The organism is Pedobacter sp. Leaf250 (genome assembly GCF_920984735.1).
Classification (GTDB): domain Bacteria; phylum Bacteroidota; class Bacteroidia; order Sphingobacteriales; family Sphingobacteriaceae; genus Pedobacter.
Map to the genome: position 1 here is coordinate 1 of NZ_CAKLBU010000017.1, position 57,671 is coordinate 57,671.

Annotated in this window: 41 protein-coding genes and 1 pseudogene (1 of these 42 running past the window's edge); 19 read left to right on the top strand and 23 right to left on the bottom strand. The window is 38.3% G+C overall.

Annotated features, from left to right (window positions below; all coding sequences use genetic code 11):
* From LUA91_RS15225 to LUA91_RS15235, 3 genes are all read left to right on the top strand, one after another.
* Nucleotides 1-423, top strand: a 423-nt coding sequence (locus LUA91_RS15225) for a transposase (RefSeq protein WP_231426956.1), incomplete at its 5' end; no start/stop codon positions are given.
* Nucleotides 424-863: 440 nt separating this feature from the next.
* Nucleotides 864-1,244 (top strand): hypothetical protein, encoded by a 381-nt coding sequence (locus LUA91_RS15230; RefSeq protein ID WP_231426957.1) that lies wholly within the window; start codon nt 864-866, stop codon nt 1,242-1,244.
* Between the two features lie 553 nt (nt 1,245-1,797).
* Nucleotides 1,798-3,231 (top strand): ATP-binding protein, encoded by a 1,434-nt coding sequence (locus LUA91_RS15235; protein ID WP_231426958.1) that lies wholly within the window; start codon nt 1,798-1,800, stop codon nt 3,229-3,231.
* Between the two features lie 379 nt (nt 3,232-3,610).
* Here the strand turns inward: LUA91_RS15235 and LUA91_RS15240 are convergent, their stop codons facing one another.
* Nucleotides 3,611-5,218: a hypothetical protein gene (locus tag LUA91_RS15240; RefSeq protein ID WP_231426959.1), complete on the bottom strand. Its 1,608-nt coding sequence runs from the start codon at nt 5,216-5,218 to the stop codon at nt 3,611-3,613.
* Nucleotides 5,219-5,898: 680 nt separating this feature from the next.
* Between LUA91_RS15240 and LUA91_RS15245 the strand changes: the two genes are divergently transcribed.
* The 3 genes from LUA91_RS15245 to LUA91_RS15255 all read left to right on the top strand — a co-directional run bounded on the left by LUA91_RS15245 (nt 5,899) and on the right by LUA91_RS15255 (nt 16,675).
* On the top strand, nt 5,899-10,998 hold the full coding sequence (locus LUA91_RS15245; protein WP_231426968.1) for a hypothetical protein: 5,100 nt from the start codon (nt 5,899-5,901) through the stop codon (nt 10,996-10,998).
* Between the two features lie 32 nt (nt 10,999-11,030).
* Nucleotides 11,031-15,023: a hypothetical protein gene (locus LUA91_RS15250; protein ID WP_231426970.1), complete on the top strand. Its 3,993-nt coding sequence runs from the start codon at nt 11,031-11,033 to the stop codon at nt 15,021-15,023.
* A gap of 320 nt (nt 15,024-15,343) precedes the next feature.
* On the top strand, nt 15,344-16,675 hold the full coding sequence (locus LUA91_RS15255) for a Gfo/Idh/MocA family protein (RefSeq protein WP_231426972.1): 1,332 nt from the start codon (nt 15,344-15,346) through the stop codon (nt 16,673-16,675).
* A 534-nt stretch (nt 16,676-17,209) separates the two neighbouring features.
* Here LUA91_RS15255 and LUA91_RS15260 read toward each other — a convergent pair.
* From LUA91_RS15260 to LUA91_RS15305, 11 genes and pseudogenes are all read right to left on the bottom strand, one after another.
* On the bottom strand, nt 17,210-18,109 hold the full coding sequence (locus LUA91_RS15260) for a nucleotidyl transferase AbiEii/AbiGii toxin family protein (protein ID WP_231426974.1): 900 nt from the start codon (nt 18,107-18,109) through the stop codon (nt 17,210-17,212).
* On the bottom strand, nt 18,093-18,866 hold the full coding sequence (locus LUA91_RS15265) for a type IV toxin-antitoxin system AbiEi family antitoxin (RefSeq protein ID WP_231426975.1): 774 nt from the start codon (nt 18,864-18,866) through the stop codon (nt 18,093-18,095). Before LUA91_RS15265 ends, LUA91_RS15260 begins: the two co-directional genes overlap by 17 nt.
* A gap of 206 nt (nt 18,867-19,072) precedes the next feature.
* A pseudogene (locus LUA91_RS15270) lies at nt 19,073-19,351 on the bottom strand (tyrosine-type recombinase/integrase); the annotation flags it as partial.
* Nucleotides 19,352-19,463: 112 nt separating this feature from the next.
* Nucleotides 19,464-21,284: a reverse transcriptase domain-containing protein gene (locus tag LUA91_RS15275; protein WP_370633652.1), complete on the bottom strand. Its 1,821-nt coding sequence runs from the start codon at nt 21,282-21,284 to the stop codon at nt 19,464-19,466.
* A 544-nt stretch (nt 21,285-21,828) separates the two neighbouring features.
* The gene (locus LUA91_RS15280) at nt 21,829-22,845 is read right to left on the bottom strand and encodes a site-specific integrase (RefSeq protein WP_231426978.1); all 1,017 of its coding nucleotides are present in this window, start codon (nt 22,843-22,845) and stop codon (nt 21,829-21,831) included.
* Between the two features lie 578 nt (nt 22,846-23,423).
* The gene (locus LUA91_RS15285) at nt 23,424-23,675 is read right to left on the bottom strand and encodes a Fic family protein (RefSeq protein WP_370633653.1); all 252 of its coding nucleotides are present in this window, start codon (nt 23,673-23,675) and stop codon (nt 23,424-23,426) included.
* The gene (locus LUA91_RS20795) at nt 23,669-23,986 is read right to left on the bottom strand and encodes an ATP-binding protein (protein ID WP_370633654.1); all 318 of its coding nucleotides are present in this window, start codon (nt 23,984-23,986) and stop codon (nt 23,669-23,671) included. Before LUA91_RS20795 ends, LUA91_RS15285 begins: the two co-directional genes overlap by 7 nt.
* 44 nt (nt 23,987-24,030) lie before the next feature.
* A complete protein-coding gene (locus LUA91_RS15290) occupies nt 24,031-24,681 on the bottom strand; it encodes a hypothetical protein (protein ID WP_231426981.1) in 651 nt (216 codons plus the stop codon).
* A 5-nt stretch (nt 24,682-24,686) separates the two neighbouring features.
* Nucleotides 24,687-25,673: a hypothetical protein gene (locus LUA91_RS15295; protein WP_231426982.1), complete on the bottom strand. Its 987-nt coding sequence runs from the start codon at nt 25,671-25,673 to the stop codon at nt 24,687-24,689.
* Nucleotides 25,651-26,685 carry a hypothetical protein gene (locus tag LUA91_RS15300; protein ID WP_231426983.1) on the bottom strand — a complete coding sequence of 345 codons (1,035 nt, stop codon included), beginning with the start codon at nt 26,683-26,685 and terminating at the stop codon, nt 25,651-25,653. Before LUA91_RS15300 ends, LUA91_RS15295 begins: the two co-directional genes overlap by 23 nt.
* A gap of 896 nt (nt 26,686-27,581) precedes the next feature.
* Entirely contained in the window at nt 27,582-28,019 is a 438-nt protein-coding gene (locus LUA91_RS15305; protein ID WP_231426985.1) for a restriction endonuclease PLD domain-containing protein, read from the bottom strand.
* A gap of 127 nt (nt 28,020-28,146) precedes the next feature.
* Here LUA91_RS15305 and LUA91_RS15310 point away from each other — a divergent pair, with 127 nt between their 5' ends.
* The 6 genes from LUA91_RS15310 (at nt 28,147) to LUA91_RS15335 (ending at nt 34,855) form a co-directional block, all read left to right on the top strand.
* On the top strand, nt 28,147-29,400 hold the full coding sequence (locus LUA91_RS15310) for a hypothetical protein (protein WP_231426986.1): 1,254 nt from the start codon (nt 28,147-28,149) through the stop codon (nt 29,398-29,400).
* 1 nt (nt 29,401) lies between these two features.
* Nucleotides 29,402-30,619 (top strand): hypothetical protein, encoded by a 1,218-nt coding sequence (locus tag LUA91_RS15315; protein WP_231426987.1) that lies wholly within the window; start codon nt 29,402-29,404, stop codon nt 30,617-30,619.
* 95 nt (nt 30,620-30,714) lie between these two features.
* Complete coding sequence (locus LUA91_RS15320) at nt 30,715-31,914, top strand: PD-(D/E)XK nuclease family protein (protein ID WP_231426988.1); 1,200 nt, start codon at nt 30,715-30,717, stop codon at nt 31,912-31,914.
* A 317-nt stretch (nt 31,915-32,231) separates the two neighbouring features.
* Nucleotides 32,232-32,564, top strand: coding sequence for a helix-turn-helix domain-containing protein (locus tag LUA91_RS15325; RefSeq protein WP_231426989.1), 333 nt, complete (start codon nt 32,232-32,234; stop codon nt 32,562-32,564).
* Nucleotides 32,557-33,627 (top strand): DNA cytosine methyltransferase, encoded by a 1,071-nt coding sequence (locus LUA91_RS15330; protein WP_231426990.1) that lies wholly within the window; start codon nt 32,557-32,559, stop codon nt 33,625-33,627. Before LUA91_RS15325 ends, LUA91_RS15330 begins: the two co-directional genes overlap by 8 nt.
* The gene (locus tag LUA91_RS15335) at nt 33,617-34,855 is read left to right on the top strand and encodes a DNA cytosine methyltransferase (RefSeq protein WP_231426991.1); all 1,239 of its coding nucleotides are present in this window, start codon (nt 33,617-33,619) and stop codon (nt 34,853-34,855) included. Before LUA91_RS15330 ends, LUA91_RS15335 begins: the two co-directional genes overlap by 11 nt.
* Here the strand turns inward: LUA91_RS15335 and LUA91_RS15340 are convergent.
* Both LUA91_RS15340 and LUA91_RS15345 read right to left on the bottom strand, forming a co-directional pair.
* Nucleotides 34,852-36,270 carry an LlaJI family restriction endonuclease gene (locus tag LUA91_RS15340; RefSeq protein ID WP_231426992.1) on the bottom strand — a complete coding sequence of 473 codons (1,419 nt, stop codon included), beginning with the start codon at nt 36,268-36,270 and terminating at the stop codon, nt 34,852-34,854. The genes LUA91_RS15335 and LUA91_RS15340 overlap by 4 nt on opposite strands.
* 4 nt (nt 36,271-36,274) lie before the next feature.
* Complete coding sequence (locus tag LUA91_RS15345; RefSeq protein WP_231426993.1) at nt 36,275-37,843, bottom strand: AAA family ATPase; 1,569 nt, start codon at nt 37,841-37,843, stop codon at nt 36,275-36,277.
* Nucleotides 37,844-38,031: 188 nt separating this feature from the next.
* On the opposite strand from LUA91_RS15345, the gene LUA91_RS15350 reads away from it, so the two are divergent.
* A complete protein-coding gene (locus tag LUA91_RS15350; protein ID WP_231426994.1) occupies nt 38,032-38,466 on the top strand; it encodes a very short patch repair endonuclease in 435 nt (144 codons plus the stop codon).
* Between the two features lie 11 nt (nt 38,467-38,477).
* On the opposite strand, the gene LUA91_RS15355 is transcribed toward LUA91_RS15350, so the two are convergent.
* A complete protein-coding gene (locus LUA91_RS15355; RefSeq protein WP_231426995.1) occupies nt 38,478-38,885 on the bottom strand; it encodes a helix-turn-helix domain-containing protein in 408 nt (135 codons plus the stop codon).
* A gap of 122 nt (nt 38,886-39,007) precedes the next feature.
* Here LUA91_RS15355 and LUA91_RS15360 point away from each other — a divergent pair, with 122 nt between their 5' ends.
* Together LUA91_RS15360 and LUA91_RS15365 are read left to right on the top strand one after the other, a co-directional pair.
* Nucleotides 39,008-39,889 (top strand): HEPN domain-containing protein, encoded by an 882-nt coding sequence (locus LUA91_RS15360; protein WP_231426996.1) that lies wholly within the window; start codon nt 39,008-39,010, stop codon nt 39,887-39,889.
* Nucleotides 39,890-39,950: 61 nt separating this feature from the next.
* The gene (locus LUA91_RS15365; protein ID WP_231426997.1) at nt 39,951-41,174 is read left to right on the top strand and encodes a hypothetical protein; all 1,224 of its coding nucleotides are present in this window, start codon (nt 39,951-39,953) and stop codon (nt 41,172-41,174) included.
* Between the two features lie 129 nt (nt 41,175-41,303).
* On the opposite strand, the gene LUA91_RS15370 is transcribed toward LUA91_RS15365, so the two are convergent.
* The 6 genes from LUA91_RS15370 to LUA91_RS15395 form a co-directional block, all read right to left on the bottom strand.
* Entirely contained in the window at nt 41,304-41,912 is a 609-nt protein-coding gene (locus tag LUA91_RS15370; RefSeq protein ID WP_231426998.1) for a hypothetical protein, read from the bottom strand.
* Between the two features lie 21 nt (nt 41,913-41,933).
* A complete protein-coding gene (locus tag LUA91_RS15375) occupies nt 41,934-42,878 on the bottom strand; it encodes a relaxase/mobilization nuclease domain-containing protein (RefSeq protein ID WP_231426999.1) in 945 nt (314 codons plus the stop codon).
* Nucleotides 42,875-43,234 (bottom strand): plasmid mobilization relaxosome protein MobC, encoded by a 360-nt coding sequence (gene mobC / locus LUA91_RS15380; RefSeq protein WP_231427000.1) that lies wholly within the window; start codon nt 43,232-43,234, stop codon nt 42,875-42,877. Before mobC ends, LUA91_RS15375 begins: the two co-directional genes overlap by 4 nt.
* Before the next feature lie 147 nt (nt 43,235-43,381).
* The gene (locus tag LUA91_RS15385; RefSeq protein ID WP_231427001.1) at nt 43,382-44,302 is read right to left on the bottom strand and encodes a BT4734/BF3469 family protein; all 921 of its coding nucleotides are present in this window, start codon (nt 44,300-44,302) and stop codon (nt 43,382-43,384) included.
* 97 nt (nt 44,303-44,399) lie between these two features.
* Complete coding sequence (locus LUA91_RS15390; RefSeq protein ID WP_231427002.1) at nt 44,400-45,587, bottom strand: AAA family ATPase; 1,188 nt, start codon at nt 45,585-45,587, stop codon at nt 44,400-44,402.
* Nucleotides 45,584-45,883, bottom strand: a complete 300-nt coding sequence (locus tag LUA91_RS15395; RefSeq protein WP_231427003.1) for a helix-turn-helix domain-containing protein — start codon at nt 45,881-45,883, stop codon at nt 45,584-45,586. Before LUA91_RS15395 ends, LUA91_RS15390 begins: the two co-directional genes overlap by 4 nt.
* Nucleotides 45,884-46,076: 193 nt before the next feature.
* On the opposite strand from LUA91_RS15395, the gene LUA91_RS15400 reads away from it, so the two are divergent.
* From LUA91_RS15400 to LUA91_RS15415, 4 genes are all read left to right on the top strand, one after another.
* On the top strand, nt 46,077-48,890 hold the full coding sequence (locus tag LUA91_RS15400; protein ID WP_231427004.1) for a DNA methyltransferase: 2,814 nt from the start codon (nt 46,077-46,079) through the stop codon (nt 48,888-48,890).
* Nucleotides 48,891-48,892: 2 nt separating this feature from the next.
* Nucleotides 48,893-50,527, top strand: a complete 1,635-nt coding sequence (locus tag LUA91_RS15405; RefSeq protein WP_231427005.1) for an RNA-binding domain-containing protein — start codon at nt 48,893-48,895, stop codon at nt 50,525-50,527.
* A 145-nt stretch (nt 50,528-50,672) separates the two neighbouring features.
* Entirely contained in the window at nt 50,673-52,661 is a 1,989-nt protein-coding gene (locus LUA91_RS15410; protein ID WP_231427006.1) for a DEAD/DEAH box helicase, read from the top strand.
* Nucleotides 52,654-53,850: a GIY-YIG nuclease family protein gene (locus LUA91_RS15415; protein ID WP_231427007.1), complete on the top strand. Its 1,197-nt coding sequence runs from the start codon at nt 52,654-52,656 to the stop codon at nt 53,848-53,850. The genes LUA91_RS15410 and LUA91_RS15415 overlap by 8 nt, the downstream gene beginning before the upstream one ends.
* Before the next feature lie 1,002 nt (nt 53,851-54,852).
* Here LUA91_RS15415 and LUA91_RS15420 read toward each other — a convergent pair.
* On the bottom strand, nt 54,853-56,916 hold the full coding sequence (locus LUA91_RS15420; RefSeq protein ID WP_231427008.1) for an AAA family ATPase: 2,064 nt from the start codon (nt 56,914-56,916) through the stop codon (nt 54,853-54,855).
* A 306-nt stretch (nt 56,917-57,222) separates the two neighbouring features.
* Nucleotides 57,223-57,671: the 3' end of a hypothetical protein gene (locus tag LUA91_RS15425; protein WP_231427009.1), read on the bottom strand. Its footprint extends 580 nt past the window's final position; the window shows 449 of its 1,029 coding nt (coding positions 581-1,029); its start codon lies beyond the right edge, outside the window; its stop codon occupies nt 57,223-57,225.

Consider the following 57,671-nt stretch of genomic DNA (forward strand, 5'->3'; position numbering starts at 1 on the left):
GAAATTGAAAACCTAATAGCAGAAAGCTACGCCGGATTATCACAAAATTTAAGGAGTATACCAGGTATAGGCCCCCGAAGTGCATCATTACTGATTATTTTGACCGATGGCTTCAAAATGTTTGAAAACCATAAAAGGCTAATATCTTACTTTGGTCTTGCGCCAAGGATATATGAGTCCGGAACCAGCGTAAAGGGCAAGAACCATATCTGTAAAATGGGAATGGGACAGGTACGCAAATTACTGTATATGGCTGCAACAGCTGCAATAAGATGCAACAAAGCATGTAAAGAACTCTATGAGCGATTGAGGGTAAAGGGCAAGCCGCATAAAGTTGCTTTGATAGCGGCTGTAAATAAATTAGTTAAGCAGAGCTTTGCAATTGCGAAAACAGGAAGGAAATATCAGTTACAACCTTCCTGAAGCGAAATATTATTTGAATTTAAACACAGTTCATCCTGAGCCTGTCGAAGGACAAACCCCAAAATCCCCTGCGTCATTGCGAGGAGGAACGACGTGGCAATCTTATCATTCACGCGTATCAACCATAAATTTTAAACCATATAAGGCATTTAGAATATATAGGTAAATCTTTTTTAGTACTCCAGCTCGCCCTCACCACACACCCAATTCATTATCCTCTCTACTTCATCCTTTTACGTCCTTTAGAAGTCTGTTTCTCACAGTTCCTAAAATATATCGCCAACTGGACAGATAAGAAAGGAGGCAGTCATGATTAATCAATTAAGGCTGTACCTTTCTGCTACAATTCTACTCGCTGCCTGCGGCAGCATCAGGAAGAACAAGGAGTTGCAAGGTTATAATATGAATACAGCGGCAATAGCAACACAAATTCAAGTTTGTTGCATACTTCTACTATTAATGAATCCATAACTGACAGCAGTGCAGGTGATTATATGGTTCAGATTTTCCCCAGTGGATATTTCACTTATGACAACGGATATGGATATAGAGGAATGGCGACGCAGGTGGTATGGAAAGGAAAAACAAACCATAAAGTGATTGCTAACCGCAACCAAACGAGTTTAAATCAAATGGATCAAAAGCAAATCGTTTCCACTAGAACCGCTAAAAGTGCATTCGATAAAAAACTGAAAAAAAGCAAATGGGTGATGCCGGTTTGGGTTTGGATAGTTTTTGCGATGGTGGTCTTATCGGGATGGGGACTAATGATAATTAAAATTCGAAAATTGCAGGTAAGTAAATTTACATTTGCACAATAATGATCGCCATTTGCCGTATAATATACGAGAGCGTTAATTTAGATAAACGGGAATCTTCCGAAAGGGATGATTCCCGTTTTCATTTTGATGCCTTTAAACAACAAAGCCCCCGGTAATCGGAGGGCTACAATTTTGATCTGGAAAGGGGTCCCGACGAAGCCAGAACAAGCCTTACTCAAACAACCTTCTGATTAACAATTACTTGCAAACACAATTACGACTCACTAACTATCCAAAATGACTATTATTGGGCTCAAATGTTATCACTAAAATTTACGAAATGAATTTGTTTAACACAAGAAAAATCATTAAGCTATAATAAGCTACAGAGTATTAAGAAAGCCGAAAAAACTAATTTTTGTAAACCAGACTTACTAAATCGCCATGAGTAAAGGAATTTTTATTAAAACAAAAAACTATTTATCAACAGCCAAATCAACTCATTTTATATACGTTTTGGCTGAAGATATTTTTTTATCCACAGCCAAAACACTATATTTGAGCAATGTTTTGGCTGCGGATAAAATTGTTTTAATCTCTTGGAAGAAGAAATATGGAATTGCTCATCGGAAGAATAGCGGAAAAGAAAATATTGTCAGAGGCGCTTGCTTCGTCCTCATCAGAGCTCTTAGCAGTCTTTGGCAGGAGAAGAGTAGGAAAAACTTTCTTGATCCGATCGGTCTTTCAGAAACAGCTCATTTTTGAACTGTCGGGAGTTCACGACGCGAATGCTAGCGAGCAATTACTCAATTTCAGCAAGGCTATCGCAGATGCATTAGGCTCAGGATTAACTCCTGCAGCTCCTAAGAACTGGACGGAAGCTTTCTGGCAACTCAGGGAATTTGCAGCCCCTATACTTAAAAAAAGAAAAGCTGTAATTTTCTTTGATGAGTTCCCTTGGCTAAGTTCGCATAAATCTGGCTTTCTTTCTGCATTTGAATATTTTTGGAACCAATGGGCCTCACAACAGCCAAACCTGATTGTTACTATCTGTGGATCTGCTGCCACTTGGATGATCAAAAAAGTTGTCAATAGCAAAGGAGGCCTGCACAATCGCTTAACGCGTAAAATCCGCCTGTTACCTTTCACATTGCACGAGACAGAACAGTACCTAAAAAGTAATAATATCCATATTGACCGTTACCAGGTGCTAACCATTTTTATGGCAATGGGCGGTGTCCCCCATTACCTGAAAGAACTAAAAAAAGGGGAAAGTGCTACCCAGGTCATTGACAGGCTTTGCTTCACCAAGGATGGTCTCCTTTCAACAGAATTCGCAAACCTATACCGCTCTCTTTTCGAAAACGCAGACAGGCATATTTCCATAGTTAAGGCACTCGCGGATAAACCATCGGGATTGACAAGAAACGAAATCATACAGACATGCAACCTACAGAGTGGGGGGACGACCAGTCTTTTACTTGAGGAACTTGTCGAGTCTGGCTTCATTACACCGCACCTGCCTTTCCAGAAGAATGCCAATCAGAGCATTTACAAGCTTAGCGATGAATACAGCCTTTTCTACCTTAAATTTATTGAACATTCCCGAGCCACCGGTGCAGGTACATGGTTAAAAAAATCATCAACGTCTTCCTGGAGGAGTTGGAGTGGTTACGCATTCGAAGGGATCTGCATGAAGCATACAGATAATATTAAACAAGCGCTTGGTATTTCTGGAGTGTTCACTGAAACATCAGCTTGGCGGCATTCTCCTAAAGATGGAAATGGTGCACAGATCGATCTTTTGCTGGACAGACAGGATAATGTGATAAGCATATGTGAAATGAAGTTCTCAAATGCTGAGTTTGCCATAGATAAAACCTATGCTACTGAGTTAAAGAACAAACTTGATATATTTCGTCGGGAGAGTAAAACTAAAAAAGCACTTTTCCTAGCCATGGTTACAACCTATGGCACCAAAGACAATATGTATTCTATTGGCCTGGTACAGAACGAAGTTACCATGGATGATTTGTTTGTGCCTTAGTATAAGGTATCAAAAGGATTCAAAATGCTGTTTTTATTAGATTGTTTTGCCCACTAAAAAACCAAAATTTTAGGTAAACACCTTATGCATTTACCCTAATTCTGTTACAGGAATTTCAACATCTACCCTAATTCTATGTCAAATTATTAATCTATATCAGCTAATTTCGTGACGATATGTAGGGATTAATTTTTGCGGAGCCAAGCATCATTAGGGCCTTTACACTAATTACAATCTTACTTATTTGATTTATGATGATATTGGTTCTTCAGATTTTATCGACGCACCTTTTCCTAGAGAATTATAAGGCAAAATCTCGCTGTTGAAATAATTTATTTTCTGTTCTGATTTTTTTCTCCACCATTTAAACTTAGAAGACTTAACTGGCCGACGACTTTCTGCCCACATATTTCACGAATAAATTTGCCCATGTCCTATAAACCTTTTCTCTCTCCTTTACTATAAGCATTAGATTTTCTACCCCATATTTTAAAGCCGCTATTTGATATATCCTTTCTAATATCTCTTCAAGCTTAGCAGGATTATCCATGTTCAGCCTATTATCACGGTCACTATCAATTTTGGTAATAAGCCTTTTCATAAATGCTTCTGACGAATATAGGATTAACTGCTTCGTGTAGAGCACGATACTATCATAATCTGCAGTTTCATCCAGATATGCTAACAGCCCTTTAAAATCCCCTTCCAAATTTCGTAATGCTAAAGAAAAATCTGCAGCATTTTTATGAAAACCCGCAAGCTGTCTTGCATTTGCCAAAACCTGATTTCTCCATTTTTTAAATTGGGCATCAGGTTGAATATTGGCAAGAACAAAGGTATAGTTGTCAAAGTTAGGCTTGTACAGCAGTTCCCTTGAAAGAACTCCGACAAGTTTCTTATCATCTTTTGTTTGGGTATAAATCTGTTTCAATCTCGCGATATAATCCAAATCATAGTTGGAATTGGTATTTTCGTCCATTTGCTGAGTACAGTAGGTCTCTGCAGTATTCAACTCTCCAAGCTCGATTAGCGCATCTATCAGCCTAATATTATACACAATAGCATGCCTGATCGGCCGGAATGTATCCTTATATTCTGGGAAATTTTTATTGACTACAACCATGTGCAGCAACAACTGCAATAATTCTTTTGAATCCTCGACTCTTTCATCTTTCCTGGACTGATATATTTTCTCTATAATCCCCGCTATCTTGGAACGCCTCTGGACTGAGGTTGTATTAAATATATGCACAAATATATTCGTGTACTCGCGGCGAATCCCACCATATCCATCCAGAAAAAATTCTTTTGAAAAATAGGTTAAGCACTTATTCCAGGTCTCATCATCTCTAATATTTGATATAACCTCTTCTGTCCGGGTTAAGACTTGTTTAAAATAGCTCTCAAACCTCTTGCTGTTGGTTAATATCCGGTATTTGTATTCAACAACAGTGTCAATTACAGCATGAATCTGTATAAAATAATTTTCATTAGCAGGCTCAGCAAAGTATCGAACTAAAATTGGCTTATGAAGTTCCGTCCACAGATCGATGATCTTTTTAACTTCAACAACTTCGGCTTTTCGTCTTTTACCAATCACTGCCTTTACAGCATCATGGGTTAAAGCAATAATTTCTGCTGGTGTATAATTCTCAGATTTATTAGAGAATTCATTCATAAAAGCAATACTCAGATCCTTATTTTTTTTCAACGTCTTTAAAACCCATTCTTTGATTCTTTCGGGATCAGCTTGCTCTATGGCGTGGTTTACAGGGTCAATCTTTTTGCTGACAGTGACCTTAGCGGTTGGCTTCATCCCTTTGGCAATAAAAGCTAAAAGTGCAATCTTATGCTGGCAGAATGAGAGATTACTTTTGCATTCACAAGTAGAGTTGATCACGGCACCTTTTTCTAACTGTAAGCTTACGTCATAACTTTTATCAAGTTCATCAACGTAGGCCTCGAAATCTCCAGCCTTAAATACCATTGATCATTTTTTCTGTAGTTTTTTTATTTCTTCGTTTTTTGAGACAAATTTAAAAGCGAATTTTTTAGTAATTTAGCTTGAACATAATACTAATGGCTCCTGGAAACAAAATACGATTTCCTATTCAAATATTTTCAATCAGATATATGAGCTAATTAAGTAAAGATGTCAATTTAGCATGCAGTTCACTCCTCTTAAATTCCTTTGCGACTACAATCCCATCAGAGGAGATTGAGAAATTTGAGTGGATAACAGTGACACCGTATTGTTGAGAAGCAGCATATTTACTAATACTTGCAACCAAGACATACCATCATCCTTAATCGCTTTAAGCCATTCCGACTTTTCTTTAATCGCAAACTAACTTTGAGTTTCTATAGTGCGCCATAAGCAGTTTCTGATTCCGAAATTTCCACATTAGCAATTAACAAAACTTCGATTCGGGAGATGTAATTTTTAAGTGTAAATACTTAAAAATGAGTACTTAGTTTGATTATTTTTTCGGTACTTTTATTAATCATTATCGATAGCCCATTCGTTTTTAGCTTAACTGATTTGTCTGGCCCTTCCCAATAGATAAAATCTTTATTTTCTATTATCAATTCAGCAATATAGCGCTGAACATCTATAATTTTTGCAGTGCATTTTGTTTATTGACCTCATTTTAATTGATTAAAAAAATGGCAAAAACCGTCTCCTCGAAAAGCCGTATTCAGCTTATTCACGATTTAACTGACGTAAATGATTCTTCCGGATCAAAACTACAGGTGTTACTTAATCAAATTCGTAACTCTGATACATCAGGCGAAGGCACGTACTTGTTTAAAACAGATATGCCCTTCAGTATGGAGGAAGATATTCGCAAAAACAAATTGCTGCGTGAATTTTCTAAGGAGATACCTGCTGAAACCCAAAATGAACAATATGTCATTAGAAGGGAAACCCCATTTGCATCACTGACCAATATTACGCTGCCTGACGTGTTAGCTAATTCGGCACCAGCTTTAGGCGGCTTGGGGGCTATAGCAGCACCACAAAAAACGCTGGGTCCTTTTACCGGTAATGGAGGAAAATTAATATGGTATGATTTTTTTGCATATGAAAAATTAATCGCTGTTTATTTAGCCGGCGAGGATAAACCGATCATGCTTATTCCCCTTCGGATAAATGTGAGAGTCCGGCCTACTTCTTCCTATACCCTGTCCAAAGGAAGTATATGGATCCGGGCTGACTTATTTGCGTCTGCCGCGGGAAATACGAAATATACCGGGTTCAAAATTAAATCGGGAAAAATTAGCTTTAATAGAACCATTTCAGGTCTTGGTGGCTCCATGAAACTTGGAGCAGATATTAGTTTTGATATGGAGCTGAACCTGGATAACGAATTTGAAAATAAAGGAGAAGGAATTTACGGACTTGACTGCAGGAATTCAGCAGTGTATTTACCAAACATACTGGCATTAGCCTATATTGGAAAAAAAATAACGATTAAAAGGTTCGAGGATCTTTCCTGGAAACTGTACGGGGATTCACGGGTTTTTAAACAAACTCCCAGGTTGGTAACCTTCAATTCAACCTTTGATAAATTATTTATTCCCCTTCAAACCGCTAAGGACAATTTTCAGCCTCTGGCTATTGAATCAGAATTTTTTAGAATGGAGGGGGAAGCGCCAGTCAGGGCCTGTAATTGGTCACTATCTTTAAACGAGCTCGATGTCACTAAGCCATTTTCAATCCGGAACAATGGCGCCATTGCTGTTGATTGTAGAAAAGGTCTAACTGCCAGCTGGCAGGGTATAGATCCCAGCAAACCACTGCATTTGCTGAGTCCATATATATTCGTTGAACAGGGTTTATTTATTTTCCATGAACTTAATGCAGATTTTAAATCTATTGAAGAAGAATATAAGCTATGGAACCGTTCGGACAACCCTGAGATTAAAACCGGAATGCGGTTGAGTTTCAACCGGAAGAAGAAGTTTGATTATATGTGCCTTGGGGAGGGTACGGAAGGAATTGTGGTATCAGCCGATATATCCATTAATGCAGACAAACCCCTGCAGGCGGATGGCGAGCCGGTTGCGCATCGTACAAAAGACAGCATTTATGTTAAATACATCTCAGCGGAGTCTGCTCAGGTCATGGTGATTGATCAGGATATGCTTTATGAGCATAGTGAAAATGGAGATGTTGAAGAGAATTTATTATCTAAGCAAAAATTTAAGGAGCTTAAAAAGGAAGATAACCGGTACCGTTTCGTATTAGAAAATGCTTATCTAATCTGTACACCTCCTGCAACTCTTGTATTAAGAGGAAACTGGAATAAGATAAATGAAATCACAGAGGGCAATCTTACGGTTCTTTATGGCCTTACTGATCTCATTCCGATGCTTGCGCATCCATATACCAGTGAAATATTACATGATCCCCGCAGTAGCCATCGCGGGTTAAACGATGTAGCTGCTTACAATAGAAGTCTGTCTGGAAGGATAACTTCAATAGCCAGCTGGAAGCAGAATGATTCAGCGATGGCCCAGGTTGCCATCGATTTCAAGCTGAGCTATAATCCACAGGAGATTATTCCTTCTGTGATTCAGTCTTCGAAAATAAGCTATGAATCTTCGATTAATCCATATGATGCAGCACCAATATCAGACAGGGGGAAGCCCATCAGAAGTTCGCAGACGTTTCGGGCACCGCGTGTTTTTTCGCTACTTGACCTCAGTACCCATGATGACCTGCTTGGCATTTCTATGTCTTTTAATCAGGTCAGGCATATTGCCGAGGGCTATGCGAAGGTTAACCAGGTTTCTGAACAGGTGGTGACTATTCAACAGATGAATCTCCGATCACCTATGGCGGTATTAAATGGTTATACTCTTCCGCATATTTCCTGGGAACCCCTCAAGAATGAAACACCGCCACGGGTTAGTGGCGATCCACAGGCGGGTTTGCTGGCCTACAGTGACCAGGGGCCGGCCACGGTTTTTACTCAGCACGATAGCCAGGTCATTAACATTGATCCTGCAAGATATATGCAGCGGTTCAAGGTAAATCTAAAATCAGAAGAATTTTCTCAGAAGGAACCTCCCGCCCGCAATCCACTGTCAAAGAATGATTTCCTGCACAGTTCAGTACTATTTGGTCTGCCAAACGGAAAAGTTTCCATTGCTTATCTGGTTCCATTTGATGAATCCATTGCGATGATGAATAATAGTCATCTGGATTTTATCCAGCCGGACTTTAGCCATAAAAAACTGCAGCTTAAGGGCGGGATGCAGTTTCGGATAGCGGCACGTAAATCCAGTTTGCCCGAAAAATACGGTCCCGAGCTCTCCGGTATTACTTTACAATTGCATAATCTGATTGATGAGAATGGGCAGGAAATTTCCCAAAGTGTTTTAGGTAGTAGTGTGCACGCTATTTTCAGAGAGAATTTTTCACTGCAGATAAAAGATACAGGAGTTCCCATTACGCATATCGATTTCAGTGGCTATGGTGCCAGCACCTATAGTAACTGGCTTAATCCGGTAGGGAAATATGCCACCGTTGCGCAGGTGAAATTTGATGTTTTACGTGGACGCGTTGCGCACGATGTAGTACAGGTGGCCACGATGGTATATCCATTTGGTATTGCCCTGGTTCGCACCATTACATTTTACAGGAGAAATAATGCGGTCATTTATCGTGAAGACAGCGGATGGGTTGCCAAGAGCGAAGGCATTTTTGACTTCTCTTTCGAAGGGAGGATTTCAGAGGATGAAAGCATCACTTTTGCCAACCCTTATTCCATTCATCCGGGGGTTGTTCAGGGGCTACATAATGTCCATAATATTAAGGAAATTGAAGGAAGCGAAATTACTTTCAGCTATCACCCGCAAAAAGGCGATTATTATAAACAAGGCAAATTTATTCATGTTCAGGGAGATGGACCATCTGATGTTGTGGAAGCAAAATTTGTGGCCATAACCTTCGATGCGGATGTGCATCTTGACCGAGACGGAAAGGGCAATACTCTCCTTGTGACAGGAAAACAGTTTAAAGGATATGTTCAGCTTTCCCCTGAAGGTGTTCCAGTCCCGAAACAAATTTTTCAGCAATTACTCCTACAAAATCAGAATTCTCTGGGTGGAAGCGTGGACTGTAGCTTAAATCTGGGTGGAGGTACCCAGCGTATGCAAGTAAACCGTGTGGATGTCTCCGCTTCATATCAAAATGGAGCCGCATCAGATGTTGTTTTTATTGCAGCAGCAAAAGGCTCAGTTCAACTGCCTGGGGATGGAAGCTGGGGAGTGGTTGAAGCCGATAATGTGACTGGTGAGGTTTCCCCGGTAAAAAATAAGCAAAGTCTCCCGTTAATCAGGGTGGGGGAGCGGAACCGGAGCGACGGTTCTTATAATCTCATTCCAACAAGCAAGCTCTCTCAGATAACTTTTCATGACGCGCTGCTGAACCCCGGAAGTTTTCCTAAAAGGTTTGCTTATCTTCAGAATACAGGAACGCAGAAGATGCTTCTCGGTAATCCACGTTACCATGCGGATCAGATCACCGAACTCATCAGCAACCCTCCCCTTTTAGCGGATAGCTTCAGGTTGTTGAAAAGCAAGGGGCCATTTCCCAATTTAGAAAATGCGATAACCCTGGAAAATGTCACAGATTCAATTACCGGATTGATTCCGGAAGGAATGGTTAAAGAAATTATCAATTTCAAGCTTCCGGATGATTTTACGTATGACATTATTGGAGAAAAAAATGCGCCATTCAGACTATACATTAAATATAAAAGTGATTACAAAAATGATTATAAAGACAAGACGGAGCCTGAAAAATCTGATAACACAGTCATTAATTATCTTACTGATTCTGCCGCCGGAGGGGATAAATGGAAAAGTGATTTAGGTAATATAAGTATTGTGGTTGATTTGGCTTCGTTTAAATCCCTGATGACCATCAGCGGAAACTTTAAAGCTAACCCATCAATCAGTGCAAGTATCGACGCAGGCAAGGGTCCGCAATTAAAGCTGGCGAAGGAACTTCAGGCCGTATATGATATATTGGTTATTCTTGACAGTCTTGATCCTTCCTCACCTGCAGATGCAGTGAAAAAGGGATTACAGGTGGCCATGAGCAATGCTGCAGACAGCTGGGATTATAAATTCAAGGCCTCCAAAGAAATTCCTTTCGTTAAATTTCCTTTTGATCCGATAAACTATAATGCTCCAACCACACCTTTAAAACTCGATGCTTATTTCAAAATAGGCTGCTATTTCAATCAGCCCATCAAGATTCCCAAAACCATCGACCAGGTAATGCCCTCAGCGGGTGCCTTCCTGGAGTTTGGTGCCGATTTGAGGGTGATGTGTGTTTCTCTGGCTGCCGCGACCATATACGCAATAGGCAGGGCAGAGGTTGGACTCATCGCAGATGAGAAAAGTCCACCAACGCTTTATTTCAAATTTGGTTTTGGTGTGGAACTCTGTGTGGGATTACCGGTCATTGGGAGTGTATCTGTTTTATATATGGTAGGAGTTGATATGGCACTGAATGTAAATGACCTGACCGTAGGCGCTTTCATATATTTCAGAGGTAGAGTGGAAATTTTCGGTGGAATTGTTACGGTGAGCATAAACATAGAAGCAGCCGGAAAAATTTATAAACAATTCGATGGCGGCCCCACAAACTGCATTGCCATGTGCACCTTCGCCTTGGACATCAGTATATTCTGGGTTATTAACATCAACTTTACCGAAACATGGGAAGAATCCCGTCAGATTGCCTGATGGAGATATAACTAATATTTAATACATTTATTATGAATCCAAATCTTTGTATTTTAACCTTTCCTCAGTATTACAAAAACGGGAGAATTACCTTTCATATCGTTATCATTCCACGTAATATTAATCCTTTGCTTCCATTGGAAGATGCTCTGCCTGCTTTTGCGGATACAAAGCTTAGCTTTTCAGCAATGATTATCAATACATTGGACGGTCTCCCGCTATCGGGAAATGCGGTTGCGTCCTCCTCGTTAATCATCGAGAACCAGATATCCTCAAGCCGCGAAGTATGGGAAGCAGTGAAACTGCAGCTTGAAGCCTCAGAGCAGGTCAAGGTTGATGATCAGGAAAGCCGCTCAGCTGATCAAAGGGCTGAACACGCGTTGAGTAAATATAAAAATGTAAGTATTAGAAAATACCTGCCGGAAACTTACCGCGCTTCATTTAATTTTGTTAAACCTAAGACCAAATTCGCACTTACGGGTGATGAATACAGTTGCGCAATCAAAAACAAAAACAGCGAGATTAGGGATCTGCCAACTGACAGGCGCGTACTTTCATGGGGAAAGGTTGTTGCTTTCTGTTTAAGAAATCCGGTTTTAGCTGAAAAGGCTGGATTAATATATAAGGCATCAATTGCGGTCAAAGATCCTGATCTTTATGAAAATGGTGGCTGGATCTACACCAACTTTGCTGCGGATTGCCCATTTGCAGGCAGAGATAATATGAAATATGCAGCGAGGATACCTGCCTTGAAAGGCGTGCCTGACCGTCAGCTTTTTTCCGCCGTTCAGTTTCCGGTTTCAGAAATTGCCAATAACGATGCTGGCTATGATGAATTGCTCAGAGAAGCAATAATTTATGATGACGGCTATGCCAAAATCGTTCATGCCAATCAGCCTGTCAATCAGGATTTGCTCTCTGAAAAGGATAAATCAAATCCACCATTGAAAGATATAGGCATTCGACTGGGATGGGATGATGAACAAATTGCAATCTGGTATAACCGGCAGATGCTTAAAAAGGAAGAATTAAGCGGAAGGGAGATCAATTCGCCACTGGGGATTTTTGGTTACCGGGTGGACGTCAGAGAAAGTGACGAAAGTGAATGGTGTTCTCAAAATAGTTTGATTCTTCGACAGACTACAGCCCTCTCCGGGGGGCGGCTTCCCATTTCGATGGAAGGAGATTTGGTTGAGCCTGGCATGGAAATTCATCCCACCTCCCATGGCGATTCAGAAAATGATGGATTTTGGTTACCCATGTATTTTAGTTCCTGGATGGGAAAGCCCGTTACTATGGCTGATCAGGATGTGGAAGAAATCAGTCAACTTACTTTTGATCAGGTGAAGCAGCCCCTTAATAATGATCCTTCTAATACTATAAATCTGATTCCAAAAAAGACGTTTCATCCCTATATGGCAGACCCTAAGCATGTGGTGGATCTGAGGTACGGCCGGGACTATCAGTTCAGGGTAAGACTGATGGATATTTCTGGAGGGGGGCCCACTGTGAGTGATAAAATGTTAAACGGGGGTGAAAAACCAACTGCCCGATTACACTTTAAAAGGCATGTGGGGGCTGGACCGATAAAGGTTGTCAATGCTGAGGAACAATTTAATCTATCTGAGGCAGGTCGCGTAAAAGAAACGAATCTTATCCAGAACTTTACTGAAATTACCAGTCCCGTTTTAAAATTCAAAAGGCCACTATTAGCTTATCCCGCAGTAGTCTTTACCGGCAAATACGCAGACCCTATCCAAAGACTAAAGTCCATTTTGGCTGATCTGCCGCTAAGCGGAGATCCCGATTCAATCGTAATCGGACTCGCAGATCCTGATGTTAAATCTTTCACTGTCCGGGTCGAGGCTCAAAGTCTTATTATGGATAATGCCCTATCTCAGAGCGGAAAAGAGTCATATGTTGAACTATATACCCGCGGGTATGCATTCGATGCAAATGATCTTGACCGCGAGTTCGAGCTCAAGATTATCTATCTTGACATTAAACATATTGATCTGGGAAATCCTTCATTGATTCCAGGCGAAGAGGATGAAATTGTTTTGCCCACTGCCCGTCATTTGCGCCTGATTATTACACCGATTGTAGATGGGACCCAAAGCGGCTACGCGGATGCCGCTATTGAAAAAGGGAAGACGGTAACCTTAACATGCTATCAGCCTTCCATGGACGAATCAGCATTGCTGCTACCTATTGATGGTGGATTAAAGGCGGTGTATTTGCAGCCCGAAGATCCGATTGATGTTTCAAAGGTAAAACTGGTTTCTGATGATATTTCTATAAACTTTATCAATAGCTCTACACCAATAGAATTGAGCAGGTTAGCGGAGCGTTTTAACCTTTCAGCGCACCAATTAACGCTGTCCGGCGAGCCGGGAAAAAGAATGCAGTTTGGCTGTTCTAAATTGATGCGTCATTCCCTGGCGCCAGATTCTTCATCATTATCGTTCTCATCTCTTTCAGAACTGTTTAATCACTGGATTATCGGAATTAATTATACCCTTGACAGAGATTGGGCATGGAATGCCCTGGAAACAGAAAGTATATCTGTTTTTAGAAAGTGGAAGAAAGAAGCAGATCATTCTTTTTGCGAAGAAATTCTTGCAGGAACTATCAATGTTTCTCAGACAGTAGCCATAAGTGCGCTGTCAGATCCCCAGAGATCTTATTCCCGACTGCTGTTTTTGGATGCCTTTGATCCAAAAGAAGCAGGCAGCGCTTCTCCATCTGAGGTAATACTCAGTTACCGCCTAGTCGTGAATTTTAATAAGAATCTCCTACCGGTAACCTTTGATGCAGCGTTCGGCGATCAGCAGATCCACCTTCCGGTAACGATTATACCTGCCCAGATTCCAAAATTGATTTCTGCAGGAATAGCCCTCTCTGAATATGTCGTAGATGCTGAGAAATATGCTTCCACTGAACCAAGGCAGCGGTATTTATGGCTAGAAATGGATTCACCGCCAAATGATAAACAGGATACTTACTTTGCCCGGGTGCTCTCACATGCCCCTGACCCTTACCTTTGTCGAATAAATAGCGAACTCATCAATTACTCGCCCAACGATCCGCCAATAAATATTAATGAGGAAAAAGTAAGGGTTATCATCCCTAAAATGGATAATGATTTTGCCGGAGTAGGCGCAATGCAGGAAATGATCCCGGCTCATGATGAAAAGAATGAATCTCATTTTTACATGCTTCCATTGCCTCCAGGGTTACATGCCGAGAGTGATGAACTTTTTGGATTCTTTAGCTATGAAATAAGGCTAGGCCACAGAAAAGAAACCTGGAGTACTGCACAGGGGAGGTATGGACGGCCTCTTAGGGTAAATGGTGTGCAACATCCTGCTCCAAATTTATCTTGTAACGCCTTTAGAAGAAAAATAGTTCCCCTTACGAGACGGGGTCACAAAGTATATAATTCAGAAGGCAAGCCAGAAAAATACAATATCCCAGGCGTATATACCGAAGAAATCGCGACCAAAGTGAGCAGTGAGATCATAATTACTGCTCCATTTGCAACTGCGGTATTAGATGGTAAAAATCTTACTGCAGATCCCCCTCAGACGAGTTTGTGGTACATGCTTTATACACAGGTCAAACAAGCTGATGGTAATTCTTTTAGAAACCTGCTGCTCTCTTCTGGGCATATGTCTTTTAAGAGAAGACCCAAACCGGTTTCGGATATTGGAAATCAACAAAAAGAGGAGGGCGAGAAACGAGGAGTGGCTGTTCTCCAACTAACTGATATCCAAAAAAGATTAAAAGAGATGGGACTTCCCCCTGAAAGTAGCCTAAGTGTGTTGTGTGTGGAAATGTTTCCCTTACAGAATAACTGGCAGATGGAAAATGGACGAAGGTCGAGCTATACCCATAGTGGCCAAATGGAGCACAGCAATGCGAAGGAACCGGTTAACCCGCTAACAACAGGTCTTGGCAATTATAGGATTTACCGAACCTCTGCGTTAGTTCCCATTTCGGATGTATGTTGTGATGATTGCTAATTATAAATTGCTCTTGAATAATCTAGAGTGATATTGGCTAGCTGTATATTTAAATCCTCTAAACCGCATGAAGGAATTAATACGCGGATGATATAACGCTATAAAAATTTCAATGTTGATAGTCGTTTCACATGAAATTTGGCTAATAAATCTTGGGATGGTTTTTATTTAGAACAATAAAATAATGGTGCGACAACAAGTGAGGTCATAGTTTTGGCTTTAGAAATGAGTAACATTTTATTGATTTTAACGATATATCTTGGACGCTCCACTAATTTTTTTGCAATTTACTTTCAGTATGAACCGTAAACCAAATATAAATGCTAAACCGTAGAAAATTCCTCAACTATGCTGCAACCGCAGTGGGAACCACTGCCATGCTTTCTGCTTTAGACAATCCTGCCTATGCCCTTTTTAACAAGACTATTGGTGCAAACGACCAAATCAATGTTGGAGTTATAGGAATTAAAGGCATGGGATGGTCTGACCTCAAATCGGCCCTCAAAGTACCAGGCGTAAATCTTATCGCCCTGTGTGACAGTGATGCAAATGTCCTTGATGAAAGGATTGCCGAATTAAAGTCGATGAATCTTGACACCACAAAAGTAAAAAGATATAAAGATTATCGTGCGCTGCTTGATAATAAAGATGTTGATGCCGTGATTATCGGAACACCTGATCACTGGCATGCCCTGATGATGATTCATGCAGTACAGGCAGGTAAAGATGTATATGTTGAAAAGCCAGTCGGCAACTCTATTGTTGAATGCAGTACCATGGTCAAAGCACAGGAACAATACAATAAGGTTGTACAGGCAGGTCAATGGCAGCGCAGTCAGCAACATTTTAAAGATGATGTTGATTTTGTAAAGAGCGGCCAGCTGGGAAATATCAGAACGGTGAAAGTATGGTGTTACCAGGGCTGGATGAAACCTGCTCCGGTAGTACCGGATACCTTACCGCCTGCAGGCGTTGATTATGCCATGTGGCTTGGGCCGGCGAATAAAAGAGCATTCAATGCCAGCAGGTATCACTTCAATTTTCGCTGGTTTTGGGATTATGCCGGTGGGTTAATGACCGACTGGGGAGTGCATTTATTGGATTATGGCTTGCTGGGTATGAATTCTCCTGTACCAAAAACCATATCTGCATTAGGTGGCCGCTTTGCTTATCCTGATCTGTATGAAGAAACGCCTGATACGCTGACCACCTTATATGAGTTTGACAAGTTCAACGTGGTATGGGACTCTGCTATGGGCATTGATAATGGCTCTTATAACCGCAATCATGGTATTGCCTATATCGGTAACAACGGCACATTGATCCTCAACAGGCAAGGCTGGGAAGTTATTGAGGAAAAGGTAAGTGGCAATAAAGTGAGCAAGCCCTTTGTTAAATCATCAGATAATGGACTAGACAATCATATGGTCAATTTCTTTAGTGTGCTCAGATCCAGAAAAAAAGAAGAACTGAACTGCTCTATACAGGATGCTGCGCATGTAGCTACCGTCGCTCAAATGGGAAATCTTGCCTTCAGAAGCGGACAAAAATTATCATGGGACAATATCAAACACCAGTTTACAGATAAACTGGTCAACGATAAATACCTGCTGGCCCAATATCACAACGGTTACAGCTTACCCAAAGTTTGATCCGAAAAACCTATTAAAATTGTTTCCTTAAGTAAAGGGAATGATATGTTTTGATTGCAACTGGCGGAACAATCAACAATACGTGGTGATTTTTGATATTAGTATTTTCTCTTCTTTTAATCGGTCAACAGCCTGTTGGACAATTGATCTTTTTTGACATTTTTATATTATTTAATTGTGAGCAAGGAAATATCTTGTATATGTCGTTTCTTTTTACAAATCTGGCTAACTCAATAGTGTTTTCATCTTTATAAAAACCCAATCGATAATCCCCAATTCGCCAAGGAATAAGCTGTAGAAAAACCTTTCGTTTTTTGAGACTAATAACATCTAATGAAAGTCCTTAGTCTTATTAAAAAATCTACATTTTATTGATAACAGCAATTATAGCCAGTTGCAAATTTGAGAGCTGGTATTACTTCTTGCTAAATGAGAATATTAATCGTAAGTAAAAATTATAGACTACATTTTTATTTATTATTGCAACATAATCCTTAAACATGGTAAGTGAGTACATGTATTATCCATATTCTTCTATGATAATTTAAGTGCTTTTTTCAATTCGTTGAGCATGTCCTTGTGTTTGCTGGGATTCTTCTCCATTAGTTCCTGAAGATGCTTCATCTTCCATTTGATTGACGGAAAATGTGAGTATGCGTATTTTTCCCAGTTAGGGGTCATATTCTTAAACGCAAGGAGAAACTCCCTGTCTATTTTATCAAGTCCATTGGTAACTGTCTCAACAAGTTGTACTTTTATCTGCTCGTATTCTTCATAGCTGAGGGCTTCTGATGTCATGCCGTTAAACTGTTTTTCCAATGCAGATTTCTGGTCAATAAAATTTGGATTGAGCATTTCAAAAAGTGGGCGTTTTGCACCCAACAGACAGAAAAGAAATCCTTTTTTAATTTCATCATTAAACCCTTCGTTTGCAAGCAAGTATTTTACATCGAAAATGTCCCTTGGGTGCTGGCGGTCTAGGGCTGCACAAATCTTTCCTCCATAGAGTTGCCCTAGCGGCACTACTGTAATCTCACAAAATGTATTATATTCTTCCTGCGCTCTTTCGCACAACACTCTAACTTCTGGCTCCTCATATGCCCCCCTTCCCATCCTGCTCACCTCGAGTTTGATAGATGCCTGCTTTGTACTGATCAACAACTTGGAGACTTCTGCTTTTAAAACCGCGGTAGCGTTCATTGACTTTTCGATATCCGACTTAATTCTAGATAATGCATTGTTGATTTCGCCTATCGAAGTATCCCAGTCTTCAATCTGCAGATAGGTGAGATCAATATCTACCGAAAGCCTTGGCATGTTACGAACAAAAAGATTAATCGCCGTTCCACCGTGCAACGCAAAACACTTCTCCTTAGCTACCAGCGGCAGCACGTCAAGCAAAAGCTTGACCTGGCTCTTATATACTTTCTCCATTTTTCATTAGTTCTTTTGGTACTGTGATCTGGTATTTCTTAACATACGCGCCGTTAGGCACAATACTTCTTTTTCCTGAACCCAGATCCAAACAGTCCTGTTTTAAATATTTCACCCAAGCGTGACCGGCTTTTTCAGCCATGAATAGGAACAGCCGTTTCACTTTCACAGAATTACAGCCCTCAAGAAGTTTCTGAACCAGTTGTGGTCGCAGATTTGACATCCCCTCTAATATCTCATAGCACTCCATGATATTCTGGTCCCGCGAAGAAAGGTAAAGACATTCTAGTAATGCCCGTATTTCACCAGAAATCCTCACTTTGAAATTCTGGATATTGGACTCCACCATTCCAATTTCATCTTCAAGAAAATTTGAGCTATTATAATCTATCGTTACCTCCCAATCATATTCAGCGAACCATTTAGGCAACTTTTCATCGGCTCTGCTAAAAAGCACCAACCGACTTTTACCCATCTGCAGATAATGGGACCTACCCATAATTGCTAGAGCTGACTTTCCTCCAATGTGTACTGAAAGTTCCATCTGCTTTTGAAGAGTATATAAGGCGCCTTCTACCGAGACCTCATCCCCAAACCTCTTGCTTGCTCCATTGCCGATAGGCACTAGCCAACCGCTTTCTTTATACCTTTGCTGGAGGGCGTGGCTATATCCGTTACGTAACATCCAACCACTGGTAAATATTGTACCATAAGGCTGGGAGTGAAGCAATTTGTTTATTTTAGACTGATTTTTCATACTATTAGTATCAAAAATAATTATAAAATAAACCTAGTCAAAATTTAGTTTAAAAAAAAATAAAAAATAATACTATTAGTATCATAATAATTTGTTTTTTAAACCATTGTGTGAAAATTCTCTACCTAGTGTTGATACAAATAATGGCAATTAGATTAAGATCGACGAGACAAATTAAAACGATTTCAGTTTACATTGCCACCAATTTATCTAAATAGCTTCATAACTTTCGTATCACCAGTATCCTCTTCATCCTTATTCCGTTCCAGAAGCTTCGCCTGTAATGCGGACATCTCGGTACTAACTTTAGTATCGATCACCTTCGCATAGTGCTGCGTTGTTTTCAGGCTATTGTGCCCAAGCATTTGGGATACGGTCTCAATCGGCACGCCATTTGAAAGCGTAATAGTCGTCGCAAAAGTGTGACGAGCCAGATGATAAGTGAGTACTTTAGTGATGTTACAAAGATCTGCGATCTCTTTCAGTGGGCTAGGCCACCAGCGCTTTGCCACCTTGCAGTGGTAAGTCTCTGCTAACCCGCCCCCGAACCGTACGTACATGTCTCCATGTATACGGCTCTCCATTGTCAACATAACCTTACTTATCATAGTTTTTATGGATTAATGCATCGCAATCTTGACAGACTGCGAGCGTTTTACGATGGCGTTTGATCATCACTGCATTCCATCTATTGTCAGCTTTAAGCTGATTGATGTTACGTACGTGATGCATCACGAGGTCTCCCATTACACCGCATAGTTCACACTTTTTCTCTTTTAGCCTTTCCACAAGTGTGGGGGCTGGAAGATACATGGTGTTTGGTGTTTTATCGTATTGGTTATCCTCGAAAATATCTGTAAAGCGTTTACATTTGAAACCTCCATTATACCATACTCTTTGTTTCCCGTTGCCTTTTTTATCCCTGTAGGGGATGACCACATCCGTTCCATCTCTATACTTCTCAAGTATTTGTCCGACGGTTCTTTTGTGCTTACGGCCAAGGGTTTTGAGCATGCTATATTTCATGAAGTAATTGAACTTCCATCCCCGATAGCTGATGTTGTCTGCGATAGAATAGTAGTTGTAGAAACCCCGCAATTCAAGATTGTATTGCGCCATGATATCTGCATCCTGTCTATTTACCATATACTTGCGAGACGAAGGTTTAAGCGTTTTTTTCCTGTTTACCTGTGTGATAAGCACGGCATTATAGGATTGAAGTCGCTTAAGTACGGTTTCGTAAGATAAATTTAAGACAATTGCTCCTGTCCACGAACGGCGCTGTAGTCCAGATCGTGTACGCGTGTGGTCCATGGATCGGCGTGCATTGATTTCATATCCAAGGAATTTTGCGGGTTCTTGTGCGCTGGTAATCAAAGTCTTTTCTTTAGACATTTCCAATTTGAGCTTTTCACTCATGAAAGTCGTAATATCAGCCTTGATTTTCTCACATTCTCCTTTGCTGCCGATTACTCCGATTAGGAAATCATCAGCATACCTTATATACTTCAATCTTTTGAACGTATCATCCATGTCCCTTGTTGCCGGAATATCCAGCATTTCCTTACGCTTTTCGGCTATTTTCAATTTCAGTTCAGCTTTACGGCCTTCATCCGTTTCCGCTTCCAGTTTCCATCGTAATGCATTTCTCTGATTCCGGTTACGCTGATACTCAGTGGTTAGTCTACGTCTTTTTCCCTTATTGAAATTTTCTGCATATTCTTTAACATACTTGTCGAACCTGTCAAGATAGATGTTAGCCAGAATGGGACTAATGATTCCACCTTGCGGAGTTCCCGAGTAGGTTTTGTTGTATATCCAGTTTTCAATGTAGCCGGCATTCAGGAACTTACGGATTAAACGCAGGAAACGTTCATCAGAGATACGTTCTCTGAGGGTATCGATCATTACACTATGGTTGATATTATCAAAGAAGCCTTTGATATCACCCTCAATGAACCATCGTGTTCCCTTGAATGTAACCTTGATGTCCCTTAATGCTGTGTGGCAGCTTCTGTTGGAGCGGAAGCCATGGGAGGTATCTTCAAATTGCCCCTCATAGATGGCTTGCAGAATCATATATACCACTTCCTGCACGAGTTTATCCTCAAAAGATGGAATGCCCAACGGGCGTTTCTTTCCATTCTTTTTGGGGATATACACCCTTCGGGCTGGATAAGGCTGATATGATTCGTCCCTCAGACTTGCCACAAGTTTCTGAATACGGTCAATGCTCATTCTGTCGACGGTTCTGCCGTCGGCGCCCGGCGTCATATTGCCTTGATTGGCATATTTACGCTGATAGGCAATAAAGAACATTTCCTCGTTAAACAGAATTCGGTAGAGCCTTTCGTATCGGTAAGCCGAAACTTTGCTATGTTCGCATAAAGCGTTTAATACTTGCACTGGATCTCTCATACGTCTCTCACGTTTTCCTTTGTTTGTATTAAGTTGACAACTGCTTCCCTTCGCCATGTACAGGGTGTTACCCAGTTCGGACTACTACGGAAGCTCCGTTTCCATATCGGGTATTCAGTATCTTCATACATAGCCCATTAAAAAAATGAGCATCCCAACTTAGGAAATCCCCGTTTAGTTTCGTAATGACTGTTAGCGCGACAGACTGTCGGATGCGACTTTCGTTCTTTTCTCCGCTTATTGCGGTTGTGCCGTAGCAGCGTTCTAAGCTCTCATTGAGTACCTGACAAATGAGAGAGCTACGGTGTGACAATACCAACTGCCTTTCGTCACAGATTCAACATGCCCCACTGAACTATCGTTTAACCAGTATAGGCTTCATCCTTGTGTCTGCCTTTCTCCTCAGCGATGCACTCGCCTTTGGCAATTAAAGCGGCCATGCTGTATACCGACATGCTACACTCCCTATTGGGTTTCCCCTCCAGATAAGTCGGTCGGGAGTAGACCTGGAACCTAGTCTAGTCTCTTGCAAAAGAGACATTCATTACAAAACCTTTACGGGCGCACGGTACCCATTCATCCTCTGGTTGGTTAGCACTGGCAACGCCACTTTTCTCCGTCTGCATATCCTGTGATTTTTATACCTGTCAAGAATTACTTTTGCCTCATCCAACAAGGGGATGTGACAGGGCGTTTCCGTTTTCTGCCGTTTGATGAATATCCATAAATTACCATCATCACCTTCTGTGATCTGATCCGACCGAAGCTGCTTCACATCAATATAAAAAAAGCCGGTGTAGCAACTGAAAATAAAAATGTCACGAACGATGCTTAAGCGCTCAAGTGGAAATTCCCTGTTTTTAATCCTATCCAACTCTTCCATATTCAGAAAAGTCCTTGCCTTAGCTTTAGCAGTATTGCGATAATTTAAAAATGGATTACCGACTATCCACCCGGCGCCCAGGCAATACAGCATGATTTTTTTCAGGTGAACAATATATTTCCGGGCAGACATCGCATTATTTCCTCGATCTATTCTAAGAAATAACTCATAATCTGTGATAAATTTAAAATCCACCTTTTTGATGTTAATGTCCTGAACCTCATATTTGAGCTGAAGAAATTGTTTAACATGTCTGATGGAACTTTGATAGGTTTGAAACGTGCTATAACTGTATCCTTTACCAATCAGTTTTTCCATATTGTCATTGTGCTTCTGATAAACTCTCAGCAGGCTATGGTTAGACGTATTCTTTCCGGTAAGATGATCCCTTAAGATCACCGCTGTCACCTCATCTTCCTTTTCAACAAGAGAGGTATGAAATCTTCGAACTTTTGAGGCCAGCGTGTCCAGATAATCATTAAGTTCCCGGATCTCCTCGCGCAGGCCAGTGCCTTTTCCTTTAAGCGCTGACCAGAAGCTGGGAACAATTTCCCTGCCGACAGAATATTCCGAATGTTTTCCTTTCACGGTAATCCGTAAATAGATCGGCATCATCTCGCCCTTGATAAAATTTTTTGGTCTTTTCAGATAGAATAAAAGATGAAAATTGTAACTCATAATGATACATTTAAAATTAAACAAATGTACATTTGAGCCAGTGAGTCATCAAGATGTTTGTCAGTCGAACGAGCTGTAAATCAACACCTTACAAAATAATCCAGCACCCGAACATTTCGGAATAATTCTGGTTTTGATATTTCAATCAATTTACTGATCTACAGCGTTTTACAAAAATTAGTCAGTTTTCGACTCACTAAAATTAACCATTCAGGATGGTCGAAAATAGGTCTTAATGTGTTATAAAAACCAAAACAAAGTCTTGAAAATCAACGATTTGCACGACAATGTTCTGGTTTGAATCCAAGGAAGTGGTCCCGACGAGACTTATAAATACTGCTTTAAAAGTCATTGGACAGTGATTTTATCTATTTCGTGGTACTTTTGGTGGTTCCTTTCTGCTATTTGAGTTTTTTTTAATTAAATGAACTTAGCGCATTTGAAAAGAAATAATTTTTCTATCAAATAGGGTTGGATTTATTAAAATCCTTCCTTTTCTCATCGATGCGAGTAAGATTTGATTACAATTAATACATACTGATATGTTTGTATCTGTCTTTTGTCATTCCAATATTCTATCAATTGATAATAGGATAAGGGTAGCACATTAAATTAATCTGATTTTTTTTTAACTTAACCAATGCTTTCCCTTTTTCTGTTAAATAATATTGCTGATTTCCGCTTGTTGATTTATCGTGGATTTTTAATGCAATTAAATCTAATTCAATTGCTAGTTGTAAATATGTTTTTCTGAAATTTTCTCTATTTAACAATCCTAATTTTTTTTGCATTTCAGTTTGATTTTGAATCCCATCTAATGCATTTAGAATGCTGTTTTATCTGCATAGTAACTTGCGTGGCATCTTGCATGGTATCTTGCGTGATTCGAGTAACAGAGTCTGGTGATGGTAATGCTATTCTCTGAAAATTGAAAGCAATCTGCCTTGTAGGCCTGTAAAATTCTCGGGACCCCTGATCCCATTTGTTCCACTAAATCCAAATCCTTGAAAAAACGCATAAGTTCCTTGTTACGAGGAACAGAAAAGCCTTCAAAAAACTCATTCTGCGAAAGTCCTTTAGATAGACTGCCGTAGGATGTTATTTCCAAACGATCATCGAAAATTTCAAACTTTGGGAAAATTTCTCTTGTAAAAAATTTAACTCAGTCTTACCACTACTTATAGATTATTGACTTTTACTCTGCTTTGCTTTTTCGACTCCTTTAAAATGACTAATCCAAATTTGATTGCTGAATAGTGTACTGTGTAAAATTGGGATTTTATGAGGTGATAGCAGAGATGACAGAATTATTTTTAAACTTTTGAACACGGGTTTGGGCAGTTTATTACTCAAAGTAATACGCCGAATAACATTTAAATCGATATCAATGTCAAAGGCAGCTTGTTGTGGATTATCGCTTGTAGCAATTATTCTGTACTCCTTTTCCGTTTTAAATGGGAGCCTTTTAAAGTAAGGTAATTGTTCGGTTTTAAAATCGGATAGGTTTTTTATTCCCATATATACAGCTTTCCCATGAATAACGCCTTGAGTTTTTGAAAGTACACCGAAAATCTTTTCAGGACTAAGTTCTATGCAGCAACCACTTGTTCCATTTGCAAACGCGTTCCAATGATGAATGGACCCTGTTCCATATGTAAGACAAAGAGCATATATTCCATTTGCATTAATTCTGCTCTTATATGCTTCGACCGTTTCCCTATCATTAAAATCTTCCCAAAATCCTGGGTTGAGTAGCGTAAGTTTTTTGCGCTCGAGCATATCGATTAAAAAAGGGATCGTTGTAAACCTATTTAACTTGATTAAATTTTCAGACATCTTTTTTAATTATTAAGAAATTCTCTGTAATAAATTTTAATAGACGCGTCGCCCACTTTTAGATTACCCTCAGAATCTCTGATGTCAATTTTAACATCTTTAAGCTCTTTAAAAGACGATGCTCTATCGCCAATTTTATTATAGACAGATCCAGTAATAGCTAAGAAATTTGAGGTATGAGGAATTATCCCATTATAGAGTTCCTTTTCTATTGGCTTCTCCAACATATGAATTAGTATAACGTCTTTTCCTTCCATATCAAAGTGTAATGTATCAACTTTATATATTTTCTCTATCTCTTCCGCGTGATGAATGTAACATTTTAAAGAAGTTCCAAGTACCTGAAATTGGCGTTTTACCATTTCATCATTGGAACATTTTATAATAAAGTCCTCTAGAAAATCGTGTGCCTCATCTTCTTTGAGAAAATATAGAAACCAACCATCACCATTGTGTTTAATTTCAATTCCGCTGTAACTATTTAAAAAATATTGTCTTATACAACCGTCTATATATTCTTGGATTTTGTCAATTAGTAAAAGAATTGCAGCATTATTATTTTTGTTGTTTACATTTTTAGAATATCCTTTCAAGTCTATCAATGTAAGAGCCCCTGAATGTTGCGTTTTCGTTTTCTGATAAATAATTCCAAAACTATCTATTCTACGTTTATTACTGATATAATCAATGTAGTTTTGGTCAATTTTTTTATTTGGGGCCTTTAGGACGATATATGATTCTTCAAATTTATCTTCTTCATAATCTTCATAATGCGCTTCGTTGTTCTCTTTTTGAATGAGCTCTATCGATACCAAATCATTTAGGATTCGTTCAGAAACTGTTAGATCAGCCAAATAGAAATTAAATCCTGAAACAGTAAACGTTGATCTGACATCAAAGTTTCCAAGAAAATCATCCAACAATGAAATCATGTTAGAATTATAGATAGATGGATCTAAGGATACAAGATCAATTAATTTTGGAAAATACATTGTCTAGCTCTTCTAATGTTGTGTTATCATGAGTAAATTTAATTCTTGACTCCGCTGCAAATACATCAAATTTAATATATTCATGAAGCTCAGTTATATCAGAATAATAAAATAAAATTGCACTGCCACCCTTTGTTGTTCGTTCTATATTATTACTTGCCGCTACTTTGAAAATTGCATTATCCCTTACATCATCTTCTATATATTTATCTTTTATGTTATTTAATTTAATTGACCCATCGTTTAGTTCCTTGCGTATTGTTGCCACTCTGCCTGTATCAATATTGAAAACTGCTCCTTGATTAGCTTTGGACGTAACCTGCTGCTTAAGTTCTCTTGTGATGATATAATCATACTTCCCTAACAATTCTCCAGCTTTGAGCTTTATATCCGAAAATTTTATACTACTCCAAAAACCATCTCCAAAGATGAATTCCATATCTTTTTCGAGCTGTCTCAATTTTTCTGAGGTATTTAATGTTCTCCATACATCAACTCCCATTATTATATGTTGTTTACTTAGATCGAACTTAATATAAGTGACGTGCCTAATCGGAGTTTTTTTATAGGCAACATATTCATAATCTGCATCGAATGAATTCTTACTGATGTCCTGTTCGCGAATGATTTTTTTCCTGACAACCTTAATCTCTATCGAATCGTCATTTCTGCTTACATTGAAATATTTAGTATCACCTTCATTTGGCGGAATGTAAATCTCTAAGCCCTCTTTCTCTAATTTATTAATCCTGTTTCGGATAATATTTAAAGTAGAATTGGCAAATGGAGCTCGCAATTCAGCAAACCAAAAGTCCTTTCTTCCTGCTTTCTCTATTTGTCGATAAAAGGATATGAACGCCTCTTTGAAGTGAGCATCACTTTTGATGTTCTCATCAATGTCTTTAATTAAATCATTCTTGTTTTGTGATAGTTTTATTTCTGTATTTCCAGAAAATTTTAAAAATTTCTTAAGGGCTTCACTAGTTAGAGCATTAAAGATAATATCATACATGTTTGAGTGCGTTTGTGTAACTTAATATTTGGATGTTCTCAATATACTGAAATTTTATTATTTTAAAATTTTTCTTCGAAAAACTAACTAATACAGGCATTGATCCACACTGCCGTCCAAGCTTCATTCTGACTCGTCGGGAATTTACTTTTCGATCACATTAGCTAAAAATAAAGTGGAATGACTAACCTCCAAACTGACTTATAGTGTCCTAATGTTATTGTCCTTATTTAAGAAAAATTCATCATATAAAATAAAAACTTAACAAAGCCGACCATAAGATGTCAGGCCATAAGATGAAAAGCGAAATATTGGGCCGGTTCCCCTCAGAATATGTGATCACCAATAGCATTATTCAGCACTAGCGCGCACAAAAGACCGATAAGTTCGACTGAAGTTCTCTCGAGGTATTCCAACCCCTGCTTGCCAATATAGCCTGTAAGATTAGTAATCGGAAAAGCCATGTCCTAGTCGGAAACTTTCCTTGACTGATTTAAGTTTAGTTTGGATAGTGAATTTTGTTTTAAATTGACTAATTCACCTGATCAGTATTTATTGTATTATTATTGCCGTCAGGATTGCAGTTTAAAATATCATTTCCCATATTTAGTGTTTTCTAACTATAACTTTAAACGCTGAATTATCACACTCTCCTCTATTCAAAAAATCATTATTTTTCTTAGTGAATTGATTTGCTTCGGGATTTGTTCTATTAAGGTGTTTCAGCTTAGGTCTTTTTTTTATTACCAAGGCTTAATTGAAGTTGTAATTGCGGTCAAAGTATACCCTTAGTAATTTTATAGTGGTTAGTATCAGTTTTTTAAATTTATGAATGTCATATCGGAATCCCTATGCCCTATATGGACTAAGGGGATTCCGGTTCTGGTATTTTCTAGTTAAGGATGAAAATCGACTGCGTACTGGTCTGGTCCTGTTTGAATAATATCAATTGTTGCTCTTCCGTATAGCTGAAGATCGGCCAGGGTAATCCGATGGGTGGGACTTACGCCAAGCCTGCTTCTTAAATAGCTGCCTAAAACGTTTTTTTCCGGAGTAGAGGAAATTTGTTTCGGATAGATAACTCCTGTGTTTGAGTCTTCTTGGTTTCCTTCAAAAAGAACCTGCATGACCCTTCCGTCATCCCAGGTCAGGGTTTTGATTGTCTGATTCGGGGTTTTTGCGGGGAAAAGTCCGGGGTTTGCTCTTATTGTTGCAATATGAATGGGAATATAAGCATCCAGGGGGCGGGTGTGGTTTTCGGGGTTTGAGCCCCAGTTCAGGCCACCTGTATTATGTACGGTGCCCTGAACGGTGAGAAGTGTTATTCTAGCCATAATTTAAATTTATAATATAAAACTAATCATTTGATTGCAGAATCTGAATCTGATTTTTGGAAATTCTGGTTGTTATTCCGGGCCAAAACTATATATTGCAGTAGTTAATTTTACTAAATTTATCTTAATGATCTCAAAAATACCAATTGAAATTTTAGCCCATAAACTGATCCAGAAAAGAAACTGGTATCTCTGTAAGGGAAATCTCATGGATTATCTTTCCAACCTAAAAGACGGTTTTTATGAGTTTGCTATACAACGTAAAATTGTTAAAAACCAATATCTGGATTCTTTATATCAGACAATAAAATCCGGTGATCCTATACCCGTACTCACCTTGACTTATCAACAGCGTTCTCTAAATGAGCAATCTGAGAAAAATTTTCTGGATATGAAGGATGTAGAAATACTTGATGGCTTGCAACGTACTTTTAGGCTATGGGCATATAAAATACTTGCCGAAAGTTATAATGGGGAGGATTCGAGGCAGATCATTCCGTTTGCAAAGGCACTTAAATCATCAAACCCTCTTTTGTTTGAATCAGGAGTAATAAGTTCTTCGGTGATCAAAAATATGATCACTACCGGTGAAATTTTAAAAGTTAGGGAAACATTCAGTGCCTTTGACATTTACTTTATTGTCTGGGCCGGTTTGGATGAAAAAGAAGTGGTAAAAAAAATGCTCGTGCTCAATGCTGGTCAAAAAGCTGTTTCGCCTACACATCAGTTTGAACTGTTGTTTCTTCATTTCTTTGAAAGTATCAAAAAAAGCAACACATCTATTGAGCTTTTTCGTGAGAAAGATGTTATGGCGCTAGAGGTAAAAAATGGACGAAGAAAAACTGGTCAGTTTATGTTTTCTTCTTTTATTGTAGGACTCCAGTCTTTTGTTGAACAAAAGCCTCTAAGGGTGACTACTGAATCTCCTATAGGTATCGAGAATGAAGATGAGGGATTTGAGTTGCTGTATGACTTGATTTTTAATCTTGATTATCTAAAAAAGTTTGTTGAGCTTTTGGTAGGCCTGGATAAGGTGATTTATAACAAAGAACGGGAAGCCGGTCTGGAGTGGTTTGTTAAAGAGACAACACTTTCAGGGGTGCTTGCTGCTGTCGGAAAAACTATTGATTTCAAATCTGTGAATAATGCACTGGAATTGTTCGAGCAGTCAGAGAGTGCATTTAATAAATTGGAAAATTCTGTTAAATCCTATGGATTTAACATTGATTCTTACAGAATTGAATTCGCAAATATATCAAGCCGTGCGATCAATTTTGGGACCTTTACCAGAAAAACCATCATGCAGTATACGCTTGATCTTTTATCTGACGGAAAGCCAACATGGAAAGAACTTTTTATGAAAACGCAAGGAGGGGTGTAATATGACAGGTAAAGAAATGATTTCTGAGGTATTAGTATCACTTCAGCAGTATCTTGCGATTGTTGATGATGATTTTGATAACATGCTGCTTGTCGATGAGGACCTCGAAACAGCAATCCCCCAATTAAGAACAAATCCAATTCTTCCGGTTTTTGATGAATTTTTATCAAACCTTCTCGCTTTGGTTATTGAGAACCGGGATAGCTTCCTTTTTGATAATTTTGCGGTCACAGGGACGATACATATCATAGATTTTAATAATCCCGAGCTATCGAAGAAAAATCGCGGATTCGCATATTCTGATAATCAGTTTGCTTTTTTTTCCGCAAAATCGCTTTTTGATTCAGGAAGACTCGTTAGTTTTTCTCTGATGGAAAATGGTTTGCTCTGGAAACAAATGGAGATGTTTTTCGTCCATGATTTTAGTCCAAGACAAGGCAATATTGTAAATTTTTTCGATTGTTTAACTCATCAGGATTCCAGTAAAGGTTTTCTCATCAAACATATACCTGATGCTTTTAACGCAGAACGTCACTATGCTTATGTTTACCTAAGCTTTCTGAACAGCGCACATTCAGTCAAATTGCCAAGTGTGCTCAACTATAGTTCGACTTTATTGAATACAGGATTAACCTTTGCATCAAATGTTGAGTTTGAACAGTACTTTGATATCTATGACGTCTTAAACGAACTTAATCAGGCACCAGATTTGCTTACGAGGTTTCTGAAGCTTTACCATGTTCTGGAATATTATATGTACAGGCTTTATCTTGTGGATCTGGTAGGCCGAGTAGGTGCCAATAAATTTTTTGTACGTGAATTTATTACAAGTGCGGAACGAATGAAGCGTGGTGAAAGGGAAACATTTATTGCTAATTTTTTCAAAATTTTTTCAACAGATAGCGCCATAATCCATGGTGCCGTAAATCCATATTGTTCGCCTGTAGTTATATCGTTTCTTTCAGACCATAATTTTTCAAACAGCTTCGTAGGTTCTAATGTTAAAAAGGTTGGCGAATTAATTTATGGCTTGCGCTGTGCTATTGTACATAACAAAGAAAGTGAATACCACCTTACGGTTTCCTTTTATGATGATTTTGTCGACATCATTCCGGTCATTAAGGCCCTGACTGGCATAATGGAAAATTTAATAATTGAAAAAATTAAAACGAATCACAGCCATATTAAGTATCCCCGCCGTGATATGACTTTATACTAATGGATTAGTTGTTGTCCAATTTTGGTAATTTGGATAGCATTTTTGAGTAGCTCTATATTGATCTATCAATATGTTTATCATTTAAATAGTTTACTATGCCGCAACTGCCTCCGCAGATTTTATTTGATCAGATTTCAGCAGCAATTTCAAAGTATCAGGAGATCGACCGTCTGACCGGCGCGCAGTTTAATGTCTTCAGGATATTGAAAATGGATTCTTCGGAAGTAAGGATGCATTCAGCACTCATCGGTGACTTACTTAATCCTGGTGGATCGCACGGTCAGGGAACAGTATTTTTAGATCTTTTTATAAACAGCTGCTCAAAACAGGCGGGTGAGATTGATACTTCCTCTTGCAGGGCACATATCGAATATAATCTCGGACCCATTGATGGGGAATCGCTTAAAGGTGGGAGAGTGGATATTGTTATCCGCGATGCCAATGACCGGCATATTGTAATTGAAAATAAAATTTTTGCCGGAGATCAGAAAAACCAGCTGCTGAGGTATTATGGTATGGCTGAGTATGTTGAACTTTTTTATCTTACCCTTGAAGATAAACTTCCTGAGCCTTACAGCTATGGCTCGCTGAAAAAAGATGAACACTTTCACTGTATTAGTTACAGAAAACATATCATTCCATGGCTTGAGTTATGTCGGAAAGAAGCTGCTGTCCTGCCCATTCTTCGTGAAAGCCTGACTCAGTACATTAATTTAATCAAACATTTAACCAATCAGACCACTAATAAGCAAATGGAACAGGAAATTATTGATATTTTAAAAGCTAATTTACAGGCTTCTTTTACGATAAGAAATAATCTTGATGCAACGCTTGTTCGTCTGAGTAAGGAATTCTGTAATAAGCTCGATCTGCATTTTGCTGATACAGAATACATTTTTTCATATAATCTGGATCTCTTTACCAATTACACCGGTATCTGGCTCGCTAAAAAAGAATGGAAGCATGTCAAAATCGGTTTTCAGTTTCAGGCACTTAGAAGGAACCTGATTTATGGCTTTACATGTCACTACCTGGAGCAAAATATTCCTATTAATATTTCACCCGAGCTGAGAGACGCATTTGCTATTATGCCAGGAAATACATCAAAGCAGGATGTTTGGTGGCCTTATAAACGTTCTTTCAGCGAAGGACTGGATAACTGGAATAACTTTGAAGCTTGGCGGGCAATTATGAATGGAGAGATGTTTGCACAGGTAATTCAGAAAGTAGCTGAGCTTGAGCGGTTGGTATCGTCTGCTCGGATGTCGAAATTAATGGTGCAAGAAGAGAATTAAATAGGTCCTAAATAGAATATTAATCAGATTTCTGTATGTCACAGCTATCATTAAAACAGCTTCAGTCATTCGCCGCTGAATTCAGTCAAAAGTTTCTTTCGGAAGAAAATAATGCAATAATATTTTTTGGTTCAAGTATTATTGAGTATCCTAAACTGGCTTTGCCTGGAATCTGTTCTCCATTATGATAGTAATTCTCGTTAACATATCGAACTTAGTGAAGCTTGGTTTTTCAAACCTCTTTTTTGCTAAAATTTATCAACGATTCTACGATACTCAGAGAATTTGTCTAATTTTGTCCAAACAGTAAATTCTAAATGAAATTATTTGGTGACCTTCTTAAAGAACTGAGAGTCAGCAGGGATCTACCCCTAAGAAAAGTTGCGGCATTTCTGGATATCGATACTTCAGTTTTGAGCAAAATTGAAAGGGGTGAGCGTACTGCAGGGCGGGATGTTGTCTTGAAAGTTGCTCAATTTTATGAAATCGATTCTTCTGTGTTGCTTACTGACTATCTCGGTGAGCAGGTTGCCAGAGTAATCTTTCAGGAGAATAACTGCGGTGAAATATTGGACAAAGCAAAAGAGACGGTTGCTCATTTAAAGGACCGTCACTCTGAGCAGGGCTTTTTTAATTTTAATAATGAGTAAAAAACTTACGGCAATTGACCTTTTTTCAGGTTGTGGCGGCTTTTCTTATGGTTTTCAGGATGCAGGTTTTCATGTATTACTGGGGGTAGATAATTCTTCTGTGGCGCTTAAAACTTTTGCTGCGAATCATGATAATGCAGATACGCTTGTTTTGGATTTACATCTGGACAGCGCTATTGATGAAATTGTTGATAATGTGAAAGGGGAAAAAGTGGATGTTATTATTGCAGGTCCGCCTTGTCAGGGTTTTTCACTGACAGGTACACGTGATGAAAATGATAGCCGCAATACTTTGTTTAATTCAGTTTTCCGCCTGGCGGCTAAACTGGATCCCAAGGCGATTATTATTGAAAACGTACCTGGATTTCTGACCATGTATGGTGGAAAGGCTAGAAAAGAGGTTATCCGATTATGTGAGGAGATGGGTTATACCTGTAACCCCAAGTTGCTGTTTGCCCCTGATTTCGGTGTTCCTCAGATCCGGAAACGTGTATTTTTTGTTGCTCTGAAAAAGGAGCTTGGCACCTTTGAATTTCCAGATGCAATGTTTAAGCCTGAAAATTATGTTTCCTGTGAGCAGGCGATCGGGGATTTGCCTGATTTGGAGGACTCTCTTGGAAGTGAATCGATGGGCTATGATAAGAAGCCTTTAAGTGATTATCAGAAAAAAATGAGGGGAAAGAATTCTTCTATCGCCAACCATATCGGTACAACCCATACGCCTCATGTTATAAGCGTGATTTCTTTAGTTCCTGAAGGTGGTAATCATAAAGATTTACCTCCGGGAGTTGGTGACTCCAGAAAATTCAATGAGGCATGGACCAGATACCACAGTAAAAAGCCTTCCAAAACGATTGATACCGGCCACCGCAATCACTTCCATTATAAATGGAACAGGGTCCCGACAGTAAGGGAGAATGCACGTCTTCAGTCTTTTCCGGATAATTTTATTTTTCTTGGTAATAAGACCGATCAGAACCGTCAGGTGGGTAATGCGGTTCCGCCGATACTGGGTAAGGTGCTTGCTGAACAGTTAAAAAAATATATCGCTGATGAAGATTAATGTAATCGATTTGTTTGCCGGCTGTGGTGGTCTTACCGATGGATTTATCCAGTCGGGCAGGTATAATACAATTGCTGGTGTGGAATGGGAATTTCCTATGGTAAAAACTTTGAGAGAGCGTCTGAAATCCAGATGGGGCTATGAAAATGCCGAGCAGAAGGTAGTTCACTTTGATATTCAGCGTACTGAGGAATTGCTTAATGGTTTTGATGATCCGAAGTTTGGCAGCAGTGATGGGCTTGTGAGTCTTTGCGGGGAGGATAGAGTGGATATGATAGTTGGAGGTCCGCCTTGTCAGGCCTATTCAATGGCGGGAAGGGTGAAGGATAGTAATGGAATGAAGAATGATTACCGTAATTTTCTTTTTGAAAGTTATGTTAAAATTGTAGAACATTTCCGGCCGCATGCTTTTGTATTCGAAAACGTGGAGGGGATTCTTTCGGCTAAACCTGGTGATATTGCAATTACGGACAGAATCCGTACAGCATTCAATGATGCCGGTTATGATATCACAGCGGACTTGCGTAAAGATGCGCTGTTTGATACTTCTTTGTTTGGCGTTCCCCAAAAAAGGAGGCGCGTGATTATTTACGGGGTTAAAAAAAGTGAAACTAGCAGCGATGAAGTGAGTGCTTTTTACAAAATTATGAGGAGCAAAGAAACGGCTCAGCCTGCTCTTGCGGGCTCAGCCTTTAAAAATCTTCCTGCTATTTTTCCTTTAGAAAATCTTCCCGGAAAGGCTTCTCACAAGGTAGAGAATGGCAAAGAAGACTTTGTCAGCAATCATTCGCCAAGGGTTCACAATTCCAGGGACATAGCTATTTTCCGACTTCTTGCAAAGGATATTGAGAATGGCGCTTTTGAGTTTACTTCATCCCAGGCGCTTATCAGGCTTTATCAGGAATCTACCGGAAAGGCTTCGAAATTCCATAAATATCATGTCATTCGCCGGGACAGGCCTAGTAATACCATTCCGGCGCATTTATATAAGGATGGTCTGCGTCACATTCATCCCGACCCTGCACAGGCGAGGTCTATCACAGTTCGTGAAGCGGCCAGAATTCAGACTTTTGATGACGATTTTGAGTTTTTAGGCTCACAGGGTGATAATTATAAAATGATTGGTAATGCGGTTCCTCCGCTTTTTGCGCGCGTTATCTCTGAAATTACAGCGTCTTTGTTTGATAAGTATGCTGAGGCAGCTGTTTTACCTGCTGAGGTTCTTTAACTGCCGGTCTGTAAGCTGAGGTATGTCCTGTCCTGGGCGATGATGTCCCAGAGTTCTTTTTCGCTGAAAGGTCTCGAATTTATGTATCTGGAGAATATGAAATCCGGACTGGCATAAAAATTTATAACTGGTCTTTTAATTGTATCGTTGCCGGTATTGATGTCAAACAGGTCGTTGTCCAGTCTTGCGTGCCCCCCTGTGTTGATTTCATTTACCTCCGCTGATGGAAATACCATTGCATTTAGAATCGTTTCGGGTGTGTAAGGGGTAGATGCCCTGGTCACGGTCGCCTGGTAAAAATATTGTTTAATGAGGTCTGAAAGCTGGGGAAAGGTTTTTTTGTTGCTGAAATTCAGCAGGTAGTATTTTGCATCCAGCAACAGAAGCATTTTTTCTTCGCCCATACCTATTTCCCTCAGGATGTCTGGTTTCTGGGTATCATTTATATTTACTTTCAAATAGGTTGAACTGTTGTGGTCATACCATTCAGGCAGCGGAAAAAGTCTGGCTCTGAGCAGCGGGTTATGTCCGAAACAATACTGCAGGGCGCTTTCCCACACCTGTTCAAAATCTCGTCGTCCGTAAAGGGTAAAGGCATCTTGTGCGTCTGAATTTTTGAGTTCTATAATTTCAGCTAATGCTTTTAAGAGCATGATTTCCCGTTCTCTGTAGGTGATGCTTAGTTGTTTTTCTAAAAGATAGAGGAGGTAATCTGGCTCTCCAAGTTCTGATATGAATTCAGCGGCGTCAGATATATCGCTTATTTCTGTATCCATCAGAAATCCATAACGGCGGCTTGTGTAGTTTACGGCATATTTGTGAATTCTGGTGATGATGCTGCTAGTGACCGATTCAACACTCAGGTTGTAGGTGTCGAGGTATAGCGGTACGCCGTCAGATAAAATGCTTTCTGCTTCTGCGACCGTATGCGCCCAGTCGGTGTCACCACTCCCTTCCAGTTGCAGTCGTCTTGTCTGATAGGACCAGATTCCGTTTTCCTGATAATCCTGAAGTATAAATTCTGCAAGGGTGATTTCACTGGTTTTTTCTGTTGAAGATTCATTCATGAAATCTGATAAGTCAATTTCAAGGGTTTTGCCACGCTGCTCTTCCTCTTCGCGTTTGAGCAGACGAAACAGTTTCCTTGATTCTGTTGTGATCAGCGCTGAGCGCTGGTTTTGATCCTCAACTGATGTGATTACGCTATGCGTATATTTAGGCAATACAATGATGAGTTTATCTTCATCTGATGCAAATCCCGCATAGTCAAAACTGTAAAGAAGCGTTTCGGCGTTCTGACGGATTAGTCTGCGGTCCCGGAATAAAGGGTACAGCTTTCCCAGTGCCGCTGAAATTTCTTCCAGGGGGCGGGGCTGCAGAAATTCAAAAAAAACAATCTCCTGGGCTCCCTGCATGACTTTATCCTTGCGTTACACCTGCTTCCTCTTTATCATTTGCCTCTTCGGAAATCTCAGTAACCGCCTTTGCGCTTTCAGCGCGGGGCGACTCCTGTGCTTTTTCAAGCGCTGTAAGGCGGTCATATTCTCCCAGGATAATTTCTGCTGCGCTTTCTGCGCTTCCCGCTGAAAGCAAGGCGAAGAAGTCATAGCTTTTTTCTGGGTACGCATTTTGATGAAAGTTGTCGTCTATTGCTGATATACTTGAATTTTCTTCGTTGAAAAAACCTTTTTTATGACGGAGTATGTCATCTTTGAGGTATAATAAAACTTTACTTTTAAAAGTTTCACCTAAATTTTCAGTGTCGCTGAGTTGTTCAGGGCTCAGGAAAAAGGGAGCAATGAGCCGGTCTTCGGCTACGCCGGCTTTTTTTATCAGATAGTGGTTGATTGCGCGTCTTATATTATTCCATTTATATTTTTTACCGCCAAACTCAAGCTCAGCTGCAGGAAGTTTATCTTCGTTGGCGTTCAGCGGCAAGTATTTTATTTCCCAACGGCGTTTAAACGCTGAATCTAACGGAAATACGCCCTGGTCGGCGCTGTTCATCGTCGACCATATGTATAGCGTGGATGGAATGTATAATCCATTGCTCAATAAATCTGAAAGTATGTCCTGGTAGGTTTCTTCTCTGAGTTGTTCTGCTAGATAATTCATTGCTTCATCGCTCAGGCGGACTCGGTATTCGCTTGTTCCTTTTTTTCTGTCAAGTAGCTGAAATATTTCTCCGAATACTGCTGAAGCATTTGCTCTGTTCAGTTCTTCTATAATCAAAAGGTACCTTTCGCCGCTTATCAGCCCTTTGTAGGCGTCAAGAAGAGCGTCCATGAATGGCCCCGGAACAAAGCGGTAATCAATTACAGGCTCATTTATATATTGGGGATGATTACGAGTATCTGTCGCTTTTTCATGATAAGTTATTCCTGTTGCTGAATTGCGATAGTATGAGGAGGGTTTATAGCTCCCCACAAATTTTGAATAGCTGTAATCAGGATAAAACGTGATACGTTTCTTGTTTACGGAAAACACTGAAGATTTTTCTTCGATGAAATTACTTTTTCCTGTTCCAGGCGCGCCGTAAATCAGCCAGTTATGAGGCAGCTTTTCAAAATTTTCATCTGCAGGAAGTTCATACGCTGACTCGGTAATTATTGCAGGTAAAGCATACGTTCCCCTTCCAAGCAGTCCCTCGTAAAAGCTATACCCCTCTTCTCCCGATTTCACGAATGTTACCTCGTAGGTATCATTTTCCTGTTTTTTGATTATGAAGATGTCATCTATTTTCGCTCCTGCATCATTGATAATACTTACAAATTTTTTAAGACGAACATCTGTGCTTTTCGATTGTCCTCCGTAAGCATATACAACATCATATTCCTTATTATTAAAATAAAATTTGAGATTTATACCTGTGTGGTCCGGAGTGGGAAACATTCCGCTGTCGATAGCTTCTTTTTGCACGAGAGTATTACTTCCACCACTAGTGCGTTTATCCTGGGTTTTTAATCGTCTGATGTATAGTTGTTTCATACGGTTTTTGTTGTTATTCCAAATAACAAAGCATTAATATCCCTTGTCGTTTCCGCGTTTAAGTTAACAATAATTCCCATCAGATGAAAAGAAGGGGCTTGGTTTGATCTCATTGAAAGCCTAAATTTTTACTCGTAGGGTCTTGTTTTCGTCGCAAACATTCATTCTTTTGCTTTTGTTGTTTAGAAATGGCTGATGTGCACTCCAAAGAAGTTAGAAGTTTTAATATGTCCCAGATCAAGGGCAAGAACACACGCCCGGAGATAATCGTACGTAAATTTTTGCACAGCCGGGGTTTTCGCTTCAGAATTCATTCGAAGTTCCTACCAGGAAAGCCTGATATTGTTTTACCTCGTTACCGTACTGCTATATTCATTAATGGATGTTTCTGGCATGGCCACGAAGGGTGCAGATATTTTGTAGTTCCTAAAACGAGAACAGATTTTTGGATGGATAAAATTTATAAAAATATATCCAGAGATTCAGATGCCGAGTCTGCCCTTCGGCATTCAGGATGGAAAGTTATTATTATCTGGGAATGTAAGTTAAAAAAAGCCACTTTAACTTCAACACTTGAAGGGCTAATTAATGAAATAACATCTTCTGCTATTAAGCGAATATAAAAAAATAAAATTTACAGTTTACTACGTAAAATTTCAACTTTTTCCCTCTCGCTAAGCAAAAGCCTTTCATAAAGATCTTTATTTTCCTCTACTAATTCCATTAATTTATCAATTGGATTAAAAGACGGATAGTAATTAAACAACGCTCCGTTATCATGGTTGGTGACGGTATTGCCGATTATATTAAATACCGCATCCTCACTGAAATTTTTAATTGCCTCAGAGGATAAACCCAATACTGTTGCTATTTTGTCTAATGTCTTATCTTCTATTTCTGCACTTTGTTCTAACTTGCTAATGGCCTGTTGGCTTAAACCCAACTCAAAAGCTAAAGTATCCTGCTTCATCCCTCTTAATTCACGAATTCTAGATACTTTTCGGCCTAAGTGCATGCGAGTGTTTTTTTCAGAGGTTTCCATAAACCAAATATACCTAAATTTTTTCTTTGGTAAAAAACAACCAAACCAATGTATTTAACAATACGAGATGGTTCGGTACAATGGAATTGACCAAGATCTTAGCAACGACAAATTATAATGCTATGATAAAATCAACATTAAGCCCCGAAAAACGCATAACCGCTGACCTTGATAGGTTACTCAGATCACTAATTGAAAAGTTCAAACCATCTAAAATTTATTCTTTTAGTACCATAATTAGTGCTAAGATTCAAACAGGATGCTTTGGAGATGAGGCACATATACAAGAGCCCCATCACTTTATTTTAATGATAATGGAAACATCGACTCGAAATGAACATGAAGCACAGGATTTTTGCAGGGTTCACTTTAGCGAAGGCAAGATTACTATACTTTCCCATGGAATTGAGACCATAAATGAATGCATCAGAAAAAACAATAGATTTTTCATCACGATATTAAATGAAGGAAAGATTCTCTATAATAACACAGGAATACTGGCGCAAGAAATTGAAATCCCATTTGACCCAAGCCTAAACTTTGAAAAGGCCAAAAGGCACTTTGAGCACAGAATAGAATTAGCTCAGGGTTTTTTGGACGCGGCAGCAGATAGTTATGCCAATCAACATTATGCCATTGCCGTTTTTTTGACCCACCAAGTCATCGAACAATGTACCATTGCATTGATCAGAGTTAATCTCGCTTACAGATCAGATATTCATCACTTAGGCCGTCAACTAGATCTCTGCTGTTGCTTTTCAGAAGAACCTTCCAATCTTTTTAGAACTACAAAAGACGATCTTTTATTATTTGAAATTTTACTAAGGAGCTATTCCCAGGCAAGATATAAGGATACTTTTAAAGTTGATTCAGGCGATGCTGATAAACTTGTTTCAAAAGCATATGCATTCTTCGAACTCACCAAAAAGATTTGCACCAATAAAATAGCTGAGTTTAAATTCCAAAACGAGAAGCAAACAGAAATGGAGGTAGGTTTTGAATAATTTCACTCCCGATATGCCTTTTTACAGGTATTTTAAACTCCCCTTCAAAAAAGGAACTCGATTGCTAGAAAGAAAAACTCTGGATTCACTTTCGGAATTCAGGCCACCAAAACGCGGCTACCTTTCTGTTAGAGTAAAAAATCTGGGTTTTGTTAACGAGATACTTACCGCGTCTATCAGTATCGAAAAAGAAGATGTCGAAATGGTATTCATGAAAGTAACGCAGCATCATTTACTTATCAGCTGCAGCGTCGACACAGATGAATTTTATTTAAGCAGATATGCCTACTTTTTTCTAAATAAATATTTATGGTTTTATCATGAAAAAAGCTTTGAGGATTATTACTATCCGGATTTCTTTGATGCTGATAGAGGGACATCAAAATATCTGAAGATCGTGAGCAATAGTAAGGGCCTAACCATTAAACTCAAAGAGCAGTTTAGAAATCTTTTTAAACCGGGAGTTTCACTTCCCATTATTCCGCTAAAAAATGAGGCAAGAATAAATATTTTTCTTGAACCACAATTATCGGATTCATTAGAAAATGATACACCAGTTATCGCATATTGTATTTTAGATCCCTTGAACCTACACCAGATATACAATGAAGAAAAAGAATTAACCCTACTCACTCCTTTTACGGCAACCCTAAATAATGACAAAAGAAATTTCAAATCATTATTGACATACTTAAACAGTAATACGATATCAGACGATTTCGAGCTCAATTCAGGGCAGCTTAATTTGAACGACATTTGTGAAGAAATGTGGGAGAACTCTATCTATTTTCGAATGAAAAACCACAAGGACGAAAATTATAGCAGAACCTTTTCTGAAAGAAAAAAACTTCAGTTTGATCTTTGGAAAAGTGCACTTCCGCTAATGATAAACGAACGTTTCATGTGCTATCAATGGATTTATGGTTTAAGATATATTAGAGGAAAGCCAATAAAAAAAGATATTCGCTTCTGTCAGGTTGCAGCAGATATACCTCAACTCAAATTTTTTCTTATCGACAAATGCGACTACTATTTCCTTGACCTGAAATTTATGGTGAATGGCAGGCTCTTCAATTTTGCGACAATGTTTAACATGTTCTTTTTTGCTGCTGCAGAAAAGGAGCCGATGACGTTTTACTTGTTAGGTTCGATGGCTGATGCTGAAATCGTATCTTATTTCTCGAAAATAAGTTTTCGGTTGCCTGTACTAAAGAAACATTATGATACCCACTTGAGGACCTTTGTTCAACAAATTGCACAAACCTATGGCTTAACCAAAAGATAGTCCTACACCAAATGCCTGTCCATTCTGGAATTTTAGAATGGGCAGGATTTTTTTCGTAGATGTAAAATGCAAACCTGGGTCGGGTTGAGCGGCAGGATTTGCAGGCCACAAATGCGTGGTTGGTAATTATCAATTAGCTTTTTTCTGCTTATCCTTTAAATTCTTTTTTGATTTCCGTGCCGTTTCATAATCTTTTTTTGCCTTGGCTTCCTTTAAACTTGCCTCGATTAATACCTGCTGCTGATGGATTTGGAGATCAGCGTTTTTCATTAGGTTCTCTTTGTCTTTCAGGTAATGCCCGTCAATTTCATTAGCGAGCTCTGCATAGGCCCCGCGTATCACCTTAAATTTATCTGATTCGGTTTTGAGCTCGCTATTCCTTAAGATTAAAAAGATGGAACTTCCTAAGGAAATTGCAACAATAAGAAAAATAATTATTGCACCAACAAAATAGAACTTTGATTTTATCTCATAGTGATGTTGGTGCTTTACGTTAAACGATTCGGGTAACTGCTCTATTTTTTTCTTTAACACATTCATCGAAATTGCAAATCTCTTAAGCTCATCAATAGAAGGCATGATTCCTCCATTAGGTGTAGTAATTGCAATCGCCTCATCCGCCTGCAAATTCTGATGCGCAATAATAGCCGATAACTTTTCATCCTGGAATTTCAGCTGACCGATAAGCAGATCCATGATCTCTTCTATATTTTCTAACTTTTCATTTATGTTTTCCATAAGATTGCCTTTAATTTGTAATTACCTGCCTCTTCCCTGACTTTGTTCTTCATCATAACCGGTTCCTCTTTTTTTCTTTTTTCTGGGCTCTGGTTCAGCTTGAATCGGCGAGAACGTAGGCGCAAACAGAATTTCCAATACTTCAGTCAGTTTAGAGGATTCACTAAACGTCCCCTTGCCAAGAGAACTTTCACTAAATTCCCTTTCTAGTAAGTTTATTTTGGTAGAATCCTTGTGAACAGATATATCCTGAAAAAAGGCATTGAGTTTACCATAACTTAGCGACCTGTCGATTTCAGAACCTTTAAAAATATATTCTCCGCTCTTGAATGAAATGCCCTGTATTTCGTTGCTACCCTTCTTATATTTGAAAACCATTTCAATACCGGCGTTGGCTAGTTTATTTCCAAAGCTCTCCCAGTCTTTACTACTTTTTTTTGCTGATTTGATTTGGTCAAAAAGCAGATACCGGATCTTATCGCTTCCTTTAAGCGCTTTTCTGTTAACTTTGTCTCTATCCTTTGCTATAAATAACCTATGCTTTACGGTTATTTCTTTGCAGGCCGAAACGTTTTTTTTAAACTGGAACTGGTCAGAAATTGTCTTGCCATCATTATCCACCCGATTATAAATTATATGTAAATGGGGGTGATGGTTATCATTATGCCGGACAACAAGCAACTGCGTATTTCTTATGCCCATGAGCTTCAAATACTCCATTGCCATTGCCAACATATTTTCATTACTCAATTTATCTCTATCAACTTCACTCCAGCTAAGGGAAATATGGGCTACCGCTTTTGAAAGCTCAGGATTCATCTTTCTTTGCAAATCAAAATCCCTTACAATGAGGATTGGTTTATCCATCCTGATCCCATCCCCATGAAGAATCTCTGCATCCTTCTTATTTACTACATAGCGAACACAACCACCGAAGCTTTTTCCAATTACAATTTTTCCTATCATTCCCTGAAATACTTAGCAATCAATTCATGTATCTCACCTATCAACTCCCTACACTTTTTCTGGAACACCAATAGTCCTTGCTCATGAGAAAGCTTGGTAAGCTGGTTCAGGTTGTTTGCCATTCCTGCAAGTATCCTGAATACCTTCAAATCCTCAGGACTTATTCTTGGTGAAACCTTTCCCGCTTTAGCTGCCTGGCGAAACCAATCACTGATTTTAATCCCAGCCTTATTAGCCTTTCCCTCAATGATAAAATGATCCGTTTTGCTCAATCTAACCATAATGATTTTTTCTCGTTTTATCTTTTTTACCGGCCTGCCCCCCTTAGACTTTCCGACATTTAATAGTTCTTCCAAAATGTTCCTTAATTTTTCTTCACCTACTTTTTGCGACCATCGGGAGTAAAAAGGCAAGTTCTTTTTCGCCGTAGCGGAAAAGGTTTTTGTATAGCAAAAACACAAACTTGCTCCCTCAAAACGCCAAGTCAATCACCGCTTAATATTCTACTGTTTAATTAATGATTTTAAAATCTGATATGCCCTTTTCCGATCTCCATAAGCAGCATAATGAATAAGAATATCGCAGGGAGATCCACCTTTTTTATTTATGAAAAATTGTGCCGCAGGAGCTTCACTACTGAATACAAAAAATGTTCTTAAAGTTGTATGGTACTCTGCACTCAGTCCATTCCTAACCTCCTTTCCAGGCCTGGTGTACCGAATCCTTGGACCTTTATGGCTGTGGCATTTCCAACCGGCATTCAATAGGATAGTATTGATAATATCCTTATCGGCTTGACTGTTAAAATCTTGCCAGATATTTCCATTCATACCAGACCTAAGCTGACCAGTTAATAGCCTGCTAACTACAGTCTCGGGAAAAAGTCTTTTTTTAAACAGGACTGCCTCGTCATTAAAAAAAGCATTTGGATCAAAGGACAGAAAACGATATGAGGCCACGTTTCTTGGTGCAGTATCCAAGGTAATATCCAAACTATAAAAATACTGAACCATGGCGTCAAAATGTTCCTTGTGAAATTCAACAAACTCAATAGGAATCAAACCCCATAATCCATTTCCGCTTGCTGATTTACCACAATAGGCTATGTAAGGTATTGCAATAATCCTCTTAAATATGTTATCGAGCCTCTCGCCAAGACCGTCAACATCAAAGGCAAGATAACCACTATGGCTATGATGAAAGCGCTCACCTCGTCCGCCGAGTTGCTGGCTACACGGAGTAATTGCTAATAACTTTCCCTTTAAGTATTGCTGCCTAGGGGACTTATATTCACATTGTCGGATTTCGCTTAAAATATCAGCTTGCCAAGACGTTGACAAAGCATCAAATAAAGTAATTGATTTTGGAGAGGTACTGTATTTATTCTCAAAAATACTGCACCAGGCTGTTCTCAAACTTCTCATAAAAGAATTTTGGAACTGAAATAGAATGGCCATTCCACTTGCCGTTCCAGTTTACTTAATGAACTAAACTGAAATGGCTCTACCTTTAGGTAGCCATTCAGTTCAGTTCAGTATCTGGATTCAGGTTAATTATCGCTGCCTTTCCGCGAAGGCTTTCCTCTTCCGGATTGGAAAGGATCTTGTCAATTTGTAATCTGGTAATCAAATCACTGACCTTATTCATGCCTGGACTCTGATCCAGATCAAATGAATTTCTAAGTCCTTCCGCTAGCAAGGGTTTTAGTTGTGAGCGGAGAAGTCCATTACCAAATTTAACAAAGATGGATTTGAGAAGAACTTTGAGCAAATCCTTGTCTATTGCATCATAATTTTGAAGGACTTTCTTTGATTCGCTTACGTGACTGTCCCGTGAATGGATAAGATCATCAAATAAAACCCTTCTCCCGGTATTGGAAAAGGTCAGCGTCAAAGGGTCGCACTCCAATACGAAACTTGAGCCTTTAAACTCTAACCCAAGATAATTACCCTTGAGTACGGAGAGATGCTTCAAGTTACCATCGAAGACATCATTCCTTAATTCCAGTACCAATCTGCACTTCTGCTCAAGTCCTCCGGCTCCCTGCACGTTGCTCTTATTTGGGATAAGAGATTCTGTCCGCTTATTGGTGTGATGCATCAGCAATATTAAACATTGGTAGGTTGTGGCAAGCCGCTTCATAGAGCTAAGTACATGCCTTACCTCTCCATTGTCTTTGATATCATTAACCAAATCACCCAGCGTATCAATCTTGATGATGTCTATTTGCTGGCAAACTAAAATATTCTCTAATTTGCCAATCAGGTTATCTGCGTCGAAAATGAAGTAAAGGCTTTCCAAAGACCGGATAATTAAATCCTCAGGTTGGTTTTTAAGCTGTTTCCGAATTAAATAACTGATGGCGAGATCATCATCTTCGGTGCATACGATAATTGCCTTACGGGAAAGTTGTTCTGAAAAAGAAAAACCTATAAACTCATTTTTATTTAAAACCAGCGAGAGGATTAGGTCTCTTGCGAAAATTGATTTTCCAGTATCTGAACTACCCGCAAGTAAAACTAAGCCAACCTTTGGAAACAACTCACCCAGCATTTTTGGTAATTCGAGAATATTTCGCCGAAAAAGATCAGCACCAGAAAAAAAACCAACCTTTTCGATACCTTCTATTAGTTGATTTTTTTCGGCATCTGCGATAAGTTTATTGTTCCTGTGAACAGAAAGCGCATTTATTCCAACTGAATTTTTCATATAGAATGCCCTTTCTGTTTTTCAACTGCAGCCGCTAATGCTTCAATAGAATATAATACTCGCCTACCAATTCGGTGCGGGATCAGAATACCCGCTTTTTCCCAATAATAGAGTGTTGTGAGAGAAACGTTTAAAAGACGTTTAGTTTCCTCGCGTGTTTTATACCTGATTTTTTCCTCCGGTTCTTCACCGGATGACTTGGTATTTTTAAAGAGTTCACCAAAAACCTCTCTTACTTGTTCGGAAAGAACTTCCTTGAATTCTGAATCCGAATAACTTGTTAAAACTTGTGCCATACCTTTTGTAATTGAATGGCACAATGTTCATTAGGATAAACCTTAGGATAGTCTCATTTTTTTAAAATGATAATGAAAATCCACCCTTAAAAAAAAGATAAATAATTCTAGAATTTGAGTTAGAGAAATGCTCTTTAAGGGCGAATAGTATTTTTGTATCTTTATACGCCAATTAAGGCTCTCCTTACTTTTTATGAAAAAATCGGAAATTCAAGAACAACTACAAAATATTTCTAAAAGCATAGATAAAGAAAATTTCATTTATGAATTCCTTCTTTCTTTTGGCTTATCGAAAACTACAGTTACACGCTTGAAGAAAGGAGATTATAACCTCTCTAAAGTTGAAGGCGAATTATTCTACAAAAGTAAAATATTCTTTAAGGTAGAGGATTCAATGCACTTATTGAATACAATCGATGAGTTATCAAAAAATGAAAAGATTCTAAAAAACAAACCTCGTTTCATCGTCGTAACCGACTTTGATACGTTTGTAGCTACCGACACAAAACTCAAAATTAACAAAGAGTTTCTGATTACAGATTTAGCTGGTCAGGTTGATTTCTTCTTACCCCTCTCTGGAGCTGAAATCTATCGTGTAAGTCGTGACAACAAAATAGATCGGGAAGCTGCATATAAGCTTGGTGAACTTTACGATTTATTGGTACTAGATAATCCTGACTGGATTGCAAAAGGAAGCCATCAACTAAATCTGTTTTTATCCAGAATATTGTTTTGCTTTTTCGCAGAAGATACGGAGATCTTTGAAACAAAAAGTATTTTTACAGAGACTTTGGCTAATAATACGGATGAAAATGGATCAGATGTAAGTGATTTTCTCAGCTTACTTTTCAAAAAATTAAATTCCCCTCCAGAAAAACATGATTTCCCGTCCTACTTAAATGATTTTCCTTATGTGAATGGAGGCTTATTTAGGGATGAAATTGAATGTCCAAGGTTTTCGAAAAAAGCCCGTGAAATTCTCATTGCCTCTGGCGAGTTAGACTGGTCTGAAATTAATCCAGATATTTTTGGCTCAATGATCCAGGCTGTTGCCGATCCTTCAGAAAGAAACAATTTAGGAATGCATTACACCTCAGTAATCAATATCCTTAAACTAATTAAGCCCCTATTCTTGGATGAGCTATATGAAGAATTCGAAAATAATAAGGAAAACCCTAAAGCTTTAGATAAACTCTTAGTTCGCTTATCTAAAATTAAATTCTTTGACCCTGCTTGTGGTAGTGGTAATTTCTTGATTATAACTTATAAGGAATTAAGAAACCTGGAAATTAAGATTATTAAACAACTGCTTGATTTAAATGTAAGTGAAATATATAACACTCCCAGTGTACAATCAAAAACAGGATTTGATACGAGTCAGCCGAAAACGATTGTTCCGGCTGCACAATCCAACATGAATTTCACTGGAGCGCAGAGTAAAATCTATTTTACTGAAATTTCCCTTGAACAATTCTATGGTATAGAAATTAAAGATTTCGCTCACGAAATGGCAATCCTTTCACTTTGGCTAACAGAACACCAAATGAATCAAGTATTTGAGATTGAGTTAGTAGGCTATGGGAAATCGAAACCAATTTTACCTTTAAAGCAGGCAGGGAATATTACCGCTGGCAATGCTGCGAGAATTAATTGGGATAGTGTCTGTCCCAAAAAAGAAGATGACGAAATTTATATAATAGGAAATCCGCCATACCTTGGTGCCCGTGTTCAAGATGATGAACAAAAACTTGACATGGATTTCGTTTTTAATAAATTTACTAAGTTTCGAGATTTAGATTATATCTCTATATGGTTTTACAAAGGTTCAAAATATATTGAAGGTGTTAATGCTCAAGTTGCGTTTGTGTCAACAAATTCGATTTCACAGGGGCAACAAGTTGCTTTGCTTTGGGATAAAATCTTAAGGGATAATACCGAAATTTCTTTTGCTCATCTTTCCTTCAAGTGGACTAATAATGCAAAAGGAAATGCCGGTGTCACAGTTATTATCGTGGGGCTGCGAAACACCTCAACGAAATCAAAATATATTTTTACAGAAACGATCTCTAAGCAAGCAAAAAACATAAACCCCTACCTACTAGATGCACCAAACATAACTATAGCGGAAAGAATGAAATCCATATCTGGATTTATGAAAATGAATTTTGGAAATATGCCCAATGATGGGGGTGGCCTAATTTTAAGTGAAGAAGAAAGAAGTAACTTGTTAAGAAAAAATCCAGGCTATGAAAAATTTATCAAAAGATTGGTTGGTTCTGCGGAGTTCATTAACGGAATTAATAGATATTGTTTATGGATCGAAGATGGTGATCTTCAAGAGGCTTTAGAAAATGAGTTTGTAAAAAATAAGGTCAACACCAGTAAAAATCACCGATTGGAAAGCAAAGATGCAGGAACTCAAAAATTAGCTTCAAAGGCACATCAATTCAGGGATAGAAATATGGCAATTGATAGCGCTATAATTGTTCCATCCACATCCTCAGAAAGAAGAGAATATATCCCTTTAGGTTTTCTGCCTAATAGTAATGTCATTCTAAATTCCGCAATGGCAGTTTATGATGCCCCACCTTGGCTCTTTGGCGTATTACATTCAAAGATGCACATGATTTGGGTAGATGCCGTTGGAGGAAAATTGGAGACCCGTTACCGCTATTCAGCAAAATTGTGTTACAATACCTTTCCATTTCCTAGTATCAATCTAAAACAGAAAGAGACCATAAATCAATATGTATTCGATATTTTAGATGAGAGGGCTAAATATCCCGAAAAAACAATGGCTTGGATGTATAATCCTGAAACGATGCCGAAAAGTTTAAAGCAAGCTCATAAAGACCTCGATGATGCAATAGAACGCATTTATCGACTAGCGCCTTTTAATTCGAATGAGGAACGCTTAGAATACTTGTTTAAGCTTTATGATGAAATGTCAAAAAAAAACACGCTGTTTGCCAAGGAGAAAAAAGCTAAAAAAGCAAAAAACAATTAGTCATGACTACAGAAGAAATTTTAGATAACCTACTAAATCTGACTACTGAAAGCGAGGTAGTTGAGTTCAAAGAGGCAAATACCAGATACGACAAGGATAAATTAGGGAAGTATTTTTCTGCATTAGCAAATGAGGCAAACTTGAAAGGTATTCAAGATGCTTGGCTTGTTATGGGGGTTAAAGATGACAAAAGCATAGTGGGAACTTCTATTAGGGACCAGGAAGTCAATGAATATAAATTAGAAATGGCGCGTGAGACTTCGCCAAGATCTACTTTTATCAATGTTCATACAGTCATAAAAGATGGTAAAAGAATACTTATGTTCCAAATTCCGGCTGCCCCTTTAGGTCAACCAATTTCTTGGAAAGGTCATTATTATGGCAGAGATGGTGAAAGCCTGGGTGCTTTAAACCAGATTGAATATGAAACCATTAGAGCACAGATAACACACCAAGATTGGAGTGCAAAGATTATTGAAAGAGCTAACATAGATGATCTTTCAAAAGACGCTATCAATTTTGCAAGAACTCAGTACAAAGAGAAAAATTCCAAACTTAAAAGTGAAATAGACAGCTGGAGTGACGAAGTTTTTTTGGACAAAGCGAAAATCACTATTAAGGGGAAGATCACGAATACAGCAATTCTTCTTTTAGGAAAGCCAGAATCAGAACATTTTATAAATCCTGCTACCGCACGTATAACTTGGATTTTAAAAGATAAGGACAATTTTGAAAAAGATTACGAACACTTTTTTAATCCTTTTATACTTTCTGTGGGGGAGGTCAGTTCAAAAATTAGAAACCTTAAATATCGCTACATTAAATCTGGAACTTTATTTCCCGAAGAAGTAGACCAATATGACCCTTATATAATCAGAGAGGCATTACATAATTGTATCGCACATCAAGACTACTCTTTAGGTGGAAAAATTATTGTAGTAGAAAATGAAGATGGCATCTTATCGTTTACAAACTCGGGGCACTTTATACCAAATAGTGTGGAAGAGGTTGTAACATCTGAATCTCCTGAACCAAAATACAGGAATACCTTTTTGGTTGGAGCTATGGTTAATCTCAACATGATTGATACTATAGGAAGTGGAATTAAAAGAATGTATAATATTCAGAGGAAAAAGTTTTTCCCCTTACCAGATTATGATCTATCCAACAACAGAGTAAAAGTAGCTATTGCTGGAAAAGTTGTTGATATTAATTACGCTCGTAAAGTAGCAGAGATGCCCAGTCTTTCTTTAGAGGATATTATGCTACTAGATAAAGTAGCAAAACAAAAGAATTTAAGCGACAGTGAAGCCCAGGTTCTAAAATCAAAAAAATTAATTGAAGGACGGAAACCAAATTATCATATTTCTTCCAATGTTGCATCTGTAACAGGTGAAAAGGCCAGTTATATGAAACAAAGGGGGATTAATGATGACTACTGTCAAAAGATGATAATTGATTACTTGAAAAAATTTCAAGAGGGCACAAAAAAGGACTTTGATAAATTATTATTAGATAAACTTCCTGATGTTTTAGATGAGAAGCAGAAAAAAAACAAGGTAAAGAATAATCTGCAAGCACTAAGGAGGTCAGGAGAAATTGAGCCGCTAGGTAATATCTGGAAATTGTCTAAATAGCTTTGCTAAATAAATTTTAGACAAAATTTAGACGGATTTTAGACAACAAAATCACTAAAAAACACTTCAAACAACTGAAATACAATAATTTACATCGTCTAAAAAATTAAAATATTTATTTTTTTAGACGAACTTTAGACAAAAGATGGAACAAGATACCACCGGAGCCTACATAAAACCTATTAATTTGGTCAATGTAAATTATGCCCAGACAGGGCAAAGTAAGTCTACTAATGAATTAGGAATGCGAGAAATGCAGGAAAAGGCTTATGATGCACGATCTGCTCAATACCTTTTACTAAAAGCACCACCTGCATCGGGAAAGTCTAGAGCGCTGATGTTTATTGCGTTGGATAAATTAATTAATCAAGGCATTAAAAAGGTGATTGTAGCCGTACCAGAACGCTCCATTGGAAACTCTTTTGCCCCTAATGAACTCAAGAAATATGGATTTTATGCAGACTGGGAACTTTCCCAACAGTTTAATCTATGTTCGCCTGGAAGTGATCAATCGAAAGTAAAAACCTTTATTGAATTTTTGAATTCTGATTCGAAAGTATTAATATGTACACATGCCACTCTCCGTTTTGCTTTTGAAAAATTATCTGAGGCTGATTTTAACAACTGCTTGGTGGCGATCGATGAATTCCATCACGTTTCTGCTGATGGAGATAACATTCTGGGTAATGTGATGCGCCGAATAATGACCAATTCTAATGCTCATATTTTAGCAATGACAGGTTCCTATTTTCGTGGAGATAGTGTGCCAGTGCTATTGCCGGAAGATGAAGAAAAATTCATCAAAGTAACCTACAATTACTATGACCAGCTAAATGGCTATGAATACTTGAAATCTTTAGGGATCGGCTATCATTTTTATCAGGGTCGCTATTACAAGGTGCAACCTGAAAGAAAAATGTCAGCCTTAGAAGAGGTCTTGGACGAGAATCTGAAAACAATAATTCATATCCCCAGCGTCAATTCAGCAGAATCATCTAAAGATAAGTTCGAGGAAGTAAATCATGTTATTGACTGCATCGGAGAATTAGAGTATCAAGATACAGAAACAGGTGTCCTGTACGTAAAAAGCAAAAGGTCGGGTCGCATTCTTAAAATTGCAGATTTGGTAAATGACAATCAAAAAGAAAGAGATAAGATTGTAGCTTATTTGAGGGGTGTCAAAACATCTGAGGATATTGATATGATCATCGCATTAGGCATGGCAAAGGAAGGTTTTGACTGGCCATTTTGCCAACATGCGCTAACTATTGGTTATAGAGGATCCTTAACTGAAATTATTCAGATCATAGGAAGAGCCACTCGAGACAGTAATAATAAAACTCATGCCCAGTTTACAAATTTAATTGCAAGACCGGATGCAGTGGATGATGACGTTCGTTTAGCAGTAAATAATATGCTTAAAGCCATCACTGCCTCCTTGTTGATGGAACAGGTATTAGCTCCTAATTTTAAATTCAAAGCAATGGAGGATGATGAAGATGATATTGAACTCGATGAAAACACCATCAAAATTAGAGGATATAAAAAACCTACATCACAAAGAGCGAAGGATATTATTGAAACAGATTTAAATGATTTAAAAGCCAGGATCCTTCAAGATGATACCGTGTTAAAGGCATTGCCAGGAAACTTGGAGCCAGAAGTAATTAATAAAGTACTAATTCCTAAAATTATCCGTGAGATATATCCTGATTTACCGGAGGATGATGTTGAAGCAGTTCGACAATATGTAGTGTTAGATTCCGTAATCAAGAATGGCGAAGTAGAAGAGCATGGTTCAAAAAAATTTATAAGGATGGCTGGTAGTTTTGTTAATATTGATGATATCCACATTGATTTAATAGATACCATTAATCCCTTTCAAAAAGCATTTGAAATTCTATCAAAAAGTGTAACTACAACTGTTCTTAAATCAATTCAAGATACAATCAACATAACGAAGTTTGAAATGACTGAGGAAGAAGCAATTGCTTCTTGGGAAGGAATAAAACGTTGGAAAACAAATACAGGAAAAGCTCCCGATATTAATTCATATGATCAAAAAGAGCTAAGATTAGCCCAAGCTTTATTATTTTTGCAAGAAGCAAAACGTAGAAAAAATCAAAATGGCTAACAATTTAGAAGACATTTTTAATGATGATGTTTTTGGTTTATTAGAATCAAAAGAGAACAGGAGCTTTATCCGAACGGATGAGGATCGCCTGATTGATTCTTTTGAAGAAATTAATAGCTTTTTTGAAAAAAATAAAAGAGAACCTTCTACATCGCCTATGTCAGAGTACTCTTTATATGCTCGCTTAAAGGAATTTCGAAATAATGAAGAAAAGAAAAGTATATTAAAAACTTTTGACCGCAATAATTTGCTTGGAAAAACAGCTACACCGGTTGAGTCGATTGAAGATATTTTAAATGATGATGATTTTGGGCTATTAGACAACGATGGCGATAAGTCCATTTTTGAATTCAAATATACACCAAAAGGTCAGAACCGGGCTAATGCAGATTATATAGCTCAAAGAAAATCATTACCGGAAAAAGAGTTTAAGAAATATGAAACCATGTTTCAACAGGTACACAAGGATATAAAGGAAGGAAAAAGAAAGCTTGTTGATTTCTATAATGCAGAAGATAATCTGATTGAAGGTAATTATTATTTAGTAGATGGATTGTTAGCCTATTTGGAAATTTCTAAAGCTGAAAAAGTTTTAAAAGAAAATAAATCTGGCGATAGGTTACGCATTGAAGGTCGTACCCTCACCATATTCGAGAATGGAACTGTTTCAAATATGTTTTTTCGTTCATTAGGAAAAGCAATTCAAAAAAATGGAAAGCTTGTTACCAATACTGATGAAAATATCTTTAAACAACTTGAACATAATGCAGGTTTACGAGAGGACGATATTCAAAGCGGCTGGATCTACGTTTTGAAATCCAAATCTGAAAATCCTGAAATTAACAAATTAGAAAATTTGTATAAAATTGGTTTTTCAAAAAAACCTATTAAAGAACGTTTACAACAGGCCTCTAAAGAAGCGACTTATCTTTTTGCAGATGTTGAAATTATAGCGATATATAATTGTTACAGCTTAAATGTGAGAGCATTTGAGTCTTTATTGCACCGCTTTTTTGCAGAGGTTTGCCTAGATATCGATTTGTACGATAAGGAGAAAAATAGATTTATACCTCGAGAATGGTTCTGTGCCCCATTAAACGTAATCGATGAAGTAATCAAACTGATATTAAATAAATCTATTGCTAATTTCAGATATGATAATATTAGACAAAAGGTGGTCTTAAAATAGCACCATGTTTTGATCTAAACAGCCATGACTATATTCATCCTCCTAAGTATACCTTATTGGCTTTGTTAGCCATAATCTCTCTTTCAGGTAAAAACTCTTTCATTACTTCGGAAACTCTTTTGCCAAAAATTCTTTACTAACCTTCAGACACTGATGGCTCGGTTGTCCTTATTTTTCGGCGCTATCAGCTAAAAAAACGACATTTTTCTATGAAATTCTGTGGGTGAAAAAATTTAATTCTCCAAAAATTATATTCCTTTCTCCAAAAAGCAATATTAACATAATTGGAGGCGAGTTTGAGAATCTCCCTTTTAAGCGCTGTGATTGAAATCCAGCACGATTTTTTTCACAAAGGAATTTGTGAAAAATTTTAATTCTCTCCAGAATCTTCACGCTAATATGATTGGGAACCAGTGTGAGAAGATTTTATGTTGCTTGTGTAAACTTTAATGATAAATTTTAGAAGTCTTCAAGGGTACATTGCCACTTACCATTACAATCTCACAAAACGGTCGATTTTTGATAGGGCTTAAAGATTTCCTGTTAGTTATTGTCTCACAAAACGAACATTCAATGTCAAATCTTTTGATACATATATAAAGATACTTTTAGTCACCCTAAATCTCTTGCTAAATATTTCTTAATGAGTTCATGATAATTAGCAGAATTGGGATGGTTAAATATACACCATTATGTAAAAACAAACTATCAACTACTCTAGCCAATTAGTTCATTTTTTTGCTTGATTATCGCTTTTATAGTATTTCATTCGAAATTTGTTTGGAAAAATGCCGAATAAGATTGGTTATCAATTATTTCTAAGTTGAGTTGGGTTAATCAATCAACAAAATTTTTGCGTAAAACGCCTGAAGAGGCAAGTGAAATTAATTTTTTGCTGTTATTTTTTCGGGATAAATTAATATGTGGTTAGATGCTTTCAGGGACTCTTTTGAATTCCTTTGCTTTTATTTTTTAGTATGATCTAGCTTTAAGTCGGGAAAATTAAAGGCTTTCAGTTACCTTAACCCGCCCCTTGATTTTAATGAAATTGTAGAGTTCCCGGATGATCCGGTCGAGTGCAGGTGTTTCCATCAGGTCAGCCCAGCTATAGGTTCCTTTTATGATCTGTTCATAAACATACTGAGAGAGTTTTGATTTATAATCACTTTTTAAAGTTCCGCCAGATTTAGCCTGGATGACAACTTTTTTTCCTTTCTTTTTAACGCCGTTGAAAATAATACCCATTTTGTCTGTGACGTTTGTGATTGGAAATATTGGATTGACACTAATGGGGTCACAACCCAGGTGGTTCAAAAGGAAGTCTTTCAGGATTTTATCAGGAATAATGTTTTCAATTTCAGGGAGATCAGTCTGTTCATATCTGAAATTTGGCCTATTGATTTTGCTGTATTTTTCATGTCTTAAGGGATCAAAGTCATTGTCTGCCAATAGAAATACATTGGAGTTGATGAAATAGGCCGCGATGTTATCATCCCCTTTCTTATCAAAATCGTAATGGACAAGGTTTTTGCCGCCATATTCCACAAAGCTGTAGTCGTATCCTTCGCTGGGAATGAAATCATCCTGTTCCAGTGTTTTGCAAAAAGCATTCAGGAAAGCCCGGAGGTAGAAACGGTCGGTCACCCCTTCAACCCAGACGCTACAGTTAGTAATGAGTACCGAGGTATTCATCACCCCAAGCAGCTCTAAAGTCTGGTATTCGTTCTGGCTGAAATGTGAGATATTGGAAGCTTTTTCATCCCTTTTTGAAAAAACGAATATTGCAGGGTCACTGCCGGATAAAAAGGATTCAGAAAGGATGTGGTTGGAATGGGTATTGATGAAATAACGCAGGTTTTTGTTTTTCAGGTATTCATTCTGGGTAATTGCCCGGATAAATATGTTTTGAAAACCCGGGTGGAGGTTATTTTCAGGTTCATCAATGCATATCCATTGCAGAGGGGATGCAGTGAAAATGGGGAAAAGCAGGTTAATGATTGCCTGTACGCCTTCACCCAGGTCATGCATGTAAACATTTTCGATTTCGCCCGGTATACTTATTTTTATCCCATCACTTTCATTCCCTTTTTTTCTGTAAGGAATGATGTGGATGTCTTCTGAACCAAAAAAAGTGGTGCCAATGAACTTTTCAAAAGCGTGAAAATTCCGGATGTCTTCGCGGTTACCGTTCCTTGCCAGATCAATTTTCTCATATAGTTTAAGGCCGGTTTCTATCTGCACCCTTATTTCATCACTTTTAAAGTAGTTCTCTCTGATGGTTTCCTGATATATATCAGTTCCGTTTGTTCCGCTAAGTTTTCTGGAGGTACGCAGCGCAGGGATATATAAAGTGTTTTTGGTGTATTTATGAATGATGAGGCTTTCGTAGTGATCTGACCATGCTTTGATTTTCTCAATACAGCTAATTAATTCAGCAAGATTTATAATTTCATTACCAAGTACATGATGTGGGAAGTTACCGACAAGGTACTGGAAGAGGTTATCTTGTGGGTAAGAATTTTTGTGAACAATCTTGTTCCCATGATTGCTGAAATGTTTATACAGATAAAGCATTGCCCTTGAAAGGATATTAAGGGTTTTTAATTTATAAACTCCAGTGTCAAAATTTGCCTCGTCGAGTGCCGTCTGATACGATTGTGTGATCGACTTGATAAGCTCGGCCAGATTTTCTGCAACTAATGTTTTCCTGTCAGCGCTGCTGTTTTGTAAGTAGTTTGATATGATTGCAGATTCTTCATTGCTGAGGGAAACTGGATCAAACTGGATGAGGCCAACTCCAAAATCTTTTGAAACTTCTGTTAGTTCATCTATCAATTCCCCTGCTTTATGGATTTGCTGGTTAATGTCAGTAGCAGATTCAATTATTACCTTGTGTGAAATACGGATAATAGTGCGCATAAACCTGCTTTTACGGGTATTGTTAGCACCAACTATGATGTTGAGGTCTTTTATGCCACCTAAAAAAAGTGACTGGTTGTTCCCGCTGTAAAATTCCTCTACTTTTGGGTTGGATTCTGAATGGTCTAAGAGTCTAAGGTTGTGCATGCGTAATTCGGAAAGTTATTGGGCATAATCTAAGGATTATTGATGTAAAGAGAAAATAATTATCAATCTTGATATCCTGATACATAAACGGACTATTGTATGATTTCATGAATCTTTTTCCATCTCCTGAATATGTTGGTAAACGAAATACCACAGTAAATATGCCTCAATCGATATGAATAGCGGAGCCTCAATACTAAGTAATTCCTAGGACTTTATCATATCGTCGAGTAGGTTCAGGTGGATTAGCTGATCCAGTAATACGGCTTTTGTCTCACAAAACGAACGCATTAAATATCAAATCGATCACTTAAACTTTATAGGCTTTGTAAGCTTCACTTCTCTTCCAGGTAACATTTCTTCGATAATATCTGAAACTCGTTTTCCATAAATCCGTTGCCAACCTTCATAAACCGAAGGCTCTGTATGAGGATTGAGTAGAATATGACGGTATCTGGTAATTGATTGCTTGGTTAATTTTTTCTTTTTTGAAATCTTCAGCATGTTATAAAGAAAATTCGCTACAGCATTTTTCGTTGCCCTCAGCATTTCTGGCGTTTCTAAAAGACCGAGTTCATTTAGCAAAATCAACGCGAACATATCGTTGTGAACTTCTTCAGAATCATCATCATTCAAAACGTAAAGCAAAGAATTATCTTCCTTCAATTGCTTATTTTCCTTCCTCAAATCTCCTGTCTCTTGCAAAAGAAGATCCTCAAAGTTGTTTTGCTGGCTTGTAAGCTTAATCTTTAATA

What these genes read in the sequence shown, in the direction of transcription:
- LUA91_RS15375 (WP_231426999.1), bottom strand. Translation starts at nt 42,878, where the DNA reads ATGATAGGAAAAATTGTAATTGGAAAAAGCTTCGGTGGTTGTGTTCGC.
- LUA91_RS15420 (WP_231427008.1), bottom strand. Translation starts at nt 56,916, where the DNA reads ATGCACAACCTTAGACTCTTAGACCATTCAGAATCCAACCCAAAAGTA.
- LUA91_RS15370 (WP_231426998.1), bottom strand. Translation starts at nt 41,912, where the DNA reads ATGGAAAACATAAATGAAAAGTTAGAAAATATAGAAGAGATCATGGAT.
- LUA91_RS15295 (WP_231426982.1), bottom strand. Translation starts at nt 25,673, where the DNA reads ATGTATTTTCCAAAATTAATTGATCTTGTATCCTTAGATCCATCTATC.
- LUA91_RS15410 (WP_231427006.1), top strand. Translation starts at nt 50,673, where the DNA reads ATGGAACAAGATACCACCGGAGCCTACATAAAACCTATTAATTTGGTC.
- LUA91_RS15310 (WP_231426986.1), top strand. Translation starts at nt 28,147, where the DNA reads ATGATCTCAAAAATACCAATTGAAATTTTAGCCCATAAACTGATCCAG.
- LUA91_RS15290 (WP_231426981.1), bottom strand. Translation starts at nt 24,681, where the DNA reads ATGTCTGAAAATTTAATCAAGTTAAATAGGTTTACAACGATCCCTTTT.
- LUA91_RS15240 (WP_231426959.1), bottom strand. Translation starts at nt 5,218, where the DNA reads ATGGTATTTAAGGCTGGAGATTTCGAGGCCTACGTTGATGAACTTGAT.
- LUA91_RS15415 (WP_231427007.1), top strand. Translation starts at nt 52,654, where the DNA reads ATGGCTAACAATTTAGAAGACATTTTTAATGATGATGTTTTTGGTTTA.
- LUA91_RS15300 (WP_231426983.1), bottom strand. Translation starts at nt 26,685, where the DNA reads ATGTATGATATTATCTTTAATGCTCTAACTAGTGAAGCCCTTAAGAAA.
- LUA91_RS15250 (WP_231426970.1), top strand. Translation starts at nt 11,031, where the DNA reads ATGAATCCAAATCTTTGTATTTTAACCTTTCCTCAGTATTACAAAAAC.
- LUA91_RS15350 (WP_231426994.1), top strand. Translation starts at nt 38,032, where the DNA reads ATGGCTGATGTGCACTCCAAAGAAGTTAGAAGTTTTAATATGTCCCAG.
- LUA91_RS15265 (WP_231426975.1), bottom strand. Translation starts at nt 18,866, where the DNA reads ATGAAAAATCAGTCTAAAATAAACAAATTGCTTCACTCCCAGCCTTAT.
- LUA91_RS15385 (WP_231427001.1), bottom strand. Translation starts at nt 44,302, where the DNA reads ATGAGAAGTTTGAGAACAGCCTGGTGCAGTATTTTTGAGAATAAATAC.
- LUA91_RS15280 (WP_231426978.1), bottom strand. Translation starts at nt 22,845, where the DNA reads ATGAGTTACAATTTTCATCTTTTATTCTATCTGAAAAGACCAAAAAAT.
- LUA91_RS15330 (WP_231426990.1), top strand. Translation starts at nt 32,557, where the DNA reads ATGAGTAAAAAACTTACGGCAATTGACCTTTTTTCAGGTTGTGGCGGC.
- LUA91_RS15395 (WP_231427003.1), bottom strand. Translation starts at nt 45,883, where the DNA reads ATGGCACAAGTTTTAACAAGTTATTCGGATTCAGAATTCAAGGAAGTT.
- LUA91_RS15315 (WP_231426987.1), top strand. Translation starts at nt 29,402, where the DNA reads ATGACAGGTAAAGAAATGATTTCTGAGGTATTAGTATCACTTCAGCAG.
- LUA91_RS15345 (WP_231426993.1), bottom strand. Translation starts at nt 37,843, where the DNA reads ATGAAACAACTATACATCAGACGATTAAAAACCCAGGATAAACGCACT.
- LUA91_RS15255 (WP_231426972.1), top strand. Translation starts at nt 15,344, where the DNA reads ATGCTAAACCGTAGAAAATTCCTCAACTATGCTGCAACCGCAGTGGGA.
- LUA91_RS15305 (WP_231426985.1), bottom strand. Translation starts at nt 28,019, where the DNA reads ATGGCTAGAATAACACTTCTCACCGTTCAGGGCACCGTACATAATACA.
- LUA91_RS15390 (WP_231427002.1), bottom strand. Translation starts at nt 45,587, where the DNA reads ATGAAAAATTCAGTTGGAATAAATGCGCTTTCTGTTCACAGGAACAAT.
- LUA91_RS15405 (WP_231427005.1), top strand. Translation starts at nt 48,893, where the DNA reads ATGACTACAGAAGAAATTTTAGATAACCTACTAAATCTGACTACTGAA.
- LUA91_RS15260 (WP_231426974.1), bottom strand. Translation starts at nt 18,109, where the DNA reads ATGGAGAAAGTATATAAGAGCCAGGTCAAGCTTTTGCTTGACGTGCTG.
- LUA91_RS15360 (WP_231426996.1), top strand. Translation starts at nt 39,008, where the DNA reads ATGATAAAATCAACATTAAGCCCCGAAAAACGCATAACCGCTGACCTT.
- LUA91_RS15235 (WP_231426958.1), top strand. Translation starts at nt 1,798, where the DNA reads ATGGAATTGCTCATCGGAAGAATAGCGGAAAAGAAAATATTGTCAGAG.
- LUA91_RS15325 (WP_231426989.1), top strand. Translation starts at nt 32,232, where the DNA reads ATGAAATTATTTGGTGACCTTCTTAAAGAACTGAGAGTCAGCAGGGAT.
- LUA91_RS15320 (WP_231426988.1), top strand. Translation starts at nt 30,715, where the DNA reads ATGCCGCAACTGCCTCCGCAGATTTTATTTGATCAGATTTCAGCAGCA.
- LUA91_RS15400 (WP_231427004.1), top strand. Translation starts at nt 46,077, where the DNA reads ATGAAAAAATCGGAAATTCAAGAACAACTACAAAATATTTCTAAAAGC.
- LUA91_RS15335 (WP_231426991.1), top strand. Translation starts at nt 33,617, where the DNA reads ATGAAGATTAATGTAATCGATTTGTTTGCCGGCTGTGGTGGTCTTACC.
- LUA91_RS15275 (WP_370633652.1), bottom strand. Translation starts at nt 21,284, where the DNA reads ATGAGAGATCCAGTGCAAGTATTAAACGCTTTATGCGAACATAGCAAA.
- LUA91_RS15355 (WP_231426995.1), bottom strand. Translation starts at nt 38,885, where the DNA reads ATGGAAACCTCTGAAAAAAACACTCGCATGCACTTAGGCCGAAAAGTA.
- LUA91_RS15340 (WP_231426992.1), bottom strand. Translation starts at nt 36,270, where the DNA reads ATGCAGGGAGCCCAGGAGATTGTTTTTTTTGAATTTCTGCAGCCCCGC.
- LUA91_RS15245 (WP_231426968.1), top strand. Translation starts at nt 5,899, where the DNA reads ATGGCAAAAACCGTCTCCTCGAAAAGCCGTATTCAGCTTATTCACGAT.